Here is a 57,671-nt window from a genome sequence, read left to right as displayed (position 1 = left end):
GCGAGCACGTGCGGGTGTTCCCGCTGAGCAACTGGACCGAGCTGGACATCTGGCGCTACATCGCCAGGGAGAACGTGGAATTGGCCACGATCTACTACGCCCACCAGCGCCCGGTGTACCAGCGCGACGGCATGTGGATGACCCCCGGCGTGTGGGGCGGCCCGCGCGAGGGCGAGGTGCTCGAGACCCGTTCGGTGCGCTACCGCACCGTCGGCGACGGCTCCACCACCGGCGCCATCCTGTCCGACGCGGCGACCAACGAGGCGATTCTCGCCGAGGTCGCGGCGTCCCGATTGACCGAACGCGGTGCCACCCGCGGTGACGACCGTGTCTCCGAAGCCGCGATGGAAGACCGCAAGCGAGAGGGTTATTTCTGAGATGTCCGACCTGTTGAGGCTGGCCACCGCCGGTTCTGTCGACGACGGCAAGTCCACCCTGGTCGGACGGCTGCTCTACGACACCAAGTCCGTGCTGGCCGACCAGATCGACGCGGTGACCCGCGCGTCGGTCGACAAGGGCCTGTCCACCCCGGACCTGTCGCTGCTCGTGGACGGGCTGCGGGCGGAGCGGGAGCAGGGGATCACCATCGATGTCGCCTACCGCTACTTCGCCACGCCCAAGCGGTCTTTCGTGCTCGCGGACACCCCCGGGCACGTGCAGTACACCCGCAACACCGTGTCCGGCGCGTCCACCGCGCAGCTGGTGATCCTGCTCGTCGACGCGCGCAAGGGCGTGATCGAGCAGACCCGCCGCCACGCCGCGGTGCTGGCGCTGCTCGGGGTGCCGAAGCTGGTGCTGGCCGTCAACAAGATCGACCTGGTCGACGACGCCGCCACCGTATTCGCCGACATCTCGGCCGAATTCACCAAGCTCACCTCGGCACTGGGCTGGGCGCCCGAGGACGTGCTCGAGATCCCGGTCTCGGCGCTGCACGGCGACAACATCGCCAGCCGCTCGGAGAACACGCCCTACTACGACGGCCCATCGCTGATCGAGCATCTCGAATCGGTGCCGGCGGACGCCGACAACACGGGCACGCATTCGCTCGGCCTGCGGTTCCCGGTGCAGTACGTGATCCGCCCGCGCACCCCGGAATACCCCGACTACCGCGGCTACGCCGGGCAGATCGCGGCCGGTTCGGTGGCGCCCGGCGACGAGGTCGTGGTGCTGCCCTCGGGTGTGCGCACCACGGTCGAGCGCATCGACACCCCCGACGGCGAGCTGGCGGTCGCGCAGTTCGGGCGCAGCGTGACGCTGATCCTGGCCGACGACGTGGACATCTCGCGCGGCGACATCATCGCCTCGGTGGCCGACGCGCCGGAGCCGATCGACAGCTTCGATGCCACCGTGTGCTGGCTGGGCGACAAACCGCTGCGCCCCGGCGCCCGCCTGCTGCTCAAGCACGGCACCAAGACCACCCAGGCCATCGTCGGCGCGCTCATCGAGCGGTTCGACGAGCAGCGCCTGGCCGCCGATCCGAATCCGGAAGCGTTGTCGCTCAACGATATCGGCCGCATCTCGGTGCGCGTCGCGGAGCCGATCGCGACCGACGACTACCGGGCCAACCGCCACACGGGCAGCTTCCTGCTGATCGACCCGGCGGGGGGCAACACCCTCGGCGCGGGTCTGGTCGGTGACGTGCTGACCGCCGTCGAGGTCGGCGCGGGAGTCTGAGGTGAGCGCGGTGTTCCCCGGAATCCGGCCGGACCGCGTGGGCCCGGTCGCGGGGGCACGTCCCGCGTTGATCGCGGTAGCGCACGGCAGTCGTGATCCGCGGTCGGCGGCCACCATGGCGGCGGTCGCGGCCGGGATCGCCGCCGCGCGGCCCGATCTCGACGTGCGGCTGGCGTTCCTCGACCTGAGCGCGCCCTCGGTCGAGCAGGTCGTGGATGCCGTTGCCGCCGAAGGACATTCGGAGGCGATCGTGGTGCCGCTGCTGCTGGGCAGCGCGTTCCACGCCCGGGTGGATCTGCCGGGATTGCTCGACGCGGCGCGTGCGCGTCATCCGCGGCTGACGCTGACGCAGGCGGATGTGCTCGGGCCCGATCCGGGGCTGATCGGCGTGCTGCGCGACCGTGTGATCGCGGCCGCAGGGGCGCTCGAGCCCGGTCTGGGTATCGCGGTGGCCGCCGTCGGTTCGTCCTCGGCCGCCGCCAACGTGCGCACCGCGACGGTGGCGCGTCAGCTCTCGGCGCTGACCGGATTGCCCGCCGAAATCTGCTTCGCGACAACGGAACCCACCGTGCACGAGGCCATCACGCGCCTGCGCGCCCGCGGTGCCGGGCGGGTGATCGTGGCGCCGTGGTTCCTGGCGCCCGGCCTGCTGACCGATCGGCTCCGCACCGCCGCGCCGGAGCTGGTGCACGCCGGTGTGCTCGGCGCGCACGGCGCACTCGTCGCGTTGGCCTGCGCGCGTTACGAATCGGCGTACAGCGGCGCGCTCGCACTGTCGGCCTGAGGGATTCGGGGCCGGACCACGACTCACTGCGGCATCCTGCACCATGCCTGAGTGCTGGAGTGCCGATGCCGCCCGGCCGAGCCCGTCACTCGCCGCGACCACCCGGAGGGCAGGCGCGACACCCGCGCGGCAGCGACCGGCATGTGTGAATCCCGTTCCGCGAGCCGGTTTTCAAGCCAGCAGGCGGTCCACCAGTTGCCGCGCCATGCGAACGCGCTTCTCATCGCCGAACTGATGGGCGGTGCTGGCGGCTCCCACCAAGACGTCCAGTTCGAACGCGAGGGCGTCGGGGTCGTGGCCGGTCAGCGCGCCCGCCGCCTGCGCCTTGCCGATCTCGCCCGCGAGGAAGGTCAGCCATTCGTCGCGGTCGGCGGCGATGGCGTCGCGCACCGGGCCCGGCCTGCTGTCGAACTCGGCGACCGCGGCGGTGCGGAAACACCCGCCGGGGAAGGACGGCTCCAGCACATGGTCGAACCAGCGGTCGATCAGGACGCGGAGTCGTCCAGGTCCAGACGGCTCCGCCATGGCGGGCGCGATGATCCGCTCCACGAACACCTCCCGCGCGGCCCGCACGGCGGCCAGTTGTAGCGCTTCCTTCGACCCGAACAGCGTCGCGATGCCGCTCTTGCTGACGCCGAGGTCGGCCGCCAGCCGCCCGATGCTCACGCCGGTGAGCCCCTCGACCGAGGCCACGTCGGCCGCGTGCCTGGCGATCGCCGCGCGGGACCTCGCGCCCTTGACCAGGCGCTGATCGGTTGTCGTCTCGGCCATGTGCGTCATTCTTCCATCGGGGGCTTGCACGGACGAACGATCGGCCATACTTTGATGCACGAACGATCGTACGTTTTGTTTCTCTCCCGAAGGATACCCATGTCCGAGGTGCGGACCGAGAGTCCCCCGACCACCGGCCCCCTGCTCGTCGCCTGCGGCGCGGCGTTCATCGCGTTTCTCGATCTCTCCGTGGTCAATATCGCCTTCCCCGCGATCGCCCGCGACTTCCCCGGCACATCCACCGCCACCCTCACCTGGGTGGTCAGCGGCTACGCCGTCGCCTTCGCCGCGCTGCTCACGCCGGGCGGCCGCCTCGCCGACGCGCTCGGCCGGCGGCGGGTGTTCCTCGGCGCGTTGCTGGCGTTCGCGCTGACTTCGGCGCTGTGCGCGCTGGCGCCGAACGCCGCGACGCTGGTCGCCGGGCGCATCGCCCAGGGCGCGAGCGCGGCGCTCATGGTGCCCGCCGCGCTCGGACTGGTACTCGCCGCGAGCAGGCCGGAACGGATCGGCGCCGCCATGGGCGCGTGGTCGGCGGCGGGCGGGTTCGCCGCCGTCGTCGGGCCCGCCGTCGGTGGCGGTCTGGTCGAATTGTTCGGCTGGCCAGCGGTTTTCCTCGTCAATGTGCCGGTGGTCGCGATCCTGATCGCCGCCGTGCTGCGGGTGGTGCCCGCCGACACGCACCGCGACGGGCGGTGGCCAGACTCCGTGGGCACCCTCGCCGTGGCGCTCGGTCTCGGCGCGATCGTCGCCGGGATCACCGAGAGCCATCGGTGGGGCGCACTCGGCACGTCCGTCGCGATCGTCCTCGGCGGCGCGCTGCTCGTGCCTGCGGTGCTGCGGTCGGCGCGCCACCCCGAACCCGCCGTGACGGTAGACCTGTGGCGCGATCGCGGATACGCGCTGGCGGGCGCGAGCTCGTTCGTCTTCGGCGCGGCGATGTTCGCGTGGTTGCTGGCCGGACCGCTGTTCCTGGACGCCATCTGGGGCTACTCGACGCTCGGGGCGGCGGGCGCGCTGTCGATCGGCGCGGTGTCCTCGATGGTCACCGCCGTGGCGGCGGGCCGCCTCACCACGCCACGGGCGCGGCGCGCGGCCGGTGTACTCGGCACGCTCCTGTTCACCGGGACCCTGGTCTGGATGAGCACCGACGCGTTCGGGCCCGAGCCCGCGCTGTGGACGGCCTGGGTGCCCGCGGGCATCCTGGGCGGTGGCGGGGTCGGGATCGTGGTCACCGTGCTGTCCGCGGCGGCCGCGAGTGTCGTGCCACCGCAACGCTTCGCGGCGGGCATCGGGATGACGCTCACCGCCCGGCAGCTCGGTGGCGCGCTCGGCGTCGCGATCCTCGCCGCGGTGTTCGCCGCGAATCCCGGCGCACCGCTCACCGCGCTCCATACCGTCTTCGCGATCGGCGCGGGCATCACCGTGCTCGCCGCCTGCTTGATCGCCCTGCCCGTCCCCGCCGCCGATTCCCGATCAGGAGAAACGATATGACCCGCGATATCCCGCGCACCGAAGCCGACGACCCGATGGTGTTGTCTCCCTATACCGCTCGCGCACTGCTCTTGGACGCCCCGTGGCGACGGTTCGCGGTGCTGGGCGACTCGATCGCCGAGGGGGTCGGCGATCCCCGGCCCGGTTACGCCGACGGCGGCTGGGCGAAGCGCGTCGCGGGCGCGCTCCGGGCCGCGCACCCCGACACCGCCTACCTCAACACCGGGCTGCGCGGGGCCACGTCGGCGCAGGTCCGTGCCGAACAGCTCGGTGCCGTACTGGATTTCGCGCCCGACCTGGTGCACGTGACCTGCGGCGGCAACGACCTGTTCCTCGCGGGCGCGGGTCTGGAGACCGTCCGCGCCAACCTGGATGCCATATACGCGGCCCTCGCGCGCACCGGCGCGCAACTGTCCACTTTCACCGTCGCGGACGTGTGGGACAGCGACCGCATGGCCCCGATGCGGCCCATGCGAGCACCGATGGCCGCGCTCAACGACATCATCCGCGACCTCGCGGCCCGCTACGACGCCGTCCTCGTGGACTTCTGGGAGCACCCCCTGCGCCTGCGCACCGACCTGATGAGCGACGACCTGATCCACTTCGCCGCCAGCGGCCACGCGGTGGTCGCGACCGAAGTGGTACGAGCACTCGCCCAGCGAGCGGCGGTGCCGACCGGGTAGGCACGATCGAGTGGTCGCCGTCGACCCAGCCGAACGCGGGCCGCTCTTCGACCCGGCACATGTCGTCTTCGTTCGCCTCCGAACCAGTGACGGGTGAGTTCGGCGAGCGCGATGTGGTTCGGCTGAAGGCGAGCCGTCGCCGGGACACGGATCGGGCCGTGCCGGAGATTCCGGCACGGCCCGATTGTGGTGCGGTTCAAGGGAATCCGCGTCAGCCCTGGATCAGGGCAGCACCTGGGGCACCAGGTGCGGGGCGATCGCGCCGACCAGCAGGCCGACGACGGCGCCCGTCACGGCGCCGCTCAGCGCGCCGGAGATGCCGCAGGGCACCGCCATCACGATGAACGCGGGCAGGCAGGTGGCCGCGGCCAGCACACCCGAACCCGCGGCGCCGGCGGCCGCGCCCGCGACCGCGCCATTGGCCAGCGGATCGGAGTTCTGCGCGTTCGGGTCGGTGGCGACGTCCTCGAGCGGGATACCCACCGCGGCCGCGAACACCGGCACCTGCGCGGGCTCGGCGATCTGCTGGACCACCGGCGCCGGCGCCGCGACGGGTGCCGCCTGCGCCGGCGCAGGCGGACCGACGAGCGCGACCGCCGCCGCCACCGGCAACGCCGCCGCGATCACCGTGCGACCGGCGTTGCGGAAGATTGCACGCCCCATGATATTTCTCATCTCTCCCCCGACCATGATCTCGAATTTCGTTGCTGGGCAACGACAGTCCGGAACCTCGCGAACCGGACGAGATCATGCAAGCCGGTCCGGCATCCGGAAGGCAAACTCAGTGGCTCAAATCACGTTTAGCCGCGTCGGTGTACGGGTCCGGCCGCATGGCGGACCCATACTCGAGATCGACCGGGCCCGCACCATGGAGAGCACGAGTCCCGCCGTCTGGTGGACCCCAGACGATCACTCGGCGGCTCCGGTGGGGCGGATCCTCGGCGGTGGGCGGCGAGCACGTCGCGACGATACCGACCACCGTGCGCGGCGACCAGCTCGACGGTGGCGGCCGCCGTGAAACCGCTTCCAGGAACGGCTAATTCGCGGTCGCGCCATACCGCCGCAGCAGTTCCGTCCCGAGTCCGGCCAGTGCCTCCAGTACCGGGGCCGGTCCCAGCACCTCCACGTCGTCGCCCCAGCCCGCGAGCTGGCGGGCGACCATGCGCGGGGTCGGGGCGGTGATGCGGACCAGGACGCGGCCGTCCTCGACCGGCCCGTCCACCTCGCAGTGCCTGCCCTGCTGGTCACGCAGCACCGGAAGCAGATCCGGGGCCACCAGGACGTCGGCCGAGGTGGCGGCGCGGCGGCGTTCCATCTCCTCCACCACCTCCGTCCACGCCTCGGCGAGATCGAAATCGGCTGGGCGGTCGAAGATTTCGTCGAGGGGGCGGGATTCCACGATGCGGTCGACGCGGAAGGTGCGCCTGCCGCGGTCGGTGCCCGCGACCAGGTACCAGACGGCGTCTTTGTCGATGAGGCCCCACGGATCGACCGTCCGCGTGGTGCGGCGGCCCGCGCTGTCGTAGATCAGCCGCACACGGCGACGCTCGACCACGGCACGTTGCAGCACAAGCACTTCCGCCGGACGCTCCCGGTCGCGAGCGCCCCAGCGTGACGGGTCCACGACCACCGCGTCGGCAGCCGCTTCGGCGTCGGCGCGGAAGGTGTGCGGGAGCGCACGAATCAGCTTGCGCAGCACCGACTCAAGCTCGGGATTGCCGGTGGCCGAGGGCCCGGCGAGCAGGAACAATGCCCGCGCCTCGGATTCGGTGAGCCCGGTGAGATCGGTGCGCGCCCCGCCCACCAGCTGCCAACCTCCACCGCGACCCGGTTGCGGATACACCGGGACCCCCGCCGCCGACAGCGCCTCCAGGTCGCGGCGCGCCGTCGCCACCGACACCTCGAGTTCGGCGGCGAGTTCAGCCGCCGTCACCCGCCCGCGCGCCTGCATCAGCAACAGGGTCGCCACCAACCGGTCCGCTCGCATACCGGAAATTCTGCCAGGAAAAGTGCTCACTCGATGAGCACTTTTCCCGCGAGGATGGTTTCACCAGCACGAACGACGAACCAAGGAGACGGACATGTTGCGCGGAATGACCACGGTCACCTACTACGCCGACGACCTCGAGGCCGCCAAGGACTGGTACACCGAATTCCTCGGCCAACCGCCCTACTTCCGCGTCCCCGGCGGCTACTACGAGTTCCGCGTCGGCGACTACCAGCACGAACTCGGCCTCGTCGACCGCCGCTACGCCCCGCCCGGCGCGAGCGACACCCCCGGCGGCAGCGTCCTGTTCTGGCACGTGGACGATCTCGAAGCCACCGTCGAACGCCTGCTCGCCCTCGGCGCGACCGTGTACGAGCCGATCACCCCGCGCGGCGAGGGTTTCGTCACCGCGTCCGTGGTCGACCCCTTCGGAAATGTCTTGGGCGTCATGACCAACGCCCACTACCTGGACGTGCTCGAGCGGACCGGCGGGTGAGCCGACGCCTGCGGCGTGCTCGGCAGTAGGTGCTCGAGTCCGTAGCGGGTGGGGTCACCGCCGCCGTGGGCGCCTCGTCCGCGGTAGCGGGTGCCGCGCTCGCGGCGACCAGCGGCGGCGCGGCCGCGATCCTGGCTCAGCGAGGCGCACGCCGGAGCCCACGGCCTGCGGGCGGACGTAGGTGCGGGTGCCGCGCCGCCTCGAAGAGGTGCGCCGGCAGATCGGTCCCACCACCGAGACCCTCTCGCAGCGCCTGGGCCGTTGGCATCACGGTTCAGCCGGTGGTGACCGACCTCGAATCGAGCTTCGCGGGCTCAGAACCAGCGTTCGAGGATGCGGGCCGCGCCGTCGGTGGTGACGTCGGTGGTGATTTCGTCGGCGAGGTCCTGGATTTCGGCGGGCGCGTTGGCCATGGTCACGGAATGGCCTGCCCAGGTGAGCATTTCGCGATCGTTGTAGCCGTCGCCGATGGCGAGGGTTTCGGCCCGGGGGATGTCGAGGGCGCGGCGCAGGCGTTCCAGCGCCCAGCCCTTGGAGACGCCGCGGGGCGAGACGGTGAGCCACGGGCCGAGATCACCGTGCACCCAGGAGGATTCGGGCGACTCCCAGGATTCGAGCAGGGGCAGCATCTCCTCGAGCGAGCCGTCGGGCCACCAGCAGTTGAGCCGCGGCGTGGGTTCGCTGCCCAGGGCGTCGTGGTCGACCAGCAGGTAGTCGCCGATCGGGTAGCCGCCGGGACTCGCGCCGGTCGCCCAGGTGCCGACCCCGACCTTCTCCACCGCGAACACCATCTCCGGGAACAGATCACGCAGCGTCGCGACGGCGGGCGCCGGGTCGAACGCGTGCACCGCGACCGGCGCGCTGCGCCGCACATCGATGTGCACGGCGCCGTTGGAGCACAGCGCGTGCCCGTCGACGAGCCCGAGTTCGGCCAGCACGGGCCGCGTCGCCAGCAGCGAGCGCCCGGTGGTCACGACGACATGCGCGCCCTGCGCCACGGCGGCGCGCACCGCCGCGACCACTCGCTCGCTGACCGGCACCCCGGCGTCCAGCAACGTCCCGTCGACGTCCAACGCGATCAACCGAGGCCGTCCCCCACGCACAACCACCAGCCCATTGTGCCCTCCCCTCCCCCACCCCGTCCCCGAATTCCCCGGGCTGACCGGGGGTGTTCACCCTCGCCGCACGCGGCAGTCGCACGGGCCGGAGACGGTGGAACCCAACGCGCTACCACCGGACCGGATGTACCGCCATCCGCTGAACAAACGTCGGCCGACAAGGCTCGACCGTCACCGCCACCCGAACCGCCGTAGCCGCCAGCGGATTCGGCACTGCCGCCGGTCGAGCACGGCCGCTGATCAGACCGCCGCCGACAAGGCTCGCCCGACTGCCCGGCCGATCTGTGGAGGTAGTGGTGAGTCATCGGCGGCCACCGCCCGGGCGCGCCCTGTACCCGCACCCGCCCGCGAGGCTCCGGTTTCGCCGTCACTGTGACATCGCGATCCGTGCCGCTCAACCGAACACGCGGCGAATTTGCGACGGGTCTGCGCGGGATCGCTTGTGGCTGTGAGCGCTTCGTCAGCGGCCGCCGCCACGGGCACCGCCGCCGCCTCCACCACCACCGTTGCCGCCGCCGCCCGAACCACCCGAACCGCCGCCGGACTTGGAGCCGCCGCCGGAGCTCGAGCTGCCGCCGGAGCTGTCGGAGCCGCCGCCGGAGCGTGAACCGCCGGAGCCACCGGAGGACTGGCTGCCGCCCGAGCCACCGCCGCCACGGGAGGACGAGTTGGAGCCCGAAGAGTTGCCGCCGGAGGAGGAGTTGCCGCCACCGCCGCTGGACGAGGCGCCGCCGCCGGAGGAGTTGCCGCCGCCGGACCCACCCGAGGACGCGCCCCCGCCGGATTTGCCGCCACCCGATGCGCCGCCCGACGCACCACCGCCGGACGCACCACCACCGGAAGCGCCACCACCGGAAGCGCCACCACCGGAAGCACCTCCGCCTGAAGCACCACCACCGGAGGAGTCACCACCCGAGCCACCGGAGCCGCCCGAGCCGGCGCCGCCGGAAGACGCACCGCCCGAGGAGGTTCCGCCTCCGGCGCTGTCGGAACCACCGCCGGAGGAGGCCCCACCGCCGGTACCTCCGCCGGTCGATGCCCCACCGCCGGCCGCGCCGCCGGTTCCCGTCGATCCGCCCGATGTACCACCGGAACCGCCGGTCGGCGAACCGTCGGACGGGTTGGTCCCGGGCGCACCGTTGGAAGGCGTACCCGCACCGGGAGTTTCGCCAGTTCCCGGCGCCCCCGTGCCCGGCGCTCCGGTTCCCGGCGCCCCCGTTCCGGGCGCTCCGGTCCCCGGCAGTCCGGAGCCGGGCGTCCCCACACCGGGCACCCCGCTCCCCGGCACCTCCCCGATCGGATCCACGGGCCCCGGATTCGGCTGCGGCGCCGGATTGTTCGGGTTCGGCAGCGACGGCAGGCTGATCCCGGGCACCCCGGGCCGCTCCCAGCCGGGCGAACTCACCGGCCGGTCGCGCTGGAACGGCAGCGGGTTCCGGAAGTGCGCCGGATCGGCGTATTGCGTTCCCGTGCCGCCGGTTCGGTGATCGCCGGGGCTGCCCGACCGATGATCACCGAGCACGCCGCTGCGCGTGAGCGCGGGCCCGTAGGTCATCGTCTGGCCCACCGACGACATCGCGCGACTCACCGCGCTCACCCCGCTCATCGCGAAGGTGGCGTTCTGCACCAGGCTCGCGGGCAGGCCGTTGCGCACCGCGCGATCCACCACGGTGTCACCGTTCGGCTCGTACAGCAGCGCGTTCGGCGGCAGCGGCAGCGCGACGGGGAACCGGTCGAGCACCGGCAGCAGCCCCGAATCACCGGACCCGCCGAACACGGTCGCCGCCGACATCGCGAGCGCGGAAGCCACTGCCGCACTGGAGAATACGGCCACGCGCGGGGCAGGACGATCACCGTCACCGGCGGGCGCGAAGGCGCGCAGCGCGAACCGCGCGGCACCCACCGCGGTGATCTGGCCGGGATCGGCCGACACCACGACCGGCCGCCCCAACTCCCCCAGGGTCCGCGCCACCTCCGCGGGGCGCGACGCACCGCCGACGAGCAGCACGCGGCTGATATCCGACATCGCCAGCCCGGTGGAGCGCACGCAGTCGCGCACCAGATCGAAGGAATCGCGCACGTGGTCGGCGCGCAACCCGTCGACGTCGACCATCGCGGTCATCGGCAGCGCAGCGCCCGGCGCGGACCGGCCTCCGTACCTGGCGATCATGTCGCCCAGCGAGCGCCCGCCGAAATCGTAAGAGCGGACCGGCTTTCCGACGATCGGGTGGTCTTCCCAGTCCGGTCCCACGCGCACCACCGAGACGTCCAGACTCTCGCCGCCGAGGTCGTAGACGAGGACGAAGCCGGTCTCGAGCGGCCCGTGCTCCCAGTCCAGCCATTCGGCGGCGGCCACCGGCTCCGGCACCAGCAGCACATGCCGCGCGCCGCCGAGGTCGAGCGCCTGGCGAAGCAGCGCGAGTTGTTTGTCGGTGTAGACGGCCGGATACGTGGCCACGGCGCCCGAATCGGGTTCGGCGCCCTCCAGCAGCCCGTTCACCACCGCCGCCACGAGGTTCGCGGGCGAGAAGAGCCTGCCGCCGACGATCATGGCTTCGGGGTCGCGCGCGAGGTCGGCGAATTCGGTTGTGGCGGTGTCGTACTGGGAGATGCGACTGAGTCGTGCGCCACCCGCGTCGTCGAAGGTGAGCGCGGTTCGCCGGGTACGCACGGTCGGTCGTAGTCCGGCGGCCGATACCGCGGCCGACACGGAGTTCACTGAACCGATGCTGAAACCCAGACCAGTAGTCATATGCCATCCCGTCAACGCACCGTGACCACGTCCAGCACACAGTCCAGCCATGTGGCCGCGGTCGTCTTCCAAACAGCCCCCACAGGTTAGCTGCTGATCGACTTTTCCGGATGCCAATTTGATATGAAACGTTTTGCTTCTGTTGATGATGGGTCGAACGCCCAGGTAGGAAGGCCCGCGACCGACGGTCCAGCCCCCTCGACGCGTCGCAAAAACCAAGCGCCAGGCCCGATTCCGCTACCAATCAGCGACCCGAAGTCGCTACTCGCGAGTAGCGGGTCACGGGGTGGTCACCCTCCGGCAAATCGGGTAACAGACACCGACCGGTCGGTAACTGAAGGATTGCCACGAGTTTCCCCGCTCGACGACGCCCATTCCACCCTATAGATGACACGTCAAATGCCATGGCCGATCTCCGCCAGCACGCCCACCGACGGACCGGTTGACTCGATAGCACCGGCCGGACAACGCACACGAAAGGTCAAAAACCAGAAGGGAAGTGGTCACCATGGCGACACGATTCGCCGATCGGGTCGTGCTCATCACCGGAGCCACCTCGGGCATCGGGCTCGCGGTGGCGGAGCGGCTCGCCGCCGAGGGCGCGACCTTGGTCCTCGGTGCGCGCGGCAAGGACGCGGGCGAGGAGGTCGCCGAACGCCTGCGCGGCGCCGGCGCGCGGGTCACGTTCGTCCCCACCGATGTGACCGTGGAATCCGAGGTCGCGCACCTCACCGACACGGCCGTGACCGAGTACGGCCGTCTCGACGCCGCGTTCAACAACGCGGGCGCGATCAGCGCCTACGGCCCCGTCGAGGAGATCGACGAAAACGGTTGGCGCGCCGATATCGAACTCAACCTGACGGCGGTCTTCTACGGCCTGCGCCACCAGGTGCCGGCCATCGCGGCCTCCGGCGGCGGTGCGATCCTCAACACCGCCTCCAACCTCGGCGTGGTCGGCATGGGTTCGGTCGCCCCGTACGTGGCGGCCAAGCACGGCGTCATCGGGCTCACCCGCGCCGTCGCGATGGAGGGCGCCGAGCGCGGGGTCCGGGTGAACGCACTGGTCTCCGGCGCGGTCGACACCCCCGCCTTCCGCTCCTCGATGGGCGCGACCCCCGAAGGCGTGGCGCGGGTCGAAGCGTTGCACCCGCTGGGCCGCGTCGCGAGCGCGGACGAGATCGCGCCGCTGTGCGCCTACCTGCTCAGCTCGGAGTCGAGCTTCGTGACCGGCGCGGCGCTGACGATCGACGGTGGATTCACCGCGCGCTGACCGCGAAAACGCCGAACGTCACGCCGGAAAGGGCGTGACGTTCGGCGTGGTCTCGTCCGCCCTCATCGCGGACCGAGAGCGGCGGGCCTCAGGCGCGAGCCAGCAGCCTGCGTAGCGGACCCGGTTGCGGACTCACCGCGCCACCGGCGATCACGCCGGGCCTGCGTTCGCGCACCAGCCGATCGAAATCGGCGGCGCCACGGGCGGGTTCGGGCAGCTTGCCCGCGTTGTAGTCGTCGGCCAGCTGCCGCACCGTCTCCTGCGCGCACGACTTGTTCGTGCCGATGAAGCCGGTGGGGCCGCGCTTGATCCAGCCGGTCACGTACGAGCCGGTCAGCACCGGGCCGTCGACGCCGTCGAGCACCCGGCCCGCGCTGTTCGGGATGACACCGGCGCGCTCGTCGAACGGCAGCCCGCGCAGCGGCACACCGCGATAACCCACCGAGGTGAGCACCAGCCCGGCTTCGACGCGGTCGGTCTCACCGGTCGCCACCGCGGTGGTGCGGCCGTCCTCGCCCACCACCAACTCGTTGCGGGCCAGCTCGATACCGGCCACCCGGTCCTCGCCGAGCACCGCCACCGGAGTGGACAAGTAGCGGAACACGATCCGCTTGCGGTCGCCCACCGGGCGGTCCGCCACCTGGTGCAGCAGCCGCAGCTTCTGCTCGACCTTGTACGGCAGGTCCGGCGTGATCGGGGGCAGTTCGCCCGCCACCACGATGTCCAGATCCGCGGCCAGCAGGCCGACGAATTCCGGGACGGTGAACGCGGATTCGGCCGGACCGCGGCGGGCCGCGATCACGACCTCCTCGATCTTGCTCTCCCGCAACGCCTTCAGCGCGTAGGGCGCGATATCGGTGCCCGCCAGCGAATCGGGATCGCTGACCAGGATGCGCGCCACGTCGAGCGCGACGTTGCCGTTGCCCACGATCACCGCGCGCCGCGCGGACAGATCGAACTCGTCGTCCGCGTGGTCGGGATGCCCGTTGTACCAGGCCACGAAATCGGTGGCCGACACGGTGCCGGGCAGGCCCTCACCGGGGATGCCGAGCTTGCGGTCGGTGGAGGCGCCCACCGCGTAGATCACCGCGTGGAAGTGCGCGAGCAGCTCCTCGTGGGTGATGTGCGAGCCGACCTCGACGTTCAGGTACGAGCCGAAGCCCGGCTGCGCCGAGATCACGTCGAACAGGTGGCTGACCTGCCGGGTGCGCGCGTGGTCGGGCGCCACGCCGTGGCGGGCCAGGCCGTAGGGCACGGGCAGCCGGTCGAACACCGTGACCGCCACGTTCGGCTGGGTGAGCAGTTCGTCGGCGGCGTACATGGCCGACGGTCCCGATCCGATGATCGCCACCCGCAGCGGGGAGCGCTTCGTGTGGATCTTCGCCGCGGGCACCGGCCGGGCCAGCAGCGGGCGCGGCCGGCTCTGCCGGTAGAAGTCGGCGTTGATCTCGATGAACGGCTTCTGCTCCTCGGTGAGCTTCTTCGAGGAACTGATCGCGTCGACCGGGCAGGCCGTCGCGCACGCGCCGCAGTCCACGCACGCCTTGGGGTCGATGTAGAGCATCTCCGCCGTCAGGAAGTCCGGTTCGTCGGGCGTGGGATGGATGCAGTTGACCGGGCAGGCGTACACGCACGACGCGTCGCTGCAACAGGATTGAGTGACGACGTAGGGCATGGGGTACCGCCGCTCAGCTCGCCTTGACGACGCGCAGCGGCTCCGAGCGGTAGCGGCTCATCGGGCCGTCGATGCCCAGCAGCTTCCACACCCGCTTGGAGATCGGGTTCATCAGGCCGAGCTCCTTGGCCAGCGCGCGCACGTCGACGAAGTAGTCGGCGAAGACCTGCTTGGCCTCGGGCGAGCCGTAGAACAGCTCCTTGCGGACCTTGGCCGGGATGTCGAACTCCTTGAAGAACGACTTCGGCGGGGTCGCGATGGAGCGGCCCAGGATGAACATGATCGTCGGCATGGCGATCGAGAGCACGAACTTGTTGGCCGCGTTCACCTCGGGCACGTGCTTCTTGAGGAACTCGTGCGCGAAGGAGATGTGGCGGGCCTCCTCGGCGACGTGGATGGCCATCACGCCGAGCATGATCGGGTGGACCTCTTCGCCGGAGCGCAGGATCTCCTTCTGGATGTGGTCGATCGGCTCCTCGCCGGCGAGCACGGCCATGAAGAACAGGTTGGGGAATTTGGCGGCGACCGGCGCGGCGAGGTACTTGAACATGCTCACCAGCGGGCCCATGCCGGGCACGTCGATGCCGATGCGGTTCACCATCTCCTGGAACATCAGGGTGTGGTTGTGCTCCTCGATCATCTCGTGGGAGCAGTAGCGGAACTCGGGCGAGCCGTTGGGCAGGCCGAAGTTGTAGGTCACCATGCCGCTGATGAGGATGGACTCGAACTGGAGCCCGACCTTGGCGATATTGGCCTGGCGGTACTTGCCGAGGGTGATCTGCTCGTCCTTGGACAGGGCCAGGTACCAGGGGTGGCGAGCGAGCGGATCGGCCGACTTGGGCAGGATCCAGCGCTCCTCGCCGGCGTCGGCGGCGTAGTCCGGGTTGTCCCAGTCGATGTCCTCGAACGGGTCGAAGTGCTTGTTCACCGAGCCCTCGGACAGCAGCAACAGCCTGGCGGCGTATTCCTGCGCCTTCGCGAGATCGGGATCAACTGCGGGCGTCGCGGCTGTCGACATCGTCGTCACTGCCTTCCTCATGGGACGTATTACCTGTACCCAATAGTTACACCAACGATGGGTCACGTCAACTCTGACGGCAGACACGCCGACGGCGGCCGGGCTCGCGTGCCCGGCCGCCGTCGAATGGTTCCGATCAGAACAGTCCCAGGGCGCCCAATCCGGCGATCACGCCGTCGGCGGGGACGGCGATCGCCACACCGACACCGCTCGCGATCATCGCGAGCGCCGCGGCCACACGCGCGGGCTTGCGCCGCCGAGCGGACAGCAGACCGCGCCGCTTGCGCACGCCGGCCGCCTCCTCGGCGGCCTCGGCCGTGCGGCGGGCCAGCAACGCGGCACCGTCGGCGATGGTGCGCTCCGGATCCCGGGCGACGATCACCGGTCGCGCCAGTTCCTCCTCCAGCACCCGCGCCACCTCGGCGGGCCGGGCCGCGCCGCCGACCACGAGCACGCGGTCCACGTCGGCCATCGTCACGTCGGCCAGGCCGAGGCAGCGGTAGACCAGCTCCAGCGAGGACCGCACGTGGGCGATGCGCAGTTCATCGGCGTCGACCGACGACGAATCGCCCGCACCGCGCGTCACGACCGACGCGCCGAACGCCCGACCGCCGAAATCCGCTGAGCGCAAGGGTATTCCGACGATCGGATTGTGCGGGCGGCCCGCGCCGACCCGCACCAGCGTGACGTCGAGGCTGGCTCCGCCCAGGTCGTAGACGAGCGTGAGACCCGGCATGAGCGGGCCGTGTTCGGCCTCCAGCCAGGTCGCGGCCGCGACCGGTTCGGCGACGAGCGCGACGTCCTCGCGCCCGATCGAGTCCAGCGCCTCGCGTAGTCGGGCGACCTGCTCGGCCGTGTAGACGGCCGGATGGGTGAGGGCGACGCCGAGTCCGTCGCCGCATTCGGTGCGCGCCTCGGCGACAAGGCGGTCGGTCACCAGGGCGACCAGGTCGGCGGGGCCGAGCGAGCGGTGCGCGACCCTGGCCCGCACCGCGCGCTGGCCCAGATCGGCGAATTCGGTGATGGCGCGGCCGTGGCGCGGGATGAGTCCGACGCGGGCGGTGCCCGTGCTGTCGAAGGTGAGGGTGGTGCGTCTGGTGACGGCCGGCGCGCGACCCGCGGCGCGGCGGTGGCCGAGCAGCAGGCCCGGCGGCGCCTTCCCCGCCCCTTCCTCCGCGCGCGCGGAAACCGTGTTCACCGTGCCGATGCTCAAACCCATACCTACTGCCATCGCGAAATACCCGATCGACGAGCGGACGTGCTTCGAACACCGCCCACGCAACCATCCCGCGATCGTGATGCCAAGCACAGGACAACCGGTTGTCCGCACACCGCCGCCCCGTTCGCCCCACCAGCCCCGTGAAGAACAGCAGGACGACCGGCCGACACCACCGCCCACCCACCCGAACACACGGATCCCCTTCCAGGGAGAGGACATTCACCGTTCGCCGGTCTACGGTTGCCCGTCGTCTGCCAGACGGCGGGCAACCGCGTCTCCCCGGTCGGCATCACGCAACGTCGGCAAGGATCAGTGTCTTTGTCGAATAAGTCGCGGCAGGTGAGACCGCGTCGAGCGATGAGATTGTGTGGTGCGCGGAGTCTCTACTTTCACACCCGCTCGCATCGAGGGGTGGCACGGTTCCCCATTGCGGGTGGACGACGGAGGTTCGATGAGCAATCCGATTCGGCTGTATATGTCGATGTCGCTGGACGGCTTCATCGCCGGGCCGGACGATCGGCCGGGACAGGAGCTCGGGCGTGGGGGCGGGCGGTTGTTCAACTGGCTCGACGACCGGGAATCCGACGGTCCCAGCGGGCAGATCTATCGCGAGGCGCTGGCCACCGGCGCGCTCATCTCCGGCCGGCGGACGTTCGAACTCGCCCGGCGCTGGCAAGGTGACCATCACGACGGCGTGCCGATCTTCGTCCTCACCCATCGCGTCGAGGACGGGGACGTGCCGCCCGGCCACGCGCGTTTCGTCACCGATGTCGACGACTGCGCGCGTCAAGCCCGTGCGGCCGCCGGTGACCGGCCCGTCATGGTCCACGGCGCAGGCGCGGCCCAATCACTGTTGCGCGCCGGGCATCTCGACGAGATGGAGATCCACCTCGTTCCGGTGCTCCTCGGCGAGGGCCGTCGGCTGTTCGACCATCTCGGCGACGAACACATCGAACTCGAGCTCGTCCGCCGCCTCGACGACCGGGACGTCACCCACCTTCGCTATCGGGTGCACCGCCCCGCGTGAGGGCGTAGGCAGCCCCTCACGTCTCCGGCAGCTCCGGGATGCGGGTCGCCCGCGCGTACACGGTCTCCCCGTCCGACAAGCGCAGCGCTTCCGCGTCGCCGCGGGTGACCTGGGCGGAGAAGCGGTCGCCGGTGGCGGCGTTGAGGAGGTCGACGCGGACCTCGAAGCCGAGGTGGACGACGCGCTCGACGGTGGCGCGGGTGACGCCGGCCGAATCGGCGGTGCCCTCGTCCTTGGCCAGCGCCATGCTGGGATCGCGGCCGATGCGGATGTCGTGCGGGCGCACCAGGTGGCCGTTGAGCCGCGCCACATCGCCGAGGAAGGACATGACGAATTCGTTGGCGGGCCGGTCGTAGACGTCCTCGGGGCTGCCGAACTGTTCGATGCGGCCCTTGTTCATCACCGCGATCCGGTCGGCGACGTCGAGCGCCTCCTCCTGGTCGTGGGTGACCAGCACGGTGGTGACGTGCACCTCGTCGTGCAGGCGGCGCAGCCAGGTGCGCAGATCGGCGCGGACCTTGGCGTCCAGCGCGCCGAACGGCTCGTCGAGCAGCAGCACCTGCGGGTCCACCGCGAGCGCGCGGGCCAGCGCCATGCGCTGGCGCTGACCGCCCGAGAGCTGCGCCGGGTACCGGTGCTGGAAGCCGTCCAGGCCGACGATGCCGAGCAGCTCGTCGACGCGCTTGGTGATCTCGGCCTTCGGACGCTTGCGGATCTTGAGGCCGAACGCGACGTTGTCGCGCACCGTCATGTGCTTGAACGCGGCGTAGTGCTGGAACACGAAGCCGATATCGCGCTTCTGCGGCGGCACGTGGGTCACGTCGTTGCCGGCGATCACCACGACGCCGGAATCCAGCGTCTCGAGTCCGGCCACAGCGCGCAGCAGCGTCGACTTGCCGGAGCCGGAGGGGCCCAGCAGGGCGGTCAGTTCGCCGGACGGGATCTCCAGGCTCACGTCGTCCAGCGCGGCGAAGGTGCCGTAGTTCTTTTTCGCACCGGTCACGGTGATCATTGGTCGCCCCGCTTGCGTTCGAAAAGGGTCATCAACAGAAGGGTCAGGATCGCTATGCCCATCAGCAGTGTCGCGGCGCTGTAGGCGCCGAACGTGTTGTGGTCATCGATGTAGCGGCTGTGCACCAGCAGGGTCAGCGTCTGGGAGACGCCCGCGAACCCCGACGACACCATGATCACCGCGCCGAATTCGCCGAGCGAACGGGCGACGGTGAGCACGATGCCGTAGCCGAGGCCCCAACGGATGGCCGGGAGGGTGATCCGCGCGAAGGTCTGCCAGCCGGAGGCGCCGAGGGTGGCCGCCGCCTGCTCCTGTTCGGTGCCGATCTCGTGCAGCACCGGCTCCACCTCGCGCACCACGAACGGCAAGGTCACGAAGATGGTGGCGATCACCATGCCGGGCAGGCCGAAGATCACCTTGAATCCGAGGTTCTCGATGCCGCCGAACCAACCGTGGGTGCCCCACAGCATGATCAGCGCGACACCGACCACGACCGGGGACACCGCGAACGGCAGGTCGACGATGCCCTGCACGATATTGCGCCCGGGGAAGTTGCCGCGCACCAGTGCCAGCGCCGTGATCACACCGAACACCACGTTGATCGGCACCACGATCGCGACGATCAGCAGCGAGAGCTGGAAGGCGGACTGGGCCGCCGGCGTGGTGATCGAATCGAAGAACGCGCCGATCCCGTTCTCGAAGGTGCGCCACAGGATGATCATGAGCGGCAGCACCACGAGCACGAACAGGTAGCCCAGTGCGATGGTGCGCAGCGAGATGCGCGTCGCAGCGGACGGTTTCATCGCGAACCCACCCCCCTCCGGACGCGCGGACGGCGCGTCTCGACGTAGTCGGTCATCAGCCGTTCCGATCCTTACGCGCGGTGCGCTCGGCGAGCAGCCGCAGCACGAGCAGCGCCACGAACGAGATCACCAGCAGCGCCACCGACACCGCCGCCGCGTTGAGCGGGCGGTCGATCTCGATCTGCTGCTGGATGTACTGCGAGGCCACCTGGGTGTCGCGCGGGATGTTGCCGCCGATCAGCACCACCGAGCCGAACTCGCCGATGGCGCGGGCGAAGGCCAGGCCGCCGCCGCTGATGATGGCCGGGGTGAGCGCGGGCAGCACGATCAGCCGGAACGTGGTCCAGTTGCTCGCGCCCAGCGAGAGCGCCGCCTGCTCGACCTCGCGGTCCACCTCGATCAGCACCGGCTGCACCGAACGCACCACGAACGGCAGTGTCACGAACGCCAGCGCCACCACCAGACCCGCCTTGGTGGCGTTGAGGTGGATGTCGATCGGGCTCTGCGGGCCGTACAGCGAGAGCAGCACGATGCTGGCCACGATGGTCGGCAGCGCGAACGGCAGGTCGATGAGCGCGTTCACCACGCCCTTGCCGGGGAAGTCGTCGCGCACCAGCACCCAGGCGATGAGCGTGCCCATCACCACGTTGATCAGCGCCACGATCACCGACACGAGGATCGTCACCCGCAGCGAGGCCAGCGCCACCGGCGCGGTCACCGCGTCCCAGAACCCGGACAAGCCCTGTTCGAAGGAGGCGACGGTGAGCGCGGCCAGCGGCAGCAGCACGATGACGCTGAGCCACAGCACCGCGATCGCGATGCCGAGATTCCCCGACGAGCCGGTGGCGCGCGCCCAGAACAGGCCGCCCCGCCGCGCTGGAGCCTTCTTCTCGGTGACACCGCCGGGACCGGGGGTGAGCCCGGTCCCGGCGGTACTGTCAGTACTGCTGTCAGTCACAGTTCGAGTATCCCGTGTGCCTTCGGCGACGACTCAGCTGGTGGCTTTGTCGTAGATCACAGCCACCGAGCCGGTGTCGGGCGCGAAGAGCTCGGAGTCCACGGTCTTCCAGCCACCGAGGTCATCGATGGTCCACACCTTCTCCGGCGTCGGGAAGTCGTTGGTGAAGTCGGCCGCGACCTGCGGGTCGACGGGGCGGAAACCGGCCTCGGCCCAGGCGCGCTGGCCCTCGGGGGTGAACAGGAAGTCGCGGAACGCGGTGGCCTTCTCGAGGTTCTTGCTGTTCTTCAGCACCGCGACCGGGTTCTCGATCTTGAACGTGGTGGCGGGCACCACGAAGTCGATCGGGCTGCCGCCGCGCTGGATGAACAGCGCCTCGTTCTCGTAGCTGAGCAGCACGTCACCGGTGCCCTGCAGGAAGGTCTCGGTGGCCTCGCGACCCGACTTCGGCTGCACCTTGATGTGCTCGGGGGTCACCAGCTGGCTCAGGTAGTCGATACCGGCCTGCGGGTTCTCGCCGCCGTTGGACTTCTCGGCGTAGGGCGCCAGCAGGTTCCACTTGGCCGCGCCGGAGCTGAACGGGTTCGGGGTCACCACCTCGACGCCGGGCTGGAGCAGGTCGTCCCAGGTCCGGATGTTCTTGGGGTTGCCCTCGCGGACCACGAGCACCACCACCGAACCGAACGGAATGCCCTTGTCGGCGCCCTGGTTCCAGTTCTCGTCCACCAGGCCGGCGTCGACCAGGCGGGTGATGTCGGGCTCGACGGAGAAGTTCACGATGTCGGCCTCGGCGCCGTCGCGCACCTTGCGGGACTGGTCGCCGGAGGCACCGTAGGACTGCTGGATCTGCACGCCCTCACCGGCCTCGGTCGCGTTGAACGCGGGGATGACCTTGTCGAAACCGGGCTTGGGCACGGCGTAGGCGTAGAGGTTCAGGGTGCCGCCGCTGCCGTCGGCCCCACCTCCGCCCACCTCGTCGCTGGCTCCACCGCCGCACGCGGTGAGAACGACCGCCGCGACCGCGGTGAGGGTGACGGCGGCATGGCGTCGGCGCTGGGAGAGCCAAGATGTGCGAGACATGGGAGGTGGACCTTTCCTGCGACCGCCATCGGTGGGACTGTCCGTGGCGGAATAGTTCATGTCGATCGAGGTAGACCTGCCGCCGGAGGAAACGGCAGTGGCGCGACTACCGGTCGGAAAGACCGGCGGGGATCGGGAACGTCTGCGAAAAGATTGCGCGCCAGTCTACGGGCAGGGACGCGCGGACGTACCCGGGGCCGATCAGCGACAGAGAATGTCCGCGACAGCGAGATTGCCGACAGCGATCAACGCCAATTCATGGCGGACCTGCGGGACGGCACTCGAAGACACGGGCAGACTGTAGCAGAGCATTACGGTGGAGAACGAATCGAACAGAATTCCTGAACAAGGGGGGTTTCATCCCATGACCAACAGCCCGGACCGGGTGCGCGCGCACTTCCCCGAGATCAGCACCCGCACGTGGGAACACCCGGCCGATCGCACCGCGCTGGTGACGCTGCGCTCGCTGAGCGGATTCGACACCGTGCTGCGCACGCTGTCGGGTTTGCTGCAAGAACGCCAGCACCGGCTGCTGTACCTGGCGACGGCGGTGCGGGTGGACGACAAGCAGTTCCGCACGCTGCATCACCTGCGGGCGGATTGCGTGCGCATCCTGGACGCGCCCACCACGCCGGAGATGTTCGTGCTGCAGAGCCCGCAGGTGAACGCCTTCACCATCGGCATGGACCGGCCGTTCATCGTGCTCACCACCGGGTTGATCGAGCTGATGGACACCGAGGAGCTGCGGTTCGTGGTGGGGCACGAGCTCGGGCACGCGTTGTCGGGGCACGCGGTGTACCGCACCATGCTCATGCATCTGCTGCGCATCTCATCGTCGTTCGGGTGGATGCCGGTGGGCGGCTGGGCGTTGCGCGCGATCGTGGCGGCGCTGATGGAGTGGAGCCGCAAGTCCGAACTGTCGGGCGACCGCGCCGGGCTGCTGTGCGGGCAGGACGTGGAGGCGTCGGTGCGCGTGCACATGAAGACGGCGGGCGGCGCGTGGCTCACCGAGATGAACCACGGCGCGTTCCTGGCCCAGGCCGACGACTACGAGCGGTCCGGCGATCTGCGCGACGGCGTGCTCAAGCTGCTGAATCTCGAACTGCAGTCGCATCCGTTCTCGGTGCTGCGGGCGGCCGAGCTGCGCCGCTGGATCCAGTCCGGCGAGTACGAGCGCATCCTCGGCGGCGACTACCCGCGCCGCGCGCACGACAAGAACGCCCGCATCAGCGACGAGATCAAGGGCGCGGCGCGCACCTACCGCCAGAACTTCGACCAGTCCGAGGACCCGCTGATCCGCACCGTGCGCAACCTGAGCCGCGATGTGGGCGCGGCCGTCGGCACGGTGGGCCAGGAGGTCGGCGAGACGGTCTCCAAGCTCGGTAAGCGCCTGTCGGATTGGCGCAACGGGGAGGGCAAGGACTGAGCGCGACGGGCCGGATGTTCGCGTCGCCGCAGCCGCGCGCTCGGAAGAACGCGGCCCGGCGAGTTCACCGACCCCGCGCGACTGGAAGCGCATACCGGAGCGGTCATAGACGTCGGGAAGCGCTCAGCGCGTGAAGAACCAGGCGATCACGACGAGCGCGAGCAGGGCGATGAGGGCGAGTTGCACCCGGGAGCGCGGCATCAGCGGACTCCGCTCTGCGCGGGCTCGCGGCGCGCGTCCTCGCGCACCGGGAAGTCCGCGGGCAGCGGCGGACCGGCGATGGCGGCGGCCTCCTCGCGGGCGACCACGCGGTCGCGCCCGAGCAGGCGCAGGACGGCGCGCAGGGAGCGGTCGAGCAGGTAGGCGATGCCGAGGCTGACGGGCACCATGCCGATCAGCACCACGAGGAACTGCGGGAGGAACGGCAGACCCGCCACCCACAATTCGAAACCGTCCCACCAACCCGCGATGCGCTGCACGATCTCCAGCCTACTGCGCGCTCGCGCGGCGGCCCTCGGCGCGTGCGGTGGACGGCGGACGCGTCGCGCCCCGATGATGGGGTATGGCGTCGACCGATGATCTGCCCGTCCCCAGCATGCTCACCGAATCCAGGCACCACGGCTCGTTCCCGCCCATCGACGACTACGCCTTCCTCTCCGACTGCGAGACCAGCTGCCTGGTGGCCAGCAACGGCGCGGTGGAGTGGATGTGCGTACCGCGCCCCGACTCCCCCAGCGTGTTCGGCGCGATCCTGGACCGCAGCGCCGGGCATTTCCGCGTCGGCCCGTACGGCGTCAACGTGCCCGCCGCGCGCCGCTACCTGCCCGGCGGCATGATCCTGGAGACCACCTGGCAGACCGACACCGGCTGGCTGATCGTGCGCGACGCGCTGGTGCTCGGCACCTGGCACAACAACGATCAGCGCAGCCGCACACACCGCCGCACCCCCATGGACTGGGACGCCGAGCACATGCTGCTGCGCACGGTGAAGTGCGTGAGCGGCACGGTGGAACTGGAGGTGAGCTGCGAGCCCGCCTTCGACTACCACCGCGCCGCCGCGCACTGGGAATACACCGGCAAGGTGTACGAGGAGGCCACCGCCCGCTGCGTCGACGATTCGGGCCAGGGTCCCGCGCTGGTGCTCACCACCGATCTGCGCCTCGGCCTCGAGGGACGCGAGGCGCGGGCCAGGACCAGGATGAAGGACGGCGACGAGAAGTACGTCGCGCTCACTTGGTCGGATCTGCCCGCCCCGAAGACATTCGCGGACGCGGCCGAGAAGATGTGGGCCACCACCGAGTGCTGGCGGCAGTGGATCACGCTCGGCAAGTTCCCCGACCATCCGTGGCGCAGCTACCTGCAGCGCAGCGCGCTCACGCTCAAGGGACTCACCTACGCGCCGACCGGTGCGCTGATGGCGGCGGCCACCACCTCGCTGCCGGAAACCCCTGGCGGCGAACGCAATTGGGACTACCGCTACACCTGGGTACGGGACGCCAGCTTCGCGCTGTGGGGCCTGTACACGCTGGGCCTGGACCGCGAGGCCAACGACTTCTTCGCCTTCCTCAACGACGCCACCACCGGCGAACGGGGCGAACCCGTGCCGCTGCAAGTGCTCTACGGCATCGGCGGCGAACGCGAACTCACCGAGCAGGAGCTCGACCACCTCTCCGGCTACGAGGGCGCCCACCCGGTGCGCATCGGCAACGGCGCCTACAACCAGGACCAGCACGACATCTGGGGCACCATGCTCGACGCGGTGTACCTGCACGTGAAATCGCGCCAGCAGGTGCCGGAGACGCTGTGGCCGCTGCTGGAGCGCCAGGTGAACGCGGCCATCGCGCACTGGCGCGACCCCGATCGCGGTATCTGGGAAGTGCGCGGGGAGCCCCAGCATTTCACCTCGTCGAAGGTGATGTGCTGGGTCGCGCTGGACCGCGGCGCGAAGCTGGCCGAACTGCACGGGCAGTTCGAGCGGGCGAGCGAATGGTACGAGATCGCGGAGACGATCAAGGCCGATGTGCTCGCCCACGGCGTCACCCCCGAAGGGGTGTTCACCCAGACCTACGGCGGCACGACGCTGGACGCCTCGCTGCTGCTGGTGGTGCTGACCCGCTTCCTGCCGTCCGACGACCACCGCGTCCGCGCGACCGTGCTCGCGATCGCCGACCACCTCACCGAGAACGGACTGGTGCTGCGCTACCGCACCGAGACCACCGACGACGGATTGTCCGGCGAGGAGGGCACGTTCACCATCTGCTCGTTCTGGCTGGTGTCGGCGCTGGTGGAGATCGGCGAACTACAACGCGCCAGGCACCTGTGCGAGCGGCTGCTCGGCTACGCCAGCCCGCTGCGGCTCTACGCCGAGGAGATCGACCCGCGCAGCGGACGCCACCTCGGCAACTATCCGCAGGCGTTCACCCACCTGGCGCTGATCAACGCGGTGACGCACGTGATCCGGGCCGAGGAGTCCCGCGACGCAAGCCAGTTCCAGCCCGCGCACACTCCGGCGGCGCGGACGCTCTGAACGGGGGTGGGGTGGGTCGGGCGGCCAGCGCCGCGGCACGGATGCCTGACCCGTCGGCGGGCTGGGTCAGGCGGTCAGCGCCTCGGCGCGGTCGCGTAGCGCGCGCAGGCTCGACAGCTGCGCTTCGAGATCGGCGATGCGCTCCTCGCGGCGGTCGCCGTACTTGCTGTAGGACTCCTCCGCCGCGCGCAACGCGTCGTCGGCGGTGCGCAGTACCTCGTCGGCGATATCGGTGAAGTGGTCGCGCAGCGCGCGCTGCACGGCGCGCAGGCGATTGCGCGACTCCTTGCTCACTTGGAAGATCACGTCGTCCATGAGTCGCGCGACCGCGACCTTGGCCTCCGACCGGCGGCGCAGTTTGCGGTTCTTGCGGTCGTCCCAGATCGCGTTGACGCCGAGCAGTACGCCCGCGCCGGCCGAGTACCAGTTCACCAGCGACATGCCGAGCAGGCTGGTGGCCAGGCCGACCATGAGGATGCCGCCGTAGGAGCCGCGCAGACCCGACAGGAACTGTTCGGTCACCGCGGGTTTCGCGCTGTCCAGCGATTCGAGCGGGGCCACCGGCTCGAGCACCTCGCCCGGATTGGCCAGGCGCAGATCCGGCAGCGGCGGGGTGCGGTTGTCGGCGGGGAACTTCGCGGCCACCTGCTCGCACAGCTCCACCGAGCGGTAGTGCGCCATGACGAAGTTCTCCTCGACCGCCTCGCAGATGCGCGCGTCGAGGTCCTCGCCGAACTCCTTCCAGGTGCGCGCCGGATCGGTGCGCGCGATGTCGGCTTCGGCGTCGCGCACCAGGCTGCGCAACCGGTGGCGCAGGTCGTGCTCGATATCGGCCATCAGCTCGGTCGCGCCGTCGGCCAGCGCGAGCTGCCAGTTGGCGGTGCGCTGGCGCAGCCGGTCGGCGTCCTCGCGCGCGGCGGCCAGCTGCTGGGTGATCTGGGCCCGGCGGCTCGGGTCGCGCAGCGACTCGGCCTCGGTGTAGAGGGTGACGGCCAGGTGGTCGGAGACCAGCCGGATGTCGCGCAGCGCCGAGTCCCGCGCGACGGCGTCGGCGCGGGCCACCACGTAGTCACGCAGGTGGTCGATCAGCTGCGGCACCCCGGATTCGATATCGCGCTGGTAGTTGCCCGCCTGGCGGTGCAGCAGCGCCGAGACCGGCGCCACCGCGAAACCGAGGCCCGCGGCGTCGAGCAGATCGCGATCGCGCTGCTGCACGTGCGACCACTGCGGGTACATGTCGATCTTGTTCAGCACGCAGATCACCGTGGGGCACAACTGCTGCACACGCTGCAGGTACTCCAGCTGCGCGGGCGTCAGCTCGGCCGCGGCCTCGGTCACGTAGAGCACCGCGTCGGCGGCGGCGATCATCGACCAGCGGGTGCGCTCGTCACCGGAGCCCGGCGCGTCCATCAGGACGATGCCGTCGGCGAGCAGCTGGCTCGGCTCAGTGAACTCGGCCCGCACCACACCCTTCGCGAACAGCGCGGGGCCGGGGTCGAGCGGGTCCACCGGCTGGCGTTCGGTGTGGCCCGGCCCCACCGACTTCACCAGCGTGGCACTGGCCTCCGGGCCGTACTCCACGATCACGGGGGCGCTCACCGCGGTGTCGGTGGCGCTGACCTGCGCGCCGACCAGACTGTTGACCAGCGTGCTCATCCCGTTCTTCGGATCGCCGACGACGACCAGACGCACCCGGGGATCGCCGATGCGGGCGCGGACCATGCCCAGGCGTGCGCCCAGGTCGTCGCGTCCCGCGGATCGAGCCGTCTCCCGCAGTTCGTCCAGTATCCGGATGAGCGGCGTCATCGCGTCCGGATGTTTCACCGTCGCGGACCCCAGCCCGGCTGCGGCAGACAAGCCTCCTCCTAACTCCCGTGTGGTCTCGTTCGTCGATAAGCCGTCCCGGACAGTGTCCGTCGTTCCCCTCGCCCGGTCAGATCCGGTAGAACAGGTCGGCGTCGTGAGCGGTGTGGACAGGCTGGTGGTACCCGATCGTGTCGGGCAGCAATCCTGAACTCAGTCCACCGGCGAGCAACGAGTGGTCGGCGCTGCCCGCGGTCGCCACGTGATGGTAGGCGGCCAGGTTGTCGTCATCGCTGATCGGGCGGGGCTTGGGCGGCTCCACGATGGTCGGCGGCTTGACCGGCGCCGGGTTCACCGTGGTCGGCGCGACGGTCGGCACCTCCACCGTCGGCACGTCCACCGTGGCGGTCGGGACGTCGACCGTGGGCACGTCGGCGGTGGGCGCCGAGGTCGGCACGTCGACGGTCGCGGTCGGGACCGAGACGGTGGGGACGTCGGCGGTCGCGCTGGGCACCGACGGGGTGCCCGCGGAACCGCCGGTGTCGGTGCCCGTGCCGCCCGTGGTCGGCGATCCGGTGCCCGAGTTGCCGGTACCGCCGCCGGGGGTACCGGTGGGCTGGGTGACGGTCGCGCCCGGCGTCTTGGTGATCGTCGAATCCGAGCCGCCGCCGTTGCCCTGGGTGGGCGGCACGGTGACACCTGGCGTCTTCGTGACGCCCGGGGTCAGCGTGACATCGGTGTCAGGCTTGGTCGGTGTGGGCACCGACGGGGTGGGCACCGTCTGGGTGATCGTGGTCGGCACCGAGGGCGCCGTGCTGCCAGGTTCGACCGTCGGCGTGCTCGGCGAGCCGGTGGGCGGCGTGACGGTGGGCTCCGGAGTTTTCACCGGACGATCCACGAACAGCGCGGGCACCACCGCCGCGGGCGCGGTCAGCGGGGACGGCACGTCGGGAGTGCCGATGACATTCGCGATCGGGGTGCTCGCGGCCTCCGGCTGGATCGTCGTCTGCAACGGGGTGGCCACCACGGGAGCCGCCGCGGCGGCCGCGGGAGCCGGCGCGACAGGTGCGGGAACCGGAGCCGGAGCGGGGACGACCGGCGCGGGAGCCGCGGCGGGCGCCACCGGCGGGGCGACCGCCTGCGGGGCGGGCGCGGCGTGCGGCGCGGGCTGCGCGGCCGGGGCGATCTGCGGGGTGGCGCTGGTGGTGGCGGGCGCGACGCCCGAGCCCGAAAGTCCGCCGCCTACACCGGGAGTCGAGGCGCCCGGCTGCTCGCCGACGCGCGGCGTGGCCGGATCCTGACGCGAACCGGACAGCCAGTCGGAGAAGTTGTCGAGCTGGGTGCCGATATCGGTGCCCGCCGCCGTCTTCACCGCGAACTCGGCCGAGGCCTCGACGCGCAGATCGGTGGTGAGATACATCCCGTCGGGGCCGATGCCCATATCGACTTCGAGCTTGGTCCAGATCTCGGCGCTGCCCTCGACACCGAGGTACACCCCGAAATCGCCGGGCGCGTCGAAATCGGCGGGCGTGCCGACGCCGCCGAACATGTCGCCGTACGAATTACCCGGCTGCGCAAAGGGATTGGTCGGCTCGTCCAGACCCGGCTCGCGGTCCGACGACGCCGAGCGCTCCGACGCGGCGGTCTCCTCGGTGCGTCCCGCGGCCGGAATCTTGGGCAGCGCGAAGGGATTCGAGCCCGGCGCGAGGAAGCCCTCCGAACCCGGCAGCCCGAAACCGTGCCCGGCCTGGCCGAGCCCGTGGCCCGGCAGGCCGAAACCGCCTTGCTGTTCCCACCATTCGTACGGCGAGGAGCCGCCGGGTACCGATTCGACCGGCGGCTGCGTCTGTTCCCACGGATTCTGGTCCGCGTAGCCCGGGGCGGAACCCTGCTCGTCCCACCATTCATACGGGTTGTTGTTCTCGGTCTCGCCCGGACGGAGTTGTCCGTCGACGCGGGGGTTCCAGTGGCCCTCGGGCGCGGGCGCCGGGCCGAACTGAAGTCCGGGTGCGGGCGCCTGCGCGCCGACCGGATCGGGCGTGTAGGGCAGATCGTCCGGATCGGGGTCCGGGAAGGTCACCACCGGGCTCGGCACATCCGGATCGGGATCGGCGGAGGACGCCCACCCGGTGTTCCAGCTGTCCAGACGCTGGCCGCCCGGCTGGGCCGGGACCCCGCCGCCGTTGGCGGCCACCAGGGCACCGCCGGTGACGTACGCGCCCGCACGGGCGACACGCGCGACCCCCGTGGCCACGCGGTAGGCGGTGTCGCCCGGCTGCTCAGCGCCCTCGGAGTCGTCGTCGAAGGGCAGGTCACGCGTCATGCAAGCTCCACATCTCGGGTCTCCAGCGATCCTCACCATGCCGGGCAGCCGAGTGAAGATCACCTAACGATATTTCCGGAGAACCCAGCTGTCACATCCACGGAGTCGGTGATCCCCCCGGAGGTGGTGAGCACCACAACCTTGCCACCCCGCCGATCGGACGCCAAGCCCCTTTTTCACGGGTATATCGAACTGGACAACATACCAGTTCAACGGGGGTTTCCGCACCCGGAACCGACCGCTACTTCTTGTCCTTGGGCTTGTCGGACTGGGCGTCCGAGGACAGCGCGGCAACGAAGGCCTCCTGCGGCACGTCGACCCGGCCGATGGTCTTCATGCGCTTCTTGCCCTCCTTCTGCTTCTCCAGCAGCTTGCGCTTACGGCTGATGTCACCGCCGTAGCACTTGGCGAGCACGTCCTTGCGGATGGCGCGAATGTTCTCGCGGGCGATGATCTTCGAGCCGATCGCCGCCTGGATCGGCACCTCGAACTGCTGGCGCGGAATGAGTTCGCGCAGCTTGGTGGTCATCTTGTGGCCGTAGGCCTGGGCCGCGTCCTTGTGCACGATCGCCGAGAAGGCGTCCACCGCCTCACCCTGCAACAGGATGTCCACCTTCACCAGCTGCGATTCCTGCTCGCCCGACTCCTCGTAGTCCAGCGAGGCGTAGCCGCGGGTGCGCGACTTCAGCGAATCGAAGAAGTCGAAGATGATCTCGGCCATCGGCATCGTGTAGCGCAGCTCGACGCGCGTCTCGGACAGGTAGTCCATGCCGCCGAGCTCGCCGCGCCGCGCCTGGCACAGCTCCATGATCGAGCCGATGAACTCGCTCGGCGTGATGATGGTGCACTTCACGACGGGCTCGAACACCCTGCGCACCTTGCCTTCCGGCCAGTACGAGGGGTTGGTCACCACCTGCTCGGAACCATCCTCCATCTCCACCCGATACACCACGTTGGGCGCGGTGGAGATGAGGTCCAGATCGAACTCGCGCTGCAACCGCTCCCGGGTGATCTCCATGTGCAGCAGGCCCAGGAAGCCGCACCGGAAGCCGAAGCCCAGCGCCACCGAGGTCTCGGGGGCGTAACTCAGGGCGGCGTCGTTGAGTTGGAGCTTCTCCAGCGCGTCGCGCAGGTCCGGGTAGTCCGAGCCGTCCACGGGATAGAGGCCGGAGTACACCATCGGGCGCGGTTCGCGGTAGCCGGTGAGCGGCTCGACCGCACCGCCGCGCGCCGCCGTGACCGTGTCGCCGACCTTGGACTGGCGCACATCCTTCACGCCGGTGATCAGGTAGCCGACCTCACCGACGCCGAGTCCCGCGGTGGGCTTGGGCTCGGGCGAGACGATGCCGATCTCGAGCAGCTCGTGTGTCGCGCCGGTCGACATCATCTTGATCTTCTCGCGGGGGGTGAGCTTGCCGTCCACCACGCGCACGTAGGTCACCACGCCGCGGTAGGTGTCGTAGACGGAGTCGAAGATCATCGCGCGGGCCGGGGCGTCGGCGTCGCCCACCGGCGGCGGGACCTGGCGGATCACCTCGTTCAGCAACTCGGGCACGCCCACACCGGTCTTGCCCGAGACGCGCAGTACGTCCGACGGCTCGCAGCCCACGATGTGGGCCAGCTCGGCGGCGTAGCGGTCCGGGTCGGCGGCGGGCAGGTCGATCTTGTTCAGCACCGGGATGATCGTCAGATCCTTGTCCAGTGCCAGATACAGGTTCGCCAGCGTCTGCGCCTCGATGCCCTGGGCCGCGTCCACCAGCAGGACCGCGCCCTCACACGCCTCCAGCGCGCGCGACACCTCGTAGGTGAAGTCGACGTGGCCGGGGGTGTCGATGAGGTGCATCACATAGTCGGTGTCGTCCACCTGCCACGGCAGCCGCACGTTCTGCGCCTTGATGGTGATGCCGCGTTCGCGCTCGATGTCCATCCGGTCCAGGTACTGGGCGCGCATCGCCCGTTCCTCGACCACACCGGTCAGCTGCAGCATCCGGTCGGCCAGCGTCGACTTGCCGTGGTCGATGTGGGCGATGATGCAGAAGTTCCGGATCCGCGACGGATCGGTGAACGTCGTGTCGGCGAAGCTGGCGGGCACTCCACTCCTTGGCTGGTCCGGGCAAACTGCGCTCCATCGTCCCATGCGCGCGGGCGGCGGCCGACCGCACCCGGTCCGAGAGCGCCGTCCCGGGCCGGATGTGTAGTCGTCACCGCACCGTTATTCTCCAGGGATGGCCCGAAGTTGGAACTCTCTCGGCAAGCAGTTGAGCCTGATCGCGAAGGAGCAGGGTCCCAAGATCGTCAAGCAGCAGGCCCCGAAGCTGGTCGAGAGACTGGTCGGCGCCGCTCAGCGCAGGCGTGATCGAAGCCCGGCCGTGCGCCCCACCGCGTCCCCGCCCGTGCCGACCGCCGAGCGGGCCCGCCAGATCGTCTACTGCCCGCACCTGGACGGGCGTGCCGATCCCGGCGAGATCGTGTGGACCTGGGTGCCCTACGAGGAGGACCCGAGCAACGGCAAGGACCGCCCGGTGCTGGTGGTCGGGCGCGACCGGCGCACCTTGCTGGGGCTGATGCTCTCGTCGAATCCCGAACGCGCGCACGATCGCAACTGGGTCGGCATCGGCAGCGGCAGCTGGGACCACGACGGCAGGCCGAGCTGGGTCCGGCTGGACCGGGTGCTGGACGTGCCGGAGGCGGGCATCCGCCGCGAGGGCGCCATCCTGGCGCGCAAGACCTTCGACCTGGTCGCGCACCGGCTCGTCATCGAATACCACTGGAGCTGAACGCGTCGCGGCCCCGATTCCACGGGGGAACCGGGGCCGCGCACGAGAATTCGCTCAGCTGAGCATTTCGCGGCTGAGTTCACCCACCCCGCCGGCTACGCCGGCTGCCGTCCCCGTCGCCCGAAAAGCAGTCCGTAGACCAGTGCCCCGAGCACACCGCCTATCAGCGGGAACACCACGAACGCCCACACCTGGCCGCCCGCGCCCTCCTGATAGAAGGCCACGCCGAGGCTACGCGCCGGGTTGACCGAGGTGTTGTCCACCGGGATCGAGATCAGGTGGATCACCGCCAGCGTGACGCCGATGGACAGACCGGCCAGCGGCACGTCGGAGATCTGGTCGGTGGAGGCCAGCACCACGAACACCAGCAGCGCCGTGAGCATCACCTCGATGATGATCATCGCGGCCATGCCGTAACCGTCGCGGATCACGACCTCGCCCAGCGGGCCGGTCTCCGCCGACGGGCTGTGCGGGCCCCAGCCGTTGGCGCCGAGTCCGTCGGTCTTGCGGTCGTAGGACGGCAGGTTCTTCGCGATGGCGAAGAGCACCAGGCCCGAGAGGAACGCGCCGATCAACTGCGCGACAACGTATCCCGCCGCGCTCACCGCCGAGAGGCGCCCCAGGATCAACTGTCCCAGCGTGACCGCCGGATTCACGTGACACCCCGAGATCGGGCCGATCGCGTACACCAGGAACAACAGCGTGAGGCCGAAGGCGAGCGCCACACCCAGCGCGCCGACCCGCTCACCCGCCAGTACCGCGGTGCCGACGCCACCCATGACGAGCACGAACGTGCCGAGTGCCTCGGCCGCCCATTTCTTCCCCTCGGGAACCGGCCCGTCCTCGGCCAGTTCCTCGACAACTTCCTGCGCTGTCGGAGACATACAGACACCTTCCGCTCGAGCCGAACCCCACTGCCAGAAGAAGTACCGCGAAATGGACGCTACGCCAGACGGGTGATCTCTACAACGACCTCGAGGTCTGTCGAACCGCCGCCCGAGAAAATTCCTTTCAGCGGCGGCACATCCGCGTAATCGCGACCCACCCCGACCGACACGTGTTGTTCACTGATCGGAATGTTGTTGGTGGGGTCGTATCCCCACCATTGGCCGGTCCACGCCTCGATCCAGGCGTGTGACTGTCCAGCGACGGTGTCATCGATGCGGGCCGACGGGTTCGGATGCAGATATCCGGAGACATAGCGACTCGGAATCCCCATGCTGCGCAACAAAACAAGCGTCAAATGCGCGTAATCCTGGCACACGCCTTGCCGATCGGCGAATGCTTCGACGGCCGAGGTGTGCACCGAGGTGGTACCCGCCAGATAGGTCATTTCGCGGTGCACCCATTCGGAGGCTTTGATCACCGCTTTGGCCGGCGATACGCCGCGACTGTGCTGGCGCGCGATGGTGGCGAGTTTGCGATCGCGCGGCACATACGCGGTGGGTTGGAGCAATTCGTCGTATCGATCCGCGACGTGGTCGGCGCGCAGTTCCTCCCAGGACAGTTCCTCGGCGGGCCCGGTGAACGGTTCGGTCTCCACGACCGACGACCCCGTCACCTCCAGTTCCGTGTGCGGGGCGTGCAAGTCGAACGCGGTGACGGCCGTGCCCCAGTAGTCCGTGTAGCGATAGGACCGCGTGGAGGGCACCGTCTCGACCCGGTTCAGGATGACGTTCTGCCTGCTGTCCGCGCGCGGCGTCAGCCTGGCCTCGTTGAACGACCGGGTGACCGGCGCGTCGTACACGTAACCGGTGGTGTGCACCACCCTGATCCGCCAGCTCATACTTCCCCCTCCACGTGCACGCGATGGTCGTGACTGCTGCGCAGATCCGTCCACGCCACCCAGGGCGCGGCGTGGAAGTACTGCAACGCGATGGCCTCGCTGACTTCGCGGCAGGTCTTCTGCAACGTGAGCAGGCGATCCTGCAGGTCCTCCAGCAGCGCGCCGGGCGGCAGGAATTCGAGTTCGCTGCGCGCGCGGCCCAGCAGGCGCTGCGCCTCGTGCCGGGCGCCGACCCGGCTGCTGGGCCGCTGATCCAGTTCGGTCAGGCAGGATTCGGCCACCCGCACCGCGTGGAACACCGACCGCGGGAACAGCCGGTCGAGCAGGATGAACTCCGCCACGCGGTTCGCGTCCAGCGCCCCGCGATGGGTGCGCAGGTAGGTGTCGTGCGCGCCCGCCGAACGCAGCAACGTCACCCAGGCGGGCGAGGAGGTGCGGTCGCCGGCGCGCGAGAGCAGCAGGCGCACCATCATGTCCACGCGCTCGATGGAACGGCCGAGCAGCAGGAAGCGGTACCCGTCGTCGCGGCTGAGCGTGGAATCGGACAGGCCGGCGAACATGGCGGCGCGGTCCTTGACGTAGGAGAAGAACTCGTGCGGGCCGAGGCTGCGCGCGGCCCGCTCCGCCGCGTGCAGGCCGTTGAAGGTGGCGTTCAGGCACTCCCACATCTCGCTGGAGGTGACTTCCCGCGCGCCCCTGGCGTTCTCGCGGGCGTTCGCGATCGAGTCCACGATGGAACCGCCGTGCTCGTGACTGAACCCGACCAGGTCGGTCACCGCCCACACGTCCAGCGTGCCCTCGGGCGGGTCGATGCCGAGCACCTTCAGCAGCACCCGCGAGGTGCGGTCGGGATCGACGGTGGCGTCCTCGAGCAGTTGGTGCACGGCCACGTCCAGGATGCGCGCGGTGTCGTCGGCGCGTTCGGTGTAGCGGCCTATCCAGTACAGGGATTCGGCGTTGCGAGCCAGCATGGGCTATCCCTTTCGCTCGTCGTGACGCCGCATTCCGTGCTGGACCTGCTGCGGTTGGCCAAGGCGCCACGCTTGCTGCTGCTGGCCCTGCCGTTGTTCCTGTTGCTGTTGTTGTTGCTGCTGGTTGGCCTGGGCGGCGGTGAGTTCCCGGCCGACCTCGCGCGAATCCGATTGCGGCGGATCGCTCACCAGCTCCGCGCCGGAGAGCTCCCGCTCGGCAGGCGAGGTGCGCCCGGCCAGCACCCAGGTGTCCTTGCTGCCGCCGCCCTGGCTGGAGTTCACCACCAGCGAGCCCTCCGGCAGCGCCACCCGGGTGAGCCCGCCCGGCAGCACCCAGATGTCGTCGCCGTCGTTCACCGCGAACGGGCGCAGGTCCACGTGCCGGGGCAGCAGCTCGTTGCCGATCTTGGTCGGCACCGTCGACAGCTGCACCACCGGCTGAGCGATCCACCCGCGCGGATCGGCCTTGATCTTGCGGCGCACCGCGTCGAGCTCGCGCGGCCCGGCGTCGGGACCGATCACGATGCCGTAGCCGCCGGACCCCTCCACCGGTTTGACGACCAGTTCGGCGAGCCGGTCGAGCACCTGCTCCCGCTCCTCGTCCAGCCAGCAGCGGTAGGTGTCCACATTGGGCAACACCGGTTTCTCGTTCAGGTAGTACTCGATGATGGTGGGCACGTAGGTGTAGGTGAGCTTGTCGTCGCCCACGCCGTTGCCGACCGCGCTGGAGATCACCACGTTGCCCGCGCGGGCGGCGTTGAGCACCCCGGCGACGCCCAGCACCGAGTTGGGCTGGAAGTGCATCGGGTCGAGGAACGCGTCGTCGATGCGGCGGTAGATCACGTCGACCTGCCGCTCCCCCTCCGTCGTGCGCATGTAGACGAAGTTGTCGCGGCAGAACAGATCGCGCCCTTCCACCAGTTCCACACCCATCTGCCTGGCCAGCAGCGAATGCTCGAAATAGGCCGAGTTGTAGACGCCAGGGGTGAGCACGACGACCGTCGGGTCGGCTTCATTGGGCGCGGCGGACGCCCGCAGCGCGCGCAATAGATAAGTGGGGTAGTCGCCGACCGCGCGAACCCGGTGCGAGGAGAACAGATCCGGGAACACCCTCGCCATGGTGCGGCGGTTCTCCATCACATAGGAGACGCCGGAGGGCGAGCGCAGGTTGTCCTCCAGTACACGGAAGTCACCACGCTCGTCCCGAATGAGGTCGATGCCCGCCACGTGGATGCGCACCCCGTTCGGCGGCACCAGTCCCGCGGCCTCCCTGTGGAAGTGCTCGCACGAGGTCACAAGGCGTTTCGGGATCACCTCGTCGCGCAGGATGTTCTGCTCGCCGTACACGTCGGCGAGGAACAGTTCGAGCGCCACCACCCGCTGTTTGATCCCGCGCTCGAGCTTGGCCCACTCCGCGGCCGCGATCACCCGGGGCACCAGGTCCAGCGGGAACGGGCGCTCCTGGCCCGAGAGCGAGAAGGTGATGCCCTGGTCGATGAACGCCCGGTCCAGCGCGTCGGAACGGCGCTCCAGATCGGCCACGTCGATGGGCGCCAGCGCGGCGAAGATCCCCTTGTACGGCTGGCGCACCCGTCCGGCGTGGTCGAACATCTCGTCGAACGCGTCCGCGAAACGCCCCGGCCCGTAGCCCTCGAACAAACCCGCCCGCGCGTTGTCCCCCGCCCGCTCCCGTGACCTGCCGCGATGCGGTGCGTGGGATCGGGCCGAACGCGGCGGAGAGGCGGAAGTCATGCGAAAATCGTGCTACACGCAGCGTCTTTGCCGTGTGAGACACAGGTAAATTTCTTGCATCACTCGGCCGGGACATCGCGGTCTCCGCCGGGCGTGTCGGCGCCGATCGGCGCCGATTTCGTGTGCCGCGCGGCGGCTGGTACCCTCGATCTTCGGCGATGCGTTACCCGTTTCCCGGGTGATCGGCACGCGTACGACTTCTCAGTACAGACCACTCAGCGACAGGAACACGAGGAAACAGGCGTGGCCAATATCAAGTCCCAGATGAAGCGGATCCGCACCAACGAGGAGGCGCGCAAGCGCAACCAGTCGGTCAAGTCCGCGCTGCGTACCGCGATCCGCAGCTTCCGGGAGGCCGCCGCGGCCGGCGACAAGGAGCAGGCCGGCGAGCGTCTCCAGTTCGCGAGCCGCAAGCTCGACAAGGCCGCCTCCAAGGGCGTCATCCACGCCAACCAGGCCGCCAACAAGAAGTCGGCCCTCGCCCTGGCTTACAACAAGCTGGGCTGATCGCGCCGGTCCCGCTCCGGGACCGTCCGTTCTTCTCTGACGCCAGCCGCCGCGGCCTCGACGACCACGGCGGCTTTTGTCGTGTCCGCAGGTTCTGCGGCCGTCCGGGAGTTCACCGGACCGTAGCCGCGATGTCGGCGGGTGCCGCTACCATTCCGCGCATGGTTACCGTCTACGCGAATCAGACCGTCGTCCGAGCAGAGGATCTGCCGGAGGTCATCCGCGCCGCCGAGGTGCTGGGAATCGGGATCAAGATCGAGAACGTCATGGTGCCCATCGACGAGGACGGCAACTACTCCCTCGAGTGGATCGTCACCCGCGACGAGGAGGTGCCCGCCTACGAGGAATGGGAGGGCCGCTACGAGGGCGCCGAGGAGGACGAGGACGAACTCGTCCTGAGCGCGGCGGAGTAGGGTTCAGCGCCGCACGGGGGTTCACCGCCGTGGAGGGCAAGCTCAGTGGCGCGGGACGAGGGTGGCGCCCTCGGCCAGGCGGTCCAGGGCCGCCTGGGATTCCGGGTCCGCGGCACGGTAGATGATCACGCGTTGCCCGGGATCCTGGATCGGCGTCAGCGCCTCGTAGCGCACCGACACCGGGCCCACCACGGGGTGGTGCAGGCGCTTCACGCCGCGCCCCTGCACCTTCACGTCGTGGCTGTTCCACGCGGCGGCGAATTCGGGGCTGCGTTCCCGGAAGTCGGCGATGAGCCGGGCCAGCTGCGCGTCCTCCGGGTGGTTCGCCCAGGCGGCGCGCAGATCGGCGACGCCTTCCCGGATGATGCGCTGCCGGTCCAGATACAGGCCGGCCAGGCGCGGTTCCAGCAGGCACAGCCACATCGAGTTGCGCCGGCGCGGCGGGACCGCGCCGAAATCGGTGATGAGGCCCGCCATCTCCCGGTTCCACGCGAGGATGTCGAAGCGGTGGTCCACCAGCATGGCCGGTAGCGGCGAAAGATCGTGCACCAGCATGGTCAGCGACGGATCGATCTCGTCGGCCGGGACCGTGTGCGCCGCCGAGTTGTCCGGTGGGCGCTGACGGGCCAGGTCGAACAGGTAGGACCGCTCGTCGGGCGTGAGCCGCAGTGCCCGCGAGAGCGCCTCCAGCACCTCCGCGGAGGGACGCAGACCGCGTCCCTGTTCCAGCCGCACGATGTAGTCGGTGCTCACTCCGGCCAGTTCGGCCACTTCCTCGCGACGCAGGCCCGGCGTGCGGCGCGCCTTGCGGTGCGGCAGGCCGAGGTCGGCGGGGTGGAGGCGCGCGCGGCGAGCGCGCAGGAACGCCGCCAGTTCCTCTGTCACATTCACTGTCCCGGTCATCGCCTCCGATCGTACGGTCGCGAGGGTAGGAACTGGGGTCCCAGGAAATTCCTTCCCTTACCGGCCGCTCCCCCGCGCTCCAGACTCGGTGTCTCCATCGAACGCACAAGGAGCCGGACATGTCCGCATCCCGCACCCTCGACACCTACCGCCTGCTCGGCCGCTCCGGCCTGCGGGTCTCGCCGCTCGCGCTGGGCACCATGACCTTCGGCGCGGACTGGGGCTGGGGCGCCGACCGCGACGAGGCGCGCAAGATCTTCGACACCTACGTCGAGCGCGGCGGCAACTTCCTCGACACCGCCAGCCGGTATACCGACGGCACCTCCGAGCGGCTGCTCGGCGAATTCACCGCCGACCACCGCGAAAGCCTGGTGCTGGCCACCAAATACACGATGCTGCGCCGCCCGGCCGATCCCAACTCCGGCGGCAACCACCGCAAGAGCATGGTCGGCTCGGTGGAGGAGAGCCTGCGCAGGCTGAACACCGACTACATCGACCTGCTCTACCTGCACGCGTGGGACGCCCGCACCCCGGTGGAGGAGATCCTGCGCGCCATGGACGATCTGGTGCGCGCGGGCAAGGTGCTCTACGTCGGCATCTCCGACGCGCCCGCCTGGCAGGTCGCGCGCATGCAGACCATCGCCGATCTGCGCGGCTGGTCGCCGCTGATCGCGTTGCAGATCGAGTACAGCCTGCTCGAACGCACCGTGGAGCGGGATCTGATCCCGATGGGCCGGGAACTCGGGCTCGGCGTGATCCCGTGGTCGCCGCTGGGCAGCGGCGTGCTCACCGGCAAGTACACCCGCGCCGACCTCGGTGAGGCGGTCGAAGCCTCCGCCGCGGGCACCCGCAAGAACGTCGCCGCCGCCAGTGGTGCCCTCACCGAACGCGGCCTCGACATCGCCGACGTCGTGCGCGAGGTCGGCGACGACCTCGGCCGCACCCCGGCCCAGGTGGCCCTAGCCTGGACCCTCACCCGTTCCGGCGTCACCTCCCCTATCATCGGCGCCCGCACCACCGCCCAACTGGAAGACAACCTCGGCGCCCTCGACCTCGAGTTCGACCCCACCCACCTCACCCGCCTCGAATCCGCTTCCGCCATAGACCTCGGCTTCCCCCACGACTTCCTCCGCCGCCCCCTCACGAGAAGCGTGGTGGACGGGGAGTTGAAGATCGAAGAGCGGGTGTAGGGAGATCGCCCACTGGGAATCGGCGGCGCAGTTCGGGCGACGCGCGAGTTTTGTTGTCGCCCACTAGACCGCAAGGCGCCGGACGAGATCGCACTCGTCATCACGGGGATGACGGGCATGCGGACGAGGACCTGGCATGCGCTGGAGACATCTCCGCACTGCCGGCGGCCGACGAGGTGGACCCAGCGCCATTTCTGGGAGCGTGCTCGGCGGCGGCGAACGGCCTCGATGAAGGCGGGGGTGTTCATCCCGACGACGAGCGGCTTTGTTCGGAAGTCGACCGCTTTCCGTTCGCCATGGCCGCGGCCGGGACTGCCTCGGGGATGGCCTCGACCGCCGTGTAGGCCGGCGGCCGGGAGTGGGCCCCGGTGCGGCCTGTTCTCCGCGGCACTGTGTGCCGGTGCTGAGGCGTCGCGGCACTGTGTGCCCGTGCTGAGGCGTCGTGTGGTGGCGGGTCAGTTCACGCAGGGGATGTCGCCGCCGAGGGTGGTGTCGAAGGGTTTGCCCACGTCGGGGGTGGGGAGGGCGCTGGTTCCCCACGGGGTGGTGGTGGGGGTGGGGGTTGTGGTGGTCGTGGTGCCGGTGAGGGTGGTGGGCAGGGTGAAGTCGTAGCCGAGGACGACGCGGAGGCGGTCGGGCGGGACGACGCCGGTGAGGACGGTCGGGAGCCCGCCGAGGGTGTCGGCGAGGCGCGCGGCCTCCGATTCACCGCCGGGGCCGTAGTACACGGCGGAGGTCGAAGTACCCGCGTAGTTGTTGCCCACCAACCCTTTCGGGTGCCCCTTGTCGACGAGGGCTTCGGAAACCGTTGCGGCATAACCGGTTCGCGCGCCCGCGTTGCGCACGTCGACCGGCCGGGTCGGCGTGACCGGCGCGCTGGGTTCGGATTCGCCGAAGGCGGCCCGCACTTCGCGCCGGATGGCGGCCGGGTCCACGATGTTCACGTCCTGGCCGTTCACCACGTCGTAGCGCAGTACGGGCAACGTGCGGAACTCCACGGCGGGGCTGTCCGCGCCGCCGACGGTGCGCAGGAAGTCGGTGACGTCCCACCCGTCGGACAGCACGATATTGCGGTGCGCCACATCCATCAGCGAGTTGAGCTTGCCGAAATCGGTGAAGGTGCCGGCGGCGCGCAGATCCTTGGCGACCGAGGTGAGGAATGCCTGCTGGCGGCGGGTGCGATCCAGATCGCCGTTCTCCAGATTGTGCCGCTGCCGCACGAACGCCAGCGACTGCGCGGGATCGAGGCGCTGACGGCCCGCCGGGAAGTCGGCGCCGGAGTACTCGAGATCCCGCGCGGGTTGACGCAGGCAGACCTCGACTCCGTTGAGCGCCTTGGCCAGATCGTAGAAACCGCCGAGCGTCACCTCGGCGAACCGGTCGATCGGCACCCCCGTGAGGTTCCGGACGGTCTGCACGATGGACGCGCGGCCCGCCTCGCGACCCTCGCGTTCGAGCACCGCCTGATCGGTGACGCCCTTGGCCATGAGTTCGTCTTGTACGACAGCCTTTTTGAGGCCGTACGCTTCCTTGATCTTGACGTGCGTGTAGCCCGGGATCCCGGAGACCGCGACGTAATTGTCGCGCGGAATGGAGACCGCGGTGATCTTCTTCAGGTCGGCCGGGATGTGCACCAGGATCAGCGTGTTGGCGTTGTAGCCGCCCTGGTCACCGTCGCCGGCGTGCAGCTTGTCGAGGACGTCGTCGGGAAGATCCTTGCCGTCCTGGTCTTTTCGCGTGTCGAGCCCGATCAGCAGGACGTTGAGTGAACCGTCGAGGGAGCGGGGCGCGTCATCACCCAAGGCATTGGAACGGCCGAAGCCGTCGTCGAATCCGGTCTCGGCGGCCCACCCCGCCGCGGTGCCCGCGAGCACGAGCGCGGACAGTCCCGCCGCGGCGACCTTGACCAGTTTCCGGCCGAGGTGGCCCCGCTTGCGCACGCCGCGTCGATGCGCCCCGTGCCGGCGTGGACCGGGGCTCTGTTCCTCGATCCGGGGGATCGGTGTTGTCGGTTCATCCATGTCCAGATCAAGTCTGGCACGAATCCATTTGCTGATGGTTCGCCGCTGTGACAGGGATCTCGATCAGCCCGCGCCGTGCAGGTCCAGAATCCGCATCAGCGCGTGCTCCAGCGCGTATCCGGAGTCGGCGGCGCCGCCTTTGACGTCGGCGTTGAGGGTGGCGACGACCTGCATCGCGGACCCGATGGTGACGCCGGTCCAACCGCGCGCCTGCGCCTGCGCCTTCTTCACCTTCCACGGCGGCATACCCAACTGCTGGGCGAGTTTGAACGGGTCGCCGCGGCCAGCCGATCCGACGCGCGCGATGGTGTGCACGGAGTCGGCGAGCGCGTCGGCGAGCAGCACGTGCGGAACACCGGTATCGAGGGCCCAGCGCAGCGCCTCCATGGCGCCGGGCCGGTCGCCGCCGACAGCCAGTTCGGCGACGTCGAATCCGGAGACCTCCGCGCGGCCCGAGTAGTACTGGCGCACGGCGGCCACATCGATCTTGCCGCCGGTGTCGGCGATCAGCTGCGAACACGCGGCGGCCAGTTCGCGCAGATCGGAGCCGACCGATTCCAGCACCACCTGCACCACGTCGGCCGGCACCCTGACGCCCGCGGTACGGAACTCGCCGCGGACGAACTCGACCCGCTCGGAGGCCTTCGTGAGTTTCGCGCACTCGTGCACCTGCGCGCCCGCCTTCTGCAGCGCGGGCGCGAGTGCCTTGGCCCGCCCGCCGCCGGAGTGCAGCACCACCAGCACCACGCCGTCGGGCGGGTCGGCCGCCGCCTGCGTGATCACGCTCACCGCCTCTTTGCCCGCTTCGGCCGCCGATTCCAGGATGATCACCCGGTCCTCGGCGAACAGCGAAGGACTGAGCAGCTCCGCCAGTTCGGCGGTGCTCGCGTCCCCGGCCCGCATCCGATCCACCGGCACGGCGTCCGGGTCCGGCGCGTCGGCACGCACGGCCGCGGTGATCCCCGCGATCGCGCGCTCCATCAACAGCTCTTCCTCACCCAGTACCAGGTGCACCGCCGCAGGCCGTCCGCTCACCCGCCCGATCCTACGATCCCCCACCGACACCCCTTCCCGCACGCCGTCCTCGACTCTCCACCGCAAGGGCGGAGGCGTTCCCACACACTGCGGCCTCCTTCACGCACTACGTCCTCCGAGTTCATGCACGGCGCCCACCGAGCGGGCAGGCGGGCGATGTCCGCATTCGATCAGTCGGATGCCACGGCGGGCCGGGCCCGTAGGTCGGTACGCGTACGCAACCTGAGGTGAGGTCCCCCACTCGGACTCCGGAAGCTGAGCGCGCCGCATGGGAAGCGCTACGGGCGCTGGTGTCGACCGCGATCGGCACGTGTGTGCCGGGGCCGAACGGTGGGGGCGTTCCGCTCAGTCGCGGCATTCCGGTCTGCCAGAGGTGCAGTGGGATCAGAAGGGTTGCGTAGAGCGCGAGCAGGGTGGCGGTGAGGCGGCGGAAGCGGCTGTTGCGCAGCGCCGGGATCACGGCGAGGACGATCACGCCCGCGACGAGTCCGCCGGGCACGCCACCCGGCACCGACACCGTCGCACCCGGCAGGCTGGCGGTGCGCTCGGCCACCTCGAGCAACCACCACAGCGGTGGACTCGCGCAGCGCAGGGCCAGGACGGCGAGCGGCATCCACAGGCAGGAGCACACCGCGCCGAGGGCGCCGATCACCGTGATGGGTGCGACCACCGGTGTCACAAGGACATTCGCGAGTATCGCCACGACGCTGACGCGGCCCGCGATCACGATGACGATCGGGATCGTGACCAGGAACGCGGCCGCCGACACCGCGACGATCTCCGCCGGTAGCCGCCACCACCCACGGGCCCGGAGCCAGTCCGCCCAGCCTGGCGCGATGAGGATCAGCGCACCCGTGGCGAGCACGGAGAGCGCGAATCCGGCGCTCACGGCCAGCGCGGGCCAGAGCAACAGCAGCCCGATGACCGCCGCGCACAGTGCCGGCAATGCCTGCCTGCGCCGCCCGGATGCCAACGCCAGCAGCGTGATCGACCCCATCGCCGCCGCGCGCAACACGCTCGGGTCGGGCCGCGCCACCACCACGAACATGAGCAGCGCACCCGCCGCGATGATCGCCGTCGCGCGCGGGCCCAGCGCGACCCTGCGCACCCCGAACAGCACGACCGCGAGCAGAATAGTGAAGTTCGCGCCGCTGACCGCGGTGAGATGCTGCAAGCCGGACGCCTCGAAATCCGTTCGCACGGAATCGGAGATGCCGGAGGTGTCACCCACAACGAGGGCTCGCACCATCCCCGCCTGATCCGCCGGCAACGCCGCGACGGACGCGGTCTCGAAGTCGGATCGCACGGCCGAAGCGCCGCGCTGCCACCACGGCGGGGAACCCATCCGTTCGGGCGCACCGTGCGACCTCAAGGTCGCGACGGTCAGATCGCGATTCCACGGATAGTCCACGCGGGCACGGAATTTCACACGCTGTCCGGGCGCGATCCGATCCCAGTCTGCCCCGGAAGCCAGGACGACAACGGATCCGCCCGCCGTCACGGTCTGCGCTCCCGTGCGGAAGTGGTGCAGCGCCGCCTTCACCAACCACCGTCGCTCACCTCCAAAGCCACTGTCGCCCAGCGGTTTCGGGTCATTTGTCGGTGTCACCACCACCGACACCGACTTGCCCATCTCATCGCGCAACGGATGGGTGGCCGCGCTGTGCTCCCGCCACGCCGCCGCCACCGCGAAGCCCGTCCCCAGCGCCATCGCCGCCACCACGGTCACGGCAACTCCGCCCCACCTGGGAGTCCCGCGAAAACACCTGTGCCCCAGACTGACCGACACGCCCACCGCTCCCCCGAGAACAACCGCGAGCACCACCCCGTACCACCATCCGCCCACCAGCACCGCGATCGTCACGCCCCAGCAGCTCAACGCCGCGGGCAAAAGACGTGCGTCCAGAACCGCGCGCTCCTCCTCACCAACCCCGCCACCCCCGCTCACATCAACCCCACTCCGCACCACACGGTGGCACTCGTCCGGACAAGATCCCCCAAAAGACCAGAGACAGCCACGCATCGCGATCCACCCACTCCCCGCCACCGACCACACCCGCATCGGCGCCCGCTCCGAACCGCGACGCTCGGCCGAGACAAGACGTGGCCAACGACCACGCATCCACAACGACCTCGGCCCCATCGAGGTGGCGGTACACGGCGCGCTCGCCGATATCGCCGAGAGCTCCCGACACCGCGAGCCTCGACGTCGCCGCGCGGTGCGCCGTCCTCGGCGCCGGAGCCCTCGTTCCAAAAATCACCGGCTCCTCGTGGCCGGACACGCCACGTTCATTCGAATCAGCCCCACCGGGATGGCTCTGCGCCACTTGGCAGTACGACATTCCCCGGGCACCCGCCGCTCCCGGAAGGTTCACAGGCAGTCGGCCGATGGGGTGCGACGAGGCGACCGCCCGAGTGCTGCGAAGCCGGACGTCACTGCCTCTGGTCGCCACGCTGCGACTTCGCCCGCTCATACCGTCACCAGGTCGCGGAGGCGGGCGAGGCGGGTGGGCCCGATGCCGTCGACCTCGGCCAGTTGGTCGACGCTGGTGAACCGTCCGTTGGTCGTACGCCAGGTGATGATGGCGGCGGCGGTCACCGGGCCGACGCCGGGGAGGGCGTCGAGCTGGGATTCGGTGGCCGTGTTGAGGTCGACACGGCCGGCCGGCGTGGACCCCGCACTCGGGGGCGTGGCACCGGGGCCGCTGATGGTCGCACTGCCGAGGCGGGGCGTACCGTCACCCTGAGCGGGGCCGACGAGGATCTGGTCACCGTCGTTGAGTCGCTGGGCGAGGTTGAGGCCCGTGAGGTCGGCACCGTCGCGCGCACCGCCCGCGGCCGTGAGGGCGTCGGCGACCCGCGCACCCGGCGGGAGCCGCACCAGTCCCCCTCGGTGCACCAGTCCGACCACGCTCACGACGAGTTCGTCCTGCTCCCCGCCTGTCACGGGAGCGGCCGGAGCCTGCGCCGGCGCGGCACTCGTCGCACTACTGCTGACGGCGGGCAACGGCGGAACCGGTTGCGCGACCGGCTGTTCCCGCAACACCACCACCATCGCGACGATCACCGCCAGCAGCCCGACCCCGGCCAGCGCCACCACACCGCGCCGCCCGGGATCGACCCGCATTCCGCGAAACCTTTCGGGCACAAGCCGATCCACCCACCCGAATCGCTCACCCTCCCCGGCCAGCCACCCCGGCACCGGTGCCTCCCGCACATCGACTCCCGCCTCCGGAGACCTCGCCCTGCCCTGGCTCGAATCCCACTGCCGACCGAACCCATCCACTTCATCGGTCCCCACCCACGTGTCCGCCGAACGCCCCCGCGCATGCCCGCCGACTCCGCTGGCCTCAGCCCGCTCCTGCGCCGCGGCAGCAAGCGCGGATTCACCAGGCGTGGCGGCACTTTCGGGACGTGCCGCGTCAGGAGCCAAGGACTCGAGATCCCAGTTGCCGGAGGAGGATTCGCCCTCTGAACTCGCGACGTCCGGAGGTCGGGCGAGTCCCGGCACGGAGTTCCCCATCCCACGGGCCGTGTGGCCGGGCTGTACGCCGGAGAGTCCGATTCCTCCCGCGCCTGTCCGGCGGCGCGCGGCCGACACACCGACGCGCGTCACCGCTCCATGCGGGTGGGTGAGGGCCGGCGGGGCGCTCGGGTCGCCCGCGCGTTTGCTCGCGTCGACACGGGCGGTCAGGGCGCCCAGGCGGTGGCGGATGCGCTCGCGTTCGTCTTGTCGTGCCATGAGAAGCACGGTAGGCAGGCCGGACTACCTACGCGCTCGCGTGACCAGGCCTTTCCCCGGTCCTGTGGAAACCGCTGTCCCTGTGGACAACTCACGTTCACACGGGCGACCGCGTGACCGGTGCCGCGTTTACTGGAGTTGCTTGGCGTAGCACTTCGAGAGGGGCAGCACGTGATACGGAGCGAAGATCGGGATGCGGTGGTATCCGCTGCGTTCGTAGAACCGCACGGCATCGGGCTGGAGGTGGCCGGTCTGCAGGATCAGCCGGGGCAGGCCCAGTTCCCGGGCGACGTCCTCGGCGGCGGTGAGCAGCGCCGTCGCCGCACCCGAGCCACGGTAGGCGGGGCGCACGAACATCCGCTTGACCTCGAGTTCGCCCTCGTTCCAGCGGACGGCGGCGTGACCGGCGGGTTCACCGGAGTACACCACGAACGTCCGGTGCACGGTCTGCGGATCGACGGAGTTCGCGGCCGTGCGACCGGAAGCCACCAGGTCGGCGTAGCGGGGGCCCACCTCGGCCGCCATCTCGCCGCGCAAGGTCACCGCGTCGGGGTGCTCCCAGTCCACGGCGCTGACGATCAGCGGCGGCCGGGTGGGCGGAGTCGCACTGGTCATATCGCGCAGGCTAACCGGAGTACTCCGCGACGGCACGGTTTGGGATCATCGAGATCACTCCCCGCATCCGCCGGGTACCACGAGCACCCCCACCGCGCCGAGTCCCAGGTGCACGCCGAGCACCGGCCCGAATTCGGCCACGACGAGTTCGCGGATCCCCGGAATGAGTTCGCGCAGTTGCCCGGCCAGCGTCTCGGCGGCCTCGGCCGCGTCGAGGTGCTGTACCGCCACGGCCGCGCCGTCCTCGCCCGCCGCGTCCACCGCCGCCGCGACCAGCTTCGCGTACGCCTTGGAACGGGTGCGGGCTTTCTCGCGCAGTTCGAGGCGGCCCTCCACGATCTGCAGCAGTGGTTTGGTCACCAGTTCACTGCCGAAAAACGTGGCCGCCGTGCTCAACCGCCCGCCGCGCCGCAACTGTTCGGTGCGGTTGACCAGGAAGAAGGTGCGCGCGCGACTGCTCGCGGCCACCGCGGCGTCGTACACGATGTCCAGGGCCGCACCGGTTCTCGCGCGACGTGCCGCGGCGAGCGTCGGCAACCCCGTGGCCAGGCCGGCACCGAGGGAGTCGACCAGCCGCACCCGGTCGGCGGCGTCCATATCGCGCACGGCTTGGCGGCCCGCCTCCCAGGTGGCCGACAGACTTCGCGAAAGATGCACGGCGACAACGCCGTCACCGCCGCTGCGCTCCAGCGCTGCCTCGTACACCTCGCGCAGCTCGCCGGGCGAGGCGGCGGAGGTCGTCACAGTGTCCGCGGCGTAGTCGATCTCGACGGGTTCGACACCTTCGCGCACGGCGCGGTCGCCCACCAGCACGTGCAGCGGCACGACGTCGATGCCCAGCTCGGCGACGTACTCGGTGGGCAGGCTGGCGGACGAATCGGTGACGACCACGACGGCCACGGACTACCCGACCTCCCGCAAGGTCTTGGTCATCGCCGCCGCGACGGCGGCGTGCCCGGCCCAGCCCCAGTGGATGCCGTCGGGATTGGCCTCGCCCGAGTGGATGTCGTCGCGGACCGCCTCGCCGAGGTCGACCAGCGGCACGCCGCTGCGCTGCGACCACGCGAGCAGCGCCTTCACCGCGCGCGGACGCCCGGAGTGCACGCGACCGTAGGCCGCGCAGTTGTGCACCGAGGGCAGCACCGCCACGAACGGCAGGTCGGGCCGCAGGTGGGCGAGCGCTTCGCGGGACTGTTCGAGGTAGCCGACGCTGACCTTGGGCGGCAGCGCGACCGGACGGCCGAGCCGGGAAAGCTTGGGCTGCAACCAGTTGTAGGCCGCGCGAACCCCGCGCCGCATCGCCGGCGGGCGCACGTAGCGGATGAGCTCGCGCAGCGCGGTGGGCAGCGGCGACGGCAACGTGTCCATACCGCCGACCGCGAACACCACGGCGCTCGCCTTCGGGACGGCGGCCCACACGCGCGGATCACCGATCAGCGCCCAGTACCCGTCACGGCACGTCCAGCCGATCCGGCCGATCAGCTCCACGTCCCAATCCAGTTCGGCGGCCACGAGGTTCGGCCAGATCCTCGGATCATCGGCGGGCAGCCCACCCTTCGGGCCGAAGTAGGCCAGGGAGTCCGCGATCACCAGCAGCACCGGCTTCTGACGCGGTTCGGCGACCGGCGCGAGCGCGGCCTCGGCAGCCACAGCCACCTCCGAACCACCCTGCACTACAGGTGCTTCCACCTTCTCGGCAACGGCGAGCGCACCGGCCGCCGAGGCGACGACCACCGGATTCGCCGTGCCGACATCGTCGGGCTCGGGACCCGCCGAACCCGGCTCGGTTCGCGCGAGATCATCTGCGGCGGCCACGGTCGGACCCGACTCGGCCGCGGCGAGCGTGGCGGCGGTCGCGGTCAGGACTGCGTCCGCAGCGGTGTCGATCGCCGGCCTGACCGAACCGGTCCCCTCGAGCGCACGGCTCGCACCGGAGGCGGGGGACGTAACATCCGCTCCCGCTTCGGAATCGGACGTCTGCTTCGCCGCTCCGATCGGGTCGGACTCCGCCTCGCCGAGACCGTCCGCAGTCGCCGCGGACTCCGGCCCGTCGGAAGCGCCCGGAGCCGACTCGCGTCCGGTGGCGGTATTCGAGAGCGCGTCCGGCTCCGCGCCGTCGAGCTCGCTGACATCCGTGCGCAAATCCGGCTCGACCGCTGCGCGTTCGCCTACAGCGGCCACCGAACCGGACGCGGCTCCAGCCAGGCCACCCACAGCTCCCAGCGAATCCGGCCCGGCCTCAGCCAGGTCATCCGCCGCCGCCACCGAGCCGGACTCGGCTCCAGCCAGACTGCCCACAGGAGCTGCCGAATTCAGCTCGGATTCGGCCAGGTTGCCCGCAGCCGCCCCCGAAAACGACCCAGCTCCAGCCGGATCGCCCACAGCCGCCACCGAATCCGGCTCGGCCCCAGCCAAGTCACCCACTGCACCCGACGCGACGTCAGCAACGACGCCCGGAGGTACGGCGGCGGCCTCAGCCACCACCGAATCCGACTCGGATTCGGCGGAGTCACCCACTACACCCGACTCGACGTCAGCAACGACACCGCCGGGCTCGGCGGTATCCGACTCGACGTCCCTCTCCGAGCCCTGCCCCGCAACGGATTCCGCTCCGGCACCCGACTCCCGCACCGCATCCGGCGCCGCGGACTCCGATACCGCAACCTCCTCGTCGCCGGGTTCGGCGGAGTCGCCTGTCGAACGATCGGCGGCCTTCGGGGGTGGGCCGCCGAACAGCGCGTCGGGCAGCTGGCGTTCCGGCCGCGCAGTCACCTGCTTGAACAGTTCGTCGGGAACCGTCCGCAGCGGCTCCTCACCCTTGGAGCCCTTCGGCCCTTTGGCCGCGGGGGCGGGGTTGGCCGGCGGCGCGCTGCCGAACAGCGCGTCGGGGAGTTGGCGTTCCGGTTTGCCGGTGACGCGCTGGAACAGTTCGTCCGGCACCGACTTGATCGGATCTTCAGAGGACATCGGGAGCTACCTTCGCCGCTGCGTTCCACACATCGAGACGCCACCCGGGCTGCTCGATGCCTGGACCGTGGCTGCTCAGTTGCACCCAGCTGGTATTGGCCAGTCCGCCGAGGATGGGCCAGTTGTCGGGCGGCAGATCGAGCAGCGCGGCCGTCAACGCTGCGATCAGCCCGCCGTGCGCCACCAGGATGATAGTCCGGCCGGGCCAATCCTGTCGCTCGCGGAAGAGTTCCTGCACCACGGGCAGCGACCGCGCGCCGACCTCGAGTTTGCTCTCGCCGTTGGGCGGCCGGTAGGTGGCGTCGAGCCGCCAGGCTACCCGGGCGCCCGGGTAGTCGGCGTCCACCTCGAGGTGGGTCAGCCCCTCCCAGTCACCGAGGTGGGTTTCGCGCAGGCGTTGATCGCGCACCACCGGCACCGTGGTGTGTTCGGACAGGGCCTGCGCCGTGTCGTAGGCCCGTTTCAGATCGGAGGAGACGATGGCGATGGCGTTGCGTGAAACCAGTTCCCGCGCGGCTTCTTTCGCCTGTCGGCGGCCCAGATCGGTGAGATCGGTGTCGATCTGGCCCTGCATACGGTCCGAGGCATTCCATTCGGTCTGCCCGTGCCGCAACAGGATCAGGGTGCGCACACCGGCATACTTGCTCACTCGGCGCCGTCTCCCTCACCGTTGCCGGTGGCGCGCGGATCGCCGATGCCGTCGACGGGCACCACCGGACAGTCCTTCCACAGCCGCTCCAGGCCATAGTAATTGCGCTCGTCGTTGTGCTGGATGTGCACCACGATCTCCACGTAGTCCAGCAGCGCCCACCGTCCCTCGCGGGTGCCCTCGCGGCGCACGGGCTTGTACCCGGCGTCGCGCAGCTTCTCCTCCACGTTGTCGACGATGGCGTTGACCTGGCGCTCGTTCGGGGCGGAGGCGATGACGAAGCAGTCGGTGATGACCAGCTGCTCGGACACGTCCAGGACCACCACGTCGGAAGCCAGCTTCTCGTCCGCCGCCCGCGCGGCGACCTGCGCCATCTCGACCGACTCGACAGATGCGCTCATTCAGCTACCTTCCGCTGCTCCGGGCACGTACAGGTGCCGCTTCGATATGTACTGGACCACGCCGTCGGGGACGAGGTACCACACCGGCCGGTTCTCGGCGGCGCGTCGCCTGCACTCGCTCGACGAGATGGCCAGGGCCGGGACCTCGATCATCGTCACCGCATCGGACGGAAGATCACGCAGATGTTCCCGCAGATGGTCGGCGTTCAGCTCGTAGCCCGGTCGGCTCACCCCGACGAACTTCGCCAGTTCGAACAGTTCCGCCCAATCCTGCCACGACAGGATGTTGGCCAGCGCGTCCGCACCCGTGATGAAGTACAGGTCCGCGTCGGGATACTGTGCCCGCATCTCCCGCAGTGTGTCCACCGTATAGGTGACCTTGCCGCGGTCGATGTCGGCTCGGCTGACCGAGAAGCGCGGGTTGGAGGCGGTCGCGATGACCGTCATCAGGTAGCGGTCCTCACCGGGGCTGACCTTCTTGTGCGCCTTCTGCCACGGCTGCCCGGTCGGGACGAAGATGACCTCGTCGAGCGCGAAGCGGTTGGCGACCTCGCTGGCCGCGACCAGGTGGCCGTGGTGGATGGGGTCGAACGTGCCACCCATCACCCCCAGCCTGCGTCGGGCCGGCCCTGTCTCGTGCATGAGTGCCGAGCTTATCGGTCGGCGTCGGGCTCGGGGCGGCGTGCCCGGGCGCTCAGCGCTCCCGCATGTCGGCGAGCTGGCGGTGGGTGTGCTCGAGTTCGAGGGTGACCTCCGGCGACGGCGCGTCCCCGGCGCGCGCGGTGAGCTCGTCCAGCACCTCACGCAGCGCGGCGACGCCCTGCTCACGCTCCGGTTCGGTGGTGGCGGCCCAGTAGCGCAACCAGGCGGCGGCGCGCAGGCAACGGCAGCGCGGGCCGATGCGTCCCAGCTCGCCCCAGAGCTGCGCGGCGCGCAGGTAGGCGACCTGGGCGCGGTCCTCGGCACCGCCCGCGTCCAGTGCGGAGGCCGCCGAGGAGGCGAGTTCGGCTTGCAGCTCGGTGCGCGTGCGGTCGGTGCGGACCAGCCGCGCCGCCTCCAGGAACTGTTCGGCCGCGTCGAGGTACTTGCCGGTCAATGTGAGCGATTTGCCGTACTGCCCGCGCAGGACGGCCATCTCCGTGGCGGGGTAGAGCGCGGCGTCGGCGGCGATCGGCCGTTCGAACAGCGCCGCGGCCCTGGCGTGATGGCCCGCGCGGTGGCAGGCCCGCGCGGCCACGAACGTGAGGTGCGTGGCGGCCGACGCCGACAGCCCGTCCCACTGCTCGGCCGCCCGCAGCGCCGCCTCGGCGAGTTCGGTTTCGCGCCCCGCGTCGCCGGAGAGCACCATGACCAGCTGCGAGTGCCAGCGGGCGAGTTCGTCGGCGGGCACCGCCCCCGCCCCCACGTCCAAGGCCTCCCGCAGATGCGCTTCGGCCGCCTTCGGCGCGTCCAGCAATCGCGCCGCCGCCAGCCCCGCCGCGTGCCGCGCCCGCACGGCGCGCAGATCGCCGTCGTCGTGCTCGGACCGCGCACCCTCGAGCGTGTACTCCTGCCGCATCCCCATCCCCCTCGTTTCCTCCCCGTCCACCCGCGAACCGTCCCCGTCGAGCCGGGAGATGTCCCGGTCCTCGTTCCCCGACACTCCGGTGCGCACCGGCTCCCCGCCCGCGGGCGTTCCGTTCACCATGCGGGCGATCGTCATGACGCCCGCCAATGAAACGCTTAACAAAATCTGATCGCGGCCATAAGGCGAGGGTTTCGGCGTGCGGGGCCTCAGACGGGCAGCAGCCGCGACACCACCTCGGTGAGCTGGCGCGCCGAACGGCACTCGTGCATCTCGATCACCTCGAGGTAGCGCTCGGCCGCTGAATCGCCGGATCCCCATTGGGTGCGCGGTTCCGGGTTCAGCCAGTGCGCGTGTTTGGCGGTTCCCACCAGCGAGCGCAGCGTATCCAGTTGCGGGTCGCGGTAATTGGTGCGCGCGTCACCGAGGACCAGCAGCGAGCTGCGGCTGGTGACGGCGTCGGGGAACTCGCGGACGAAGCTGGACAGCGCGCCGCCGTAGTCGGAGTGCCCGTCGTAGCCGACGACGTCGGATTCGGTCATGATGGCGGTCATCGCCTGGTCGAGCTGGGTGTCGGGGGTGAAGAAGCGGGTCACCTCGTCGGTGTTGTCCACGAACGCGAAGATCCGCACGCGCGAGAACTGTTCGCGCAGGGCGCTCACCAGCAGCAAGGTGAAGTTGCTGAAGCCCGCGACCGAACCGGACACGTCGCACAGCAGCACCAGTTCGGGGCGGCCGGGGTGCGGTTTGCGGTTGACCAGGTCGATCGGCACCCCGCCCGTCGACATGGACTTGCGCAAGGTGCGGCGCAGGTCGATCTCGCCGCGCCGGGAATGCTTGCGCCGCACGGCCATCCGTGAGGCCAGCACCCGGGCCAAGCGCTGGGTGCTGCGCCGCAGCTCGGCCAGTTCGCGCTCGGAGGCCCGCAGGAAGTCGACGTCCTCGGCCTGCCGGGCCACGCCGTAGGTCGCGACGCGCTCGCGCCCGATCCGCTCCGCGACCCGCCTGCGGGTCTCGGCCTCGACGGTGGCGCGGAACCCGTCGATGCGCTGCCGGGCCGCGCGGCGGGCGACCTCGGTCTCGAAGGGGCTCGTGTCCGGGCCTATCGCCAGGCCCGCGAGGATCTTCGCCAGCAACGTCTGTGGCTGAACCTCTTTCAGCGCTTGATACGCCGAGAAGGAGGGGCCGCGCGCAGACTGATACTGCCCGAGCTGTTCCACGAGCTGCGCGGCTATCTGCTCGAGCTGGCGCCCGGGATCCTCCATAGCCAGCAGCTCGGCGAGCATCTCCCGCAGGGCGGGAATATCGACGTCCCCGGCGGGGGTGTGCGGAATCTCGATGTCGTCGTCGGCAGGGTCGCGTTCGCCGAGCGCCACCGGGAACCAAAGGTCGAACAACCCGTCGAACGTCGCGCGGTGGGTGGTGCGCCGCAGGAGTGAACAGGCCAACCCCTCCCGCACGGCCTCACGGTCGAGCAGATCGAGGACGGTGAGCACCCGGCCCGCGTCCACCGTCTCCGACGGGCCGACCGGGACGCCGCGCGCTCGCAGCGCCTCCACGAACCCCACGAGATGCCCCGGCATCCCGTGTGGCGCGGTGAGCGCCGTCTCGTTCACGGCTCAGGCCAGCTTCAACTCGGCCAGCGCGCGCTGATGGTCGCTGCGGTGTTTGAGCACCACGCCCAAGGTCGCACGCACTGTGGCATCGTCCAGGTCGGTCAGGCCCAGCGCCAGCAGGGTGCGGCCCCAGTCGATGGATTCCGCGACCGAGGGCAGCTTCTTGAGCTGCATCCCGCGCAGCACGTGCACGATCCGCACCAGCTGCGCCGAGACCGCCGCCGACAGCTCCGGCACCCGGCTGGCCAGGATGCGGCGCTCGAGTTCCTCGTCGGGGAAGTCCAGGTGCAGGTAGAGGCAGCGCCGCTTGAGCGCCTCGGAGAGCTCGCGGGTGGCGTTGGAGGTGAGCACCACGAACGGCTTGCGACGCGCGGTGATGGTGCCCAGTTCCGGCACCGTCACCGCGAAATCGCTGAGCACTTCGAGCAGCAGGCCCTCGATCTCGACGTCGGCCTTGTCGGTCTCGTCGATGAGCAGCACGGTGGGGTCGGTGCGGCGGATCGCGGTGAGCAGCGGGCGGCTCAGCAGGAACTCCTCGGTGAAGACGTCGGCTTTCGTCTCCTCCCAGTCGTTCTCGCTGGAGGCCTGGATGCGCAGGATCTGCTTGGCGTGATTCCACTCGTAGAGCGCGCGGGCCTCGTCCACCCCCTCGTAGCACTGCAGGCGCACCAGCTCCGCGCCCGAGGTCTGGGCCACGGCGCGGGCCAGTTCGGTCTTGCCGACACCGGCCGGGCCCTCGATGAGCAGCGGCTTGCCGAGCCGGTCGGCCAGGAACACCGAGGTGGCGGTGGACTTGTCGGCCAGGTATCCGGTGGTGGCCAGCCGTTCGATCACGTCGTCGACCGAATGGAACGTCGGCTCCTGCGCTTCGTCCACGGGGTGGTCCTTCCTCACGTCACGCCGGGCGGATCTGGCCGTCGCCCCACACGATCCACTTCGTGGAGGTGAGCTCCGGCAGCGCCATCGGGCCGCGGGCGTGCAACTTCTGGGTGGAGATGCCGATCTCGGCGCCGAAGCCGAACTGCTCGCCGTCGGTGAACGCGGTGGACGCGTTGACCATCACGGCGGCGGCGTCGACGCGGCTGGTGAACTCGCGGGCCGCGGCCAGTTCGGCGGTGACGATGGCCTCGGTGTGCCCGGTGCCCCAGGTGTTGATGTGCTCGACGGCGGCGTCCAGATCGTCCACGACCTTGAGCGCGATATCGAGGGTGAGGTACTCCTCGCCCCAGTCGGCGTCGGTGGCGGGCACCTGACCGGGCAGGTCGCCGTGGATGGTGACGCCGCTGCGCTCCAGGGCGGCGGTGAGCCGGGGCAGGGCCGCGTCGGCGATCGCCTTGTCGATGAGCACCGTCTCGGCCGCGTTGCAGACGCTGGGGCGGCGGGTCTTGGCGTTGAGGAGGATGTTCTCGGCCATGTCGAGGTCGGCGGCGGCGTGCACGTAGACGTGGCAGTTGCCGGTGCCGGTCTCGATGGTGGGCACGGTCGCATCGCGGACGACGGCGTTGATCAGGCCCGCCCCGCCGCGCGGGATCACCACGTCGACCAGGCCGCGGGCCTGGATGAGGTGGGTGACGCTGGAGCGGTCGTGGCTGGGCAGCAGTTGCACGGCGTCGGCCGGAATGCCCAGGGCGCCGAGCGATTCGCGCAGCACCTCGACCAGCGCGGCGTTGGACTTCGCCGCGGAGGAGGACCCGCGCAGCAGGGCCGCGTTGCCGGACTTGAGCGCGAGGCCGAACGCGTCGACGGTGACGTTGGGCCTGGCCTCGTACACCATGCCGACCACGCCGAGCGGCACCCGCACCTGACGCACCTCGAGGCCGTTGGGGAGGGTGGAGCCGCGCACCACGTCGCCGACCGGGTCGGGCAGGCCCGCGACCTGGCGCAGTCCGGACGCGATGCCGTCGATCCGCGGCTTGGTGAGGCGCAATCGGTCCAGCAGCGAGGCCTCGGTGCCCGCGGCCTCGGCGGCGGCGAGATCCTCGGCGTTGGCGGCCAGCACGGTGTCGGCGGCCGCCAGCAACGCGTCCGCGGCGGCGTGCAGGGCCTCGTTCTTCTGCGCGGTGGTCAGCTGAGCGAGCGCCCTGGACGCGACGCGAGCCCGTCGCGCGGCCGCGTGCACCGCCTCCCGCACATCCCGCTCGGTGGTCGTTGCCGTCATGGGTACAGCCTACGCACCGGTCACAAGCCGGTTTCGCCGGTATTCGGCGTTCCCGCCCCGCCCCCGAAACCAGGGGCACCGCACGGCTTCTCGCGGCACGCCGTACCGCGGGTCCGCCTGCGACACGCCGTCCCGGCGCGGGCTCGATCGCTGACACGGCCTCGATTACCTGCGTGAACGCGCCGGGGCGGACTAGCGTCCGGCGCATGACCGATCCCGTCATCGCCGTGCTCGGCAGCATCAACATGGACCTGGTCACCACGACGCGGCGGCGCGCCTCACCCGGCGAGACCGTATTCGGCACGGGGTTCACGACGCTGCCCGGCGGCAAGGGCGCCAATCAGGCGATCGCGGCGCGGCGGGCGGGCGCCGAGGTGGAGTTCGTGGGCGCGGTCGGCAGCGACGTGTTCGCCGACGATCTGCATCGCGCGCTGACCGACGCCGGGGTCGGCACGAAACAGTTGCGCACCGTGCCCGGACCGAGCGGGGTGGCCTCGATCGTGGTGGACGGCTTCGGTGAGAACAGCATCATCGTGGTGCCGGGCGCCAACGGGAAGCTCACCGACCTCGGCGAGGACGATCTCGCCGTGATCGCCGCCGCCGACGTGCTGCTGTGTCAGTACGAGATCCCGGCCGCGACGATCCTCGCCGCCGCCCGGCACGCCCGCGCCCACGCCACGGTGGTGGTCTTCAATCCCTCCCCCGTG

51 protein-coding genes (2 of these 51 cut by a window edge) are annotated in these 57,671 nt (G+C 70.2%); 15 read left to right on the top strand and 36 right to left on the bottom strand.

Features of this window, described 5'->3' with window-relative positions; all coding sequences use genetic code 11:
• The 3 genes in view from cysD to OHB21_RS20825 are tightly spaced (at most 10 nt apart) and all read left to right on the top strand, a layout consistent with a single transcriptional unit that may run on beyond the window.
• Positions 1-377: the final stretch of a sulfate adenylyltransferase subunit CysD gene (gene cysD / locus OHB21_RS20835; RefSeq protein WP_067511981.1), read on the top strand. Its footprint begins 556 nt before the window's first position; 377 of the gene's 933 nt are visible here — the last part of the coding sequence; its start codon lies beyond the left edge, outside the window; its stop codon occupies positions 375-377.
• 1 nt (position 378) lies between these two features.
• Complete coding sequence (locus tag OHB21_RS20830) at positions 379-1,674, top strand: sulfate adenylyltransferase subunit 1 (protein ID WP_067511983.1); 1,296 nt, start codon at positions 379-381, stop codon at positions 1,672-1,674.
• A gap of 10 nt (positions 1,675-1,684) precedes the next feature.
• A complete protein-coding gene (locus OHB21_RS20825; protein WP_267898915.1) occupies positions 1,685-2,458 on the top strand; it encodes a sirohydrochlorin chelatase in 774 nt (257 codons plus the stop codon).
• A 171-nt stretch (positions 2,459-2,629) separates the two neighbouring features.
• On the opposite strand, the gene OHB21_RS20820 is transcribed toward OHB21_RS20825, so the two are convergent.
• Positions 2,630-3,238 (bottom strand): TetR/AcrR family transcriptional regulator, encoded by a 609-nt coding sequence (locus OHB21_RS20820; RefSeq protein WP_113975236.1) that lies wholly within the window; start codon positions 3,236-3,238, stop codon positions 2,630-2,632.
• 90 nt (positions 3,239-3,328) lie between these two features.
• On the opposite strand from OHB21_RS20820, the gene OHB21_RS20815 reads away from it, so the two are divergent.
• Together OHB21_RS20815 and OHB21_RS20810 are read left to right on the top strand one after the other, a co-directional pair.
• A complete protein-coding gene (locus OHB21_RS20815) occupies positions 3,329-4,720 on the top strand; it encodes an MFS transporter (protein ID WP_195125771.1) in 1,392 nt (463 codons plus the stop codon).
• Positions 4,717-5,403 (top strand): SGNH/GDSL hydrolase family protein, encoded by a 687-nt coding sequence (locus OHB21_RS20810; RefSeq protein ID WP_067511987.1) that lies wholly within the window; start codon positions 4,717-4,719, stop codon positions 5,401-5,403. The genes OHB21_RS20815 and OHB21_RS20810 overlap by 4 nt, the downstream gene beginning before the upstream one ends.
• A gap of 222 nt (positions 5,404-5,625) precedes the next feature.
• Here OHB21_RS20810 and OHB21_RS20805 read toward each other — a convergent pair whose 3' ends face one another.
• Both OHB21_RS20805 and OHB21_RS20800 read right to left on the bottom strand, forming a co-directional pair.
• Complete coding sequence (locus OHB21_RS20805) at positions 5,626-6,066, bottom strand: hypothetical protein (protein ID WP_195125772.1); 441 nt, start codon at positions 6,064-6,066, stop codon at positions 5,626-5,628.
• A gap of 373 nt (positions 6,067-6,439) precedes the next feature.
• Positions 6,440-7,390: a helix-turn-helix transcriptional regulator gene (locus tag OHB21_RS20800; protein ID WP_195125773.1), complete on the bottom strand. Its 951-nt coding sequence runs from the start codon at positions 7,388-7,390 to the stop codon at positions 6,440-6,442.
• A 94-nt stretch (positions 7,391-7,484) separates the two neighbouring features.
• Between OHB21_RS20800 and OHB21_RS20795 the strand changes: the two genes are divergently transcribed.
• Complete coding sequence (locus tag OHB21_RS20795; RefSeq protein WP_067511993.1) at positions 7,485-7,886, top strand: VOC family protein; 402 nt, start codon at positions 7,485-7,487, stop codon at positions 7,884-7,886.
• A gap of 314 nt (positions 7,887-8,200) precedes the next feature.
• On the opposite strand, the gene OHB21_RS20790 is transcribed toward OHB21_RS20795, so the two are convergent.
• Positions 8,201-8,995: an HAD family hydrolase gene (locus tag OHB21_RS20790; RefSeq protein WP_195125774.1), complete on the bottom strand. Its 795-nt coding sequence runs from the start codon at positions 8,993-8,995 to the stop codon at positions 8,201-8,203.
• A gap of 469 nt (positions 8,996-9,464) precedes the next feature.
• Positions 9,465-11,675, bottom strand: coding sequence for an Hsp70 family protein (locus tag OHB21_RS20785; RefSeq protein WP_195125775.1), 2,211 nt, complete (start codon positions 11,673-11,675; stop codon positions 9,465-9,467).
• 589 nt (positions 11,676-12,264) lie between these two features.
• Between OHB21_RS20785 and OHB21_RS20780 the strand changes: the two genes are divergently transcribed.
• Positions 12,265-13,026 carry an SDR family NAD(P)-dependent oxidoreductase gene (locus OHB21_RS20780; protein ID WP_195125776.1) on the top strand — a complete coding sequence of 254 codons (762 nt, stop codon included), beginning with the start codon at positions 12,265-12,267 and terminating at the stop codon, positions 13,024-13,026.
• A gap of 88 nt (positions 13,027-13,114) precedes the next feature.
• On the opposite strand, the gene OHB21_RS20775 is transcribed toward OHB21_RS20780, so the two are convergent.
• The 3 genes from OHB21_RS20775 to OHB21_RS20765 form a co-directional block, all read right to left on the bottom strand.
• Positions 13,115-14,701, bottom strand: a complete 1,587-nt coding sequence (locus tag OHB21_RS20775; RefSeq protein WP_195125777.1) for an FAD-dependent oxidoreductase — start codon at positions 14,699-14,701, stop codon at positions 13,115-13,117.
• A 13-nt stretch (positions 14,702-14,714) separates the two neighbouring features.
• Positions 14,715-15,740 carry an AurF N-oxygenase family protein gene (locus OHB21_RS20770; protein ID WP_228791319.1) on the bottom strand — a complete coding sequence of 342 codons (1,026 nt, stop codon included), beginning with the start codon at positions 15,738-15,740 and terminating at the stop codon, positions 14,715-14,717.
• A gap of 115 nt (positions 15,741-15,855) precedes the next feature.
• Positions 15,856-16,950 (bottom strand): Hsp70 family protein, encoded by a 1,095-nt coding sequence (locus OHB21_RS20765; RefSeq protein WP_067512001.1) that lies wholly within the window; start codon positions 16,948-16,950, stop codon positions 15,856-15,858.
• A 439-nt stretch (positions 16,951-17,389) separates the two neighbouring features.
• Here OHB21_RS20765 and OHB21_RS20760 point away from each other — a divergent pair, with 439 nt between their 5' ends.
• Positions 17,390-17,965, top strand: a complete 576-nt coding sequence (locus OHB21_RS20760) for a dihydrofolate reductase family protein (protein WP_067512044.1) — start codon at positions 17,390-17,392, stop codon at positions 17,963-17,965.
• Between the two features lie 16 nt (positions 17,966-17,981).
• Here OHB21_RS20760 and OHB21_RS20755 read toward each other — a convergent pair whose 3' ends face one another.
• The 5 genes from OHB21_RS20755 to OHB21_RS20735 all read right to left on the bottom strand — a co-directional run bounded on the left by OHB21_RS20755 (position 17,982) and on the right by OHB21_RS20735 (position 22,109).
• Positions 17,982-18,977, bottom strand: coding sequence for a sulfate/molybdate ABC transporter ATP-binding protein (locus tag OHB21_RS20755; protein ID WP_195125778.1), 996 nt, complete (start codon positions 18,975-18,977; stop codon positions 17,982-17,984).
• Positions 18,974-19,780, bottom strand: a complete 807-nt coding sequence (cysW, locus tag OHB21_RS20750) for a sulfate ABC transporter permease subunit CysW (RefSeq protein WP_195125779.1) — start codon at positions 19,778-19,780, stop codon at positions 18,974-18,976. Before cysW ends, OHB21_RS20755 begins: the two co-directional genes overlap by 4 nt.
• 55 nt (positions 19,781-19,835) lie before the next feature.
• Positions 19,836-20,642, bottom strand: coding sequence for a sulfate ABC transporter permease subunit CysT (cysT, locus tag OHB21_RS20745; RefSeq protein WP_195125817.1), 807 nt, complete (start codon positions 20,640-20,642; stop codon positions 19,836-19,838).
• 129 nt (positions 20,643-20,771) lie between these two features.
• Complete coding sequence (locus OHB21_RS20740; RefSeq protein ID WP_195125780.1) at positions 20,772-21,818, bottom strand: sulfate ABC transporter substrate-binding protein; 1,047 nt, start codon at positions 21,816-21,818, stop codon at positions 20,772-20,774.
• A 201-nt stretch (positions 21,819-22,019) separates the two neighbouring features.
• Positions 22,020-22,109: an Ms4533A family Cys-rich leader peptide gene (locus tag OHB21_RS20735; RefSeq protein WP_309546086.1), complete on the bottom strand. Its 90-nt coding sequence runs from the start codon at positions 22,107-22,109 to the stop codon at positions 22,020-22,022.
• 73 nt (positions 22,110-22,182) lie between these two features.
• On the opposite strand from OHB21_RS20735, the gene OHB21_RS20730 reads away from it, so the two are divergent.
• Positions 22,183-23,244: a M48 family metallopeptidase gene (locus OHB21_RS20730; protein ID WP_067512009.1), complete on the top strand. Its 1,062-nt coding sequence runs from the start codon at positions 22,183-22,185 to the stop codon at positions 23,242-23,244.
• Between the two features lie 200 nt (positions 23,245-23,444).
• On the opposite strand, the gene OHB21_RS20725 is transcribed toward OHB21_RS20730, so the two are convergent.
• Positions 23,445-23,723 (bottom strand): hypothetical protein, encoded by a 279-nt coding sequence (locus OHB21_RS20725; protein ID WP_195125821.1) that lies wholly within the window; start codon positions 23,721-23,723, stop codon positions 23,445-23,447.
• Between the two features lie 83 nt (positions 23,724-23,806).
• Here OHB21_RS20725 and OHB21_RS20720 point away from each other — a divergent pair, with 83 nt between their 5' ends.
• Entirely contained in the window at positions 23,807-25,771 is a 1,965-nt protein-coding gene (locus OHB21_RS20720; RefSeq protein WP_084537980.1) for a glycoside hydrolase family 15 protein, read from the top strand.
• Between the two features lie 66 nt (positions 25,772-25,837).
• Here OHB21_RS20720 and OHB21_RS20715 read toward each other — a convergent pair whose 3' ends face one another.
• The 3 genes from OHB21_RS20715 to lepA form a co-directional block, all read right to left on the bottom strand.
• Positions 25,838-27,628: a dynamin family protein gene (locus tag OHB21_RS20715; protein ID WP_067512013.1), complete on the bottom strand. Its 1,791-nt coding sequence runs from the start codon at positions 27,626-27,628 to the stop codon at positions 25,838-25,840.
• A 76-nt stretch (positions 27,629-27,704) separates the two neighbouring features.
• Complete coding sequence (locus OHB21_RS20710) at positions 27,705-29,897, bottom strand: hypothetical protein (protein ID WP_113975239.1); 2,193 nt, start codon at positions 29,895-29,897, stop codon at positions 27,705-27,707.
• A 241-nt stretch (positions 29,898-30,138) separates the two neighbouring features.
• Entirely contained in the window at positions 30,139-32,034 is a 1,896-nt protein-coding gene (gene lepA / locus OHB21_RS20705; protein WP_067511661.1) for a translation elongation factor 4, read from the bottom strand.
• 88 nt (positions 32,035-32,122) lie between these two features.
• Here lepA and OHB21_RS20700 point away from each other — a divergent pair, with 88 nt between their 5' ends.
• A complete protein-coding gene (locus OHB21_RS20700) occupies positions 32,123-32,674 on the top strand; it encodes a type II toxin-antitoxin system PemK/MazF family toxin (RefSeq protein WP_067511659.1) in 552 nt (183 codons plus the stop codon).
• A gap of 95 nt (positions 32,675-32,769) precedes the next feature.
• Here OHB21_RS20700 and OHB21_RS20695 read toward each other — a convergent pair whose 3' ends face one another.
• Genes OHB21_RS20695 through OHB21_RS20680 form a run of 4 tightly spaced genes read right to left on the bottom strand, consistent with a single transcriptional unit; the run spans position 32,770 to position 37,183 of the window.
• Positions 32,770-33,558, bottom strand: coding sequence for an aquaporin (locus OHB21_RS20695; RefSeq protein ID WP_067511657.1), 789 nt, complete (start codon positions 33,556-33,558; stop codon positions 32,770-32,772).
• 59 nt (positions 33,559-33,617) lie between these two features.
• Positions 33,618-34,460, bottom strand: a complete 843-nt coding sequence (locus tag OHB21_RS20690) for a transglutaminase family protein (protein WP_067511655.1) — start codon at positions 34,458-34,460, stop codon at positions 33,618-33,620.
• Positions 34,457-35,431: an alpha-E domain-containing protein gene (locus OHB21_RS20685; RefSeq protein WP_067511653.1), complete on the bottom strand. Its 975-nt coding sequence runs from the start codon at positions 35,429-35,431 to the stop codon at positions 34,457-34,459. The genes OHB21_RS20690 and OHB21_RS20685 overlap by 4 nt, the downstream gene beginning before the upstream one ends.
• A gap of 3 nt (positions 35,432-35,434) precedes the next feature.
• Positions 35,435-37,183, bottom strand: coding sequence for a circularly permuted type 2 ATP-grasp protein (locus OHB21_RS20680; RefSeq protein ID WP_407674991.1), 1,749 nt, complete (start codon positions 37,181-37,183; stop codon positions 35,435-35,437).
• 243 nt (positions 37,184-37,426) lie between these two features.
• Between OHB21_RS20680 and rpsT the strand changes: the two genes are divergently transcribed.
• Positions 37,427-37,690: a 30S ribosomal protein S20 gene (gene rpsT, locus OHB21_RS20675; RefSeq protein WP_067511649.1), complete on the top strand. Its 264-nt coding sequence runs from the start codon at positions 37,427-37,429 to the stop codon at positions 37,688-37,690.
• A 161-nt stretch (positions 37,691-37,851) separates the two neighbouring features.
• A complete protein-coding gene (locus OHB21_RS20670) occupies positions 37,852-38,103 on the top strand; it encodes a hypothetical protein (RefSeq protein ID WP_067511688.1) in 252 nt (83 codons plus the stop codon).
• 42 nt (positions 38,104-38,145) lie between these two features.
• On the opposite strand, the gene OHB21_RS20665 is transcribed toward OHB21_RS20670, so the two are convergent.
• Complete coding sequence (locus OHB21_RS20665; protein WP_067511638.1) at positions 38,146-39,006, bottom strand: helix-turn-helix domain-containing protein; 861 nt, start codon at positions 39,004-39,006, stop codon at positions 38,146-38,148.
• Positions 39,007-39,125: 119 nt separating this feature from the next.
• Here OHB21_RS20665 and OHB21_RS20660 point away from each other — a divergent pair, with 119 nt between their 5' ends.
• A complete protein-coding gene (locus OHB21_RS20660) occupies positions 39,126-40,196 on the top strand; it encodes an aldo/keto reductase (protein WP_067511636.1) in 1,071 nt (356 codons plus the stop codon).
• Between the two features lie 455 nt (positions 40,197-40,651).
• On the opposite strand, the gene OHB21_RS20655 is transcribed toward OHB21_RS20660, so the two are convergent.
• From OHB21_RS20655 to OHB21_RS20590, 14 genes are all read right to left on the bottom strand, one after another.
• On the bottom strand, positions 40,652-42,217 hold the full coding sequence (locus OHB21_RS20655; RefSeq protein ID WP_084537952.1) for an LCP family protein: 1,566 nt from the start codon (positions 42,215-42,217) through the stop codon (positions 40,652-40,654).
• 63 nt (positions 42,218-42,280) lie between these two features.
• Positions 42,281-43,252, bottom strand: a complete 972-nt coding sequence (holA, locus tag OHB21_RS20650; protein ID WP_195125782.1) for a DNA polymerase III subunit delta — start codon at positions 43,250-43,252, stop codon at positions 42,281-42,283.
• Between the two features lie 121 nt (positions 43,253-43,373).
• Positions 43,374-44,981, bottom strand: a complete 1,608-nt coding sequence (locus OHB21_RS20645; protein WP_195125783.1) for a ComEC/Rec2 family competence protein — start codon at positions 44,979-44,981, stop codon at positions 43,374-43,376.
• A 741-nt stretch (positions 44,982-45,722) separates the two neighbouring features.
• The gene (locus OHB21_RS20640; protein ID WP_407675255.1) at positions 45,723-46,538 is read right to left on the bottom strand and encodes a helix-hairpin-helix domain-containing protein; all 816 of its coding nucleotides are present in this window, start codon (positions 46,536-46,538) and stop codon (positions 45,723-45,725) included.
• A gap of 585 nt (positions 46,539-47,123) precedes the next feature.
• Positions 47,124-47,609 (bottom strand): GNAT family N-acetyltransferase, encoded by a 486-nt coding sequence (locus OHB21_RS20635; protein ID WP_195125784.1) that lies wholly within the window; start codon positions 47,607-47,609, stop codon positions 47,124-47,126.
• Positions 47,610-47,663: 54 nt separating this feature from the next.
• On the bottom strand, positions 47,664-48,509 hold the full coding sequence (locus OHB21_RS20630; protein ID WP_067511624.1) for a DegV family protein: 846 nt from the start codon (positions 48,507-48,509) through the stop codon (positions 47,664-47,666).
• A gap of 3 nt (positions 48,510-48,512) precedes the next feature.
• A complete protein-coding gene (octT, locus tag OHB21_RS20625; protein ID WP_407675254.1) occupies positions 48,513-49,265 on the bottom strand; it encodes a diglucosylglycerate octanoyltransferase in 753 nt (250 codons plus the stop codon).
• A gap of 1,300 nt (positions 49,266-50,565) precedes the next feature.
• Complete coding sequence (locus OHB21_RS20620; RefSeq protein ID WP_067511622.1) at positions 50,566-51,225, bottom strand: histidine phosphatase family protein; 660 nt, start codon at positions 51,223-51,225, stop codon at positions 50,566-50,568.
• A complete protein-coding gene (rsfS, locus tag OHB21_RS20615; RefSeq protein WP_067511620.1) occupies positions 51,222-51,626 on the bottom strand; it encodes a ribosome silencing factor in 405 nt (134 codons plus the stop codon). Before rsfS ends, OHB21_RS20620 begins: the two co-directional genes overlap by 4 nt.
• Positions 51,627-52,268, bottom strand: a complete 642-nt coding sequence (nadD, locus tag OHB21_RS20610; protein WP_084537949.1) for a nicotinate-nucleotide adenylyltransferase — start codon at positions 52,266-52,268, stop codon at positions 51,627-51,629.
• Positions 52,269-52,320: 52 nt separating this feature from the next.
• On the bottom strand, positions 52,321-53,313 hold the full coding sequence (locus tag OHB21_RS20605; RefSeq protein ID WP_147265872.1) for a hypothetical protein: 993 nt from the start codon (positions 53,311-53,313) through the stop codon (positions 52,321-52,323).
• A gap of 86 nt (positions 53,314-53,399) precedes the next feature.
• Complete coding sequence (locus OHB21_RS20600; protein ID WP_067511681.1) at positions 53,400-54,773, bottom strand: vWA domain-containing protein; 1,374 nt, start codon at positions 54,771-54,773, stop codon at positions 53,400-53,402.
• Positions 54,774-54,809: 36 nt separating this feature from the next.
• Positions 54,810-55,682 carry an AAA family ATPase gene (locus tag OHB21_RS20595; protein ID WP_067511680.1) on the bottom strand — a complete coding sequence of 291 codons (873 nt, stop codon included), beginning with the start codon at positions 55,680-55,682 and terminating at the stop codon, positions 54,810-54,812.
• A 19-nt stretch (positions 55,683-55,701) separates the two neighbouring features.
• Positions 55,702-56,964, bottom strand: coding sequence for a glutamate-5-semialdehyde dehydrogenase (locus OHB21_RS20590; RefSeq protein ID WP_067511610.1), 1,263 nt, complete (start codon positions 56,962-56,964; stop codon positions 55,702-55,704).
• Positions 56,965-57,170: 206 nt separating this feature from the next.
• Here OHB21_RS20590 and OHB21_RS20585 point away from each other — a divergent pair, with 206 nt between their 5' ends.
• On the top strand, positions 57,171-57,671 hold the 5' portion of the coding sequence (locus OHB21_RS20585; protein ID WP_195125785.1) for a ribokinase. Its footprint extends 372 nt past the window's final position; the window shows 501 of its 873 coding nt (coding positions 1-501); the start codon lies at positions 57,171-57,173; the stop codon falls past the right edge of the window.

Source organism: Nocardia puris, assembly GCF_036051655.1.
Classification (GTDB): domain Bacteria; phylum Actinomycetota; class Actinomycetes; order Mycobacteriales; family Mycobacteriaceae; genus Nocardia; species Nocardia puris.
Note: the sequence above shows the minus strand (reverse complement) of the source record. Positions and strands in the feature narration are given on the sequence as shown.

Bases quoted from the DNA above. Each gene is read 5' to 3' on its own strand.
- OHB21_RS20830 (WP_067511983.1), top strand. From the start codon at position 379: ATGTCCGACCTGTTGAGGCTGGCCACCGCCGGTTCTGTCGACGACGGC.
- OHB21_RS20820 (WP_113975236.1), bottom strand. From the start codon at position 3,238: ATGACGCACATGGCCGAGACGACAACCGATCAGCGCCTGGTCAAGGGC.
- OHB21_RS20815 (WP_195125771.1), top strand. From the start codon at position 3,329: ATGTCCGAGGTGCGGACCGAGAGTCCCCCGACCACCGGCCCCCTGCTC.
- OHB21_RS20810 (WP_067511987.1), top strand. From the start codon at position 4,717: ATGACCCGCGATATCCCGCGCACCGAAGCCGACGACCCGATGGTGTTG.
- OHB21_RS20805 (WP_195125772.1), bottom strand. From the start codon at position 6,066: ATGGGGCGTGCAATCTTCCGCAACGCCGGTCGCACGGTGATCGCGGCG.
- OHB21_RS20800 (WP_195125773.1), bottom strand. From the start codon at position 7,390: ATGCGAGCGGACCGGTTGGTGGCGACCCTGTTGCTGATGCAGGCGCGC.
- OHB21_RS20795 (WP_067511993.1), top strand. From the start codon at position 7,485: ATGTTGCGCGGAATGACCACGGTCACCTACTACGCCGACGACCTCGAG.
- OHB21_RS20780 (WP_195125776.1), top strand. From the start codon at position 12,265: ATGGCGACACGATTCGCCGATCGGGTCGTGCTCATCACCGGAGCCACC.
- OHB21_RS20775 (WP_195125777.1), bottom strand. From the start codon at position 14,701: ATGCCCTACGTCGTCACTCAATCCTGTTGCAGCGACGCGTCGTGCGTG.
- OHB21_RS20770 (WP_228791319.1), bottom strand. From the start codon at position 15,740: ATGAGGAAGGCAGTGACGACGATGTCGACAGCCGCGACGCCCGCAGTT.
- OHB21_RS20765 (WP_067512001.1), bottom strand. From the start codon at position 16,950: ATGGCAGTAGGTATGGGTTTGAGCATCGGCACGGTGAACACGGTTTCC.
- OHB21_RS20760 (WP_067512044.1), top strand. From the start codon at position 17,390: ATGAGCAATCCGATTCGGCTGTATATGTCGATGTCGCTGGACGGCTTC.
- OHB21_RS20755 (WP_195125778.1), bottom strand. From the start codon at position 18,977: ATGATCACCGTGACCGGTGCGAAAAAGAACTACGGCACCTTCGCCGCG.
- cysW (WP_195125779.1), bottom strand. From the start codon at position 19,780: ATGAAACCGTCCGCTGCGACGCGCATCTCGCTGCGCACCATCGCACTG.
- OHB21_RS20740 (WP_195125780.1), bottom strand. From the start codon at position 21,818: ATGTCTCGCACATCTTGGCTCTCCCAGCGCCGACGCCATGCCGCCGTC.
- OHB21_RS20730 (WP_067512009.1), top strand. From the start codon at position 22,183: ATGACCAACAGCCCGGACCGGGTGCGCGCGCACTTCCCCGAGATCAGC.
- OHB21_RS20720 (WP_084537980.1), top strand. From the start codon at position 23,807: ATGGCGTCGACCGATGATCTGCCCGTCCCCAGCATGCTCACCGAATCC.
- OHB21_RS20710 (WP_113975239.1), bottom strand. From the start codon at position 29,897: ATGACGCGTGACCTGCCCTTCGACGACGACTCCGAGGGCGCTGAGCAG.
- lepA (WP_067511661.1), bottom strand. From the start codon at position 32,034: ATGGGACGATGGAGCGCAGTTTGCCCGGACCAGCCAAGGAGTGGAGTG.
- OHB21_RS20700 (WP_067511659.1), top strand. From the start codon at position 32,123: ATGGCCCGAAGTTGGAACTCTCTCGGCAAGCAGTTGAGCCTGATCGCG.
- OHB21_RS20695 (WP_067511657.1), bottom strand. From the start codon at position 33,558: ATGTCTCCGACAGCGCAGGAAGTTGTCGAGGAACTGGCCGAGGACGGG.
- OHB21_RS20690 (WP_067511655.1), bottom strand. From the start codon at position 34,460: ATGAGCTGGCGGATCAGGGTGGTGCACACCACCGGTTACGTGTACGAC.
- OHB21_RS20685 (WP_067511653.1), bottom strand. From the start codon at position 35,431: ATGCTGGCTCGCAACGCCGAATCCCTGTACTGGATAGGCCGCTACACC.
- OHB21_RS20680 (WP_407674991.1), bottom strand. From the start codon at position 37,183: ATGACTTCCGCCTCTCCGCCGCGTTCGGCCCGATCCCACGCACCGCAT.
- OHB21_RS20670 (WP_067511688.1), top strand. From the start codon at position 37,852: ATGGTTACCGTCTACGCGAATCAGACCGTCGTCCGAGCAGAGGATCTG.
- OHB21_RS20665 (WP_067511638.1), bottom strand. From the start codon at position 39,006: ATGACCGGGACAGTGAATGTGACAGAGGAACTGGCGGCGTTCCTGCGC.
- OHB21_RS20660 (WP_067511636.1), top strand. From the start codon at position 39,126: ATGTCCGCATCCCGCACCCTCGACACCTACCGCCTGCTCGGCCGCTCC.
- OHB21_RS20655 (WP_084537952.1), bottom strand. From the start codon at position 42,217: ATGGATGAACCGACAACACCGATCCCCCGGATCGAGGAACAGAGCCCC.
- OHB21_RS20635 (WP_195125784.1), bottom strand. From the start codon at position 47,609: ATGACCAGTGCGACTCCGCCCACCCGGCCGCCGCTGATCGTCAGCGCC.
- rsfS (WP_067511620.1), bottom strand. From the start codon at position 51,626: ATGAGCGCATCTGTCGAGTCGGTCGAGATGGCGCAGGTCGCCGCGCGG.
- nadD (WP_084537949.1), bottom strand. From the start codon at position 52,268: ATGCACGAGACAGGGCCGGCCCGACGCAGGCTGGGGGTGATGGGTGGC.
- OHB21_RS20605 (WP_147265872.1), bottom strand. From the start codon at position 53,313: ATGGTGAACGGAACGCCCGCGGGCGGGGAGCCGGTGCGCACCGGAGTG.
- OHB21_RS20600 (WP_067511681.1), bottom strand. From the start codon at position 54,773: ATGCCGGGGCATCTCGTGGGGTTCGTGGAGGCGCTGCGAGCGCGCGGC.
- OHB21_RS20590 (WP_067511610.1), bottom strand. From the start codon at position 56,964: ATGACGGCAACGACCACCGAGCGGGATGTGCGGGAGGCGGTGCACGCG.